The organism is Atopomonas sediminilitoris, assembly GCF_022601735.1.
GTDB lineage: Bacteria > Pseudomonadota > Gammaproteobacteria > Pseudomonadales > Pseudomonadaceae > Atopomonas > Atopomonas sediminilitoris.
This window is the reverse complement of sequence record NZ_JAKUMM010000004.1, coordinates 285,268-342,434: the sequence shown is the minus strand read 5'-3', so window position 1 is coordinate 342,434 and position 57,167 is coordinate 285,268. Positions and strand designations below refer to the sequence as shown.

Sequence of the window (57,167 nt, the reverse complement as noted above, 5' to 3'; positions counted from 1 at the left end):
CCATGTGATGTTGGGGCAGGTGGACAAGGCCTTGCCGATCTTGCGTCAATTACAAGCCGATGCCGAACGGCATCAGTTAGTGATGGATCTGAACCGCAATCATATCCTGCAAGCACAGCTGTTCTGGCAACGTGAAGAGCGGCAAAACGCGCTGGATCATCTGCATAAATCCCTAACGCTGGCCAGCAGCACCGGTGCCTTAGGCAGTTTCTTGCGCATCGGTAAGCCCTTGATCGTGATGCTTAAGGCGGTGCAGCACGAGCGCACCTTGGATGACTTAGAAAACCAACGCGCCGAACGCTTAGTGCAATTGGCGCAGCAGCAGCGCGATTTTAGCCGCGCGATTCGCATCACGCTGGATGAGGCGGTGATCCAAGACATCATCAATCGCCCCGATGTGCCGGAGTTAATCCGTCATTCGCCGCTGACCCGCCGTGAGTGGCAGGTGTTGAGCTTGATTCATGCCGGTATCTCTAACGAGCAAATCGCCGAGCAGCTCAACGTGGCGCCGACCACGATCAAAACCCATATTCGCAGTCTGTATCAAAAGCTCAACATCACACACCGCAGCGAGGCGGTGCAGTTAGCGAAAAGCTTGCTGAGTAAAATTCAGGGTGAATAAGCCGCGCTGGCGCGGCATGGCAGGGCGTGCGGCAGCACCTAGGAGGGAGGCGTACTACGCCTAATCCTTACGCCTAGCTCAGTCGCGTAGGGGAGGATGCGACTCTAGTCGCGCCTCTCTACATTGGGCAGCGTCTAAACAGAACAATAAGGATTATGCGCAATGCCTGCCCCTTGTAATGATTGGTGGCGCGGTGGCGTCATCTACCAGGTTTATCCGCGCAGCTTTTTCGACAGCAATGGCGATGGCGTGGGAGATCTGCCAGGCGTACTCGCCAAGCTCGACTACATCGCCAGCCTGAATGTCGATGCTATTTGGCTTTCGCCGTTTTTTACCTCGCCCATGAAAGACTTCGGCTACGACGTGGCGGATTACCGCAATGTCGATCCGTTGTTTGGCAACTTGGCCGACTTTGACGCGCTGATTGCCGCAGCGCATGCACGCGGGCTGAAGATCATCATCGACCAAGTACTGAATCACTCATCCGATCAGCACCCTTGGTTTGCCGAAAGCCGCAGCAGTCGCAGCAACCACAAAGCCGATTGGTACGTCTGGGCTGACCCAAAGCCCGATGGCAGCGTGCCCAATAACTGGTTGTCCGTGTTTGGTGGCCCCGCGTGGACGTGGGATAGCCGCCGTAAGCAGTATTACCTGCACAATTTTTTAAGCAGTCAGCCCGATTTGAACTTCCACTGTGAGGCGGTGCAGCAGCAACTGCTGGACGACATGGCGTTTTGGCTAGAACGCGGCGTTGATGGTTTTCGTCTGGATGCAGCCAACTTTTACTTTCATGACGCGGCGCTGCGCGACAACCCCGCCAATAGCGATATCAAAGAGGGCGGCATCGGGGTGCGGGCGGATAACCCTTACGCCTACCAGCGCCACGTGTACGACAAGACCCAGCCAGAAAACATCGGCTTTTTGCGCAAAGTGCGCAGCCTGCTCGATCGTTATCCCGGTAGCACCACGGTGGCTGAAATCGGTTGCGACCATTCGCTGCGGACCATGGCGGCCTATACCGCCGGCGGTAACACCTTGCACATGGCGTACTCCTTCGACTTGCTCACCGAGCAGTGCAGCCCAGAGTTTTTACACCACACCATCGCCAGTATTGAAGGCGAGCTGAGTGACGGCTGGCCCTGTTGGTCGGTCGGCAATCACGATGTCGTGCGCGTGCTCAGTCGTTGGGCGCAAGCAGGGCAAACGGCGCCCGATAGCGAGCGTGGCCGCGTGCTGATGGCGTTGCTGTTGTCGCTGCGCGGGAGCGTGTGTCTGTACCAAGGTGAAGAGCTGGGGCTGCCGGAGGCGCAAGTGGCCTACCAAGACTTGGTCGACCCCTACGGCATCGCCTTTTGGCCCGAATTTAAAGGGCGCGATGGCTGCCGCACCCCCATGCCTTGGCAGCATGATAGTGCTCAAGCGGGCTTCACCACGGGCAAGCCGTGGTTGCCGGTATCTGAGGCCCAGCAAGCACTGGCGGTGGATGTGCAGGAGCAAGACGAACACTCGCTGCTCAACACCTACCGTGCGTTTTTGGCTTGGCGGCGTCAGCAGCCGGTGCTGATCGAAGGCAGTATTCGCCTCTGGCACGCCGACCAACACCTGCTGGTGTTCGAGCGCCGTCATGCCGATGAGGCGTGGTTGTGCCTGTTTAACCTTGGCACCGCTGCACAAACCTACAGCTTGCCTGTGATGGTTGAACCGCTAGAGCGCGTGCCAGCGGCCAGTGCTGATTTTCAAGGTGGCCGCGTACACTTGGCGGTCAATAGTTTTGGTTACGCCCGTCTGTTGGGTTGATTGAAGGAGTAGCCCATGGCTAGCGTTACCCTGCGCAATATCTGCAAAAGTTACGACGGCACCCCGATCACGCGGGGCATTAATTTGGATATCGAAGACGGTGAGTTCGTCGTCTTTGTCGGCCCGTCGGGCTGTGGCAAGTCCACCTTGCTGCGTTTAATCGCCGGACTGGAAGACATCACCAGCGGTGATCTGTATATCGGCAATCAGCGCGTTAATGACTTGCCACCGATGGATCGCTCGGTGGGCATGGTGTTCCAAAGCTATGCCCTGTACCCGCACATGAGCGTGGCGGAGAACATGGGCTTTGGCCTCAAGTTGGCCAAGCAAGACAAGCGTGAAATTGCCCGACGCGTTGACGAAGCCGCCCGCATCCTGCAATTGGAGTCGTTATTAACGCGCAAGCCTAAAGATCTCTCCGGTGGCCAGCGTCAGCGTGTGGCGATTGGCCGCACCATGGTGCGCGAGCCTAAGGTGTTCTTGTTTGATGAGCCGCTATCGAATCTTGATGCCTTCTTGCGTGTGCAAATGCGCATTGAGATTTCTCGCCTGCATCAGCGCCTGCAGTCCACCATGATCTACGTCACCCACGATCAGGTAGAAGCCATGACCATGGCGGATAAAATCGTGGTGCTCAATGCCGGACAAATCGCTCAAGTTGGTCAGCCACTAGAGCTGTATCACTATCCGCAAAACAAGTTTGTTGCCGGTTTTATCGGCTCGCCACAAATGAACTTTTTAGACGTCAAAGCGCTGAGCAGTGATGCTGAAAATGTCACGGTGGAGCTGCCCAACGGCTTTAAGTTAAAGGTCAATGTCGATGGCAGCGGCGTGCAGGCCGGTGAAATGCTGACCTTGGGCGTGCGCCCAGAGCATTTCGTTGACCCTGAGCAGGCTGATTTCATCTTCAACGGTGAGATCAATGTGGCCGAGCGCTTGGGCGATCAAAACCTGTTGTACCTGAGCATCGAAGGCGTGCCCGACATCATCACCCTGCGCAGCGATGGTAATCGCAAGGTGGCGGTTGGTCAGACCTACGCGGCGGGTCTGGATGTGAACAAGTGCCATGTGTTTCGCGCCGATGGCCAAGCCTGTCCGCGCCATTATCGAGAGCCGGCAATTTACGGCTAATTACAGCTAAGAGACGGGCGTTACGCAAAAAAAACCGAGGCCAATTTCGTACAGGCCCAGAGCCGTCAGCACAGGGTTGCTGATATCTGGGCCTGCGCCTTTGGTCGTTTTTTCGCCGCGCTCAGGCGACTCTCGACTAGCCTGCGTGCAAGTGCTGGCGTAAGCGCGTATAGTGCGCGCCCGCTTAAGGCTGCGCGGTGCAGCCGCCACGTTTACACCGGGAGGTGCCCAGATGAGCGAAGAATTCCACGATATCCCCGATACCACGCCAGCCCCCAGCGGCGAAAAACTGCAGAAAGTGTTAGCGCGTGCCGGCCTTGCGTCGCGCCGCGAAGTAGAAGCTTGGATTGCTGCCGGTCGTCTGCGGGTGGATGGCGAACTCGCCACCCTCGGGGCGCGGATCGAAGGCCACGAAAAGATCGAACTCGACGGCCGTCCGCTGCGTCAAGACGAAGTCGCGCAAGTGCAGCGTCGGGTGTTGATTTATAACAAGCGCGAAGGCGAAGTCTGCACCCGTGACGATCCTGAGGGGCGTCCCACTGTGTTTGATCGTTTGCCGCGCGTACGCGGTGGCCGCTGGATCAATATCGGCCGTTTGGACATCAACACCACTGGCTTGTTGATGTTCACGACCGACGGTGAGTTGGCCAACCGCCTGATGCACCCGTCCTACGAGATGGACCGTGAATACGCCGTGCGCGTTCGCGGTGAAGTGACCGACGAAATGATCGAGTCGCTTAAAGAAGGCGTGATGCTCGAAGACGGCCCCGCCAAGTTCACTGACTTGAAAAAAGCCCCCGGTGGCGATGGCTTTAACCATTGGTTCCACTGCGTGGTGATGGAAGGCCGTAACCGCGAAGTGCGCCGTCTGTGGGAAGCTGTCGATTGTGTGGTCAGCCGTCTGAAGCGCGTGCGTTTTGGGCCGGTGTTTTTGACCGCCGATATGAGCGTCGGCCGCTGGCGCGAGATGGATCAGCGTGAAGTGGATATCTTAAGTGCCGAAGTAGGCCTTAAGCCGATGCAAATCGTTGAGGAAAAAACCAAGTTCCGCGAGCGCATTGAGCGCCTGCAGCGTAAGTCGGGCAAGCCGAGCGAGCCGCGCCGTGGCCCTAAGAACAAGCGCAGCGACGCCGGTCGTCACGCTGAGCTGGCCGAGCGTAAGCGCCAGCAAGGTGCTGAAGTGGCGGAGCGCCCAACGGACTTCGACAACAAAGGCAAGCCTGTGCATCGTCGCCCGCGCACCGGCGGTGGTGGTTCGCGTCCTGGTTTTAAGCGTTAATTAAAGCGTTTGCTGCATCCAACAAGGCCCGTTCGCGGGCCTTGTTGCTGTCTGGCTAGTCCTCAGACGGTAGCCATTGCAGTGCCACCAGCACTTTATGTTGTTGGTAGCGCTGTAAGCGTTCTTGCAGGGCGGCCGGCAGGGTGGTGGCGCGCTGGAAGCCGACGCGCTGATACCAAGACGTTAATTCGGGATGACAAAACAGCCACAACGGTTGTTGGTAGTGGCTTTGCACGGTGCGCACAAGTTGATGGCCAAAACCTTGCTGGCGCCAATTCGGCGCGACGAATAAGCCGGTTAGCCAGAAGCCCTTGTCGTGTGCCGCAAGGCATAGTGCGGCGACTTGTTCAGCGTTTTGCTCTAAGCCCCATAGCAGTGCCCCAGTGTTAGCGCGCATAGCACTGCGGTGGCTTTTGTAGAACTTATTAACCAGCGGTAAAAGCGTTGCTGGGTAGCAGCGGGCGGTGACTGGTTTCATCGATTACGCAGGCGGGTTTAGTAGTGCGCTCAGGGCTTTGCGCAGTGCCCGCGCATGCTGTGGCGTAGGGCATTGGTATTGCGCGTGTGCGACATGGGCAAGCCACTGCTGGCTGGTCATGTGTTGTTTGGCTTGTAGCAAAGCCTCGGCTTGAGCTTGTATTAGCTCGGGCAGTGGTTTTGGCTGGGCTGATTGGTTCATGGTGAGCAGACGCTGGTGGTTGGCTGGCCATGCTCGTCGTCGTGATCTTGACTCACTACTTGGTTGCGGCCCTGCTCCTTGCCACGGTACAGGCGCATATCGGCGCGCTTAAAAAGCTGGCTGATGGTGCGACCATCACTGGGCCATTCAGCCATGCCGAAGGTGGCCGATAGGTGCACCGGGCCATGCTCCAGCGTTATGGCGGTATCGGCAATATGCTGGCGCAGTGTTTGGATCACTGGCTCTGCAGCTTCGCGCGGGGTGTCTTGCAAAAGGATGGCAAATTCCTCGCCACCAATGCGGCCTAAGGTATCGCTCACCCGTACGCGTTGACGTAAGCATTCGCTGAGCTGCTTGAGTGCCGCATCGCCAGCGAGATGGCCGTGCTCATCGTTGATGTCTTTGAAGTGGTCGATATCCATGATCACCAGCGTCTGGGTTAAACCACTTCGCTCGGCCTTTTGCAGGCAGTGCTGCATTTCCTGCTGAAAATGCCCGCGGTTGCTCAGCTGGGTGAGCGGGTCGGTCTGGGCCATTTTTGCCAAGGCATGGTAAGCCTCGCTCCGGCGAGTCTCATATAAATGCACAAAGGTGATGATGCACACCCCGCACAAGATAGCGTTGCTCAGATCAATCAGCTTGAGTGGATCGTCGGGCAGGCCGAAGTGATTAAGATACAGGCCGGTGCAAATCAGCAGATAGGGCACGCTAATCAGCAAGCCGTGACGCTTGCCCAGGAGCAGATAGGCCAGTGGCGGCACGGCATAAAACCAAACAAAGGCCATCGGCGAAGCATTGGGCATCACCACGATGTAGAGCAAAAACGCGCAGATCGGCAGCAGGTACAGGTAAATCATCACATTGATGTGCTTGACCCGAGGGGTGTACCACGCCCCGAGCAGCAAGGCGGCGCTAATCAAGACTTCAACGAGCGCAAACAGCAGGTTGCCGGTTAAAAATTGCAACAAGGCAAAACCCAGCAAGCTGAGCCCAGTGAACAATAAGATGTGCAGCATCATGCTGCGCTGCCCAGCGGCAAACAGGCCTACATCACGAGAAGAAAACGGCGATTGGGGCATAACGCTTCCAAGCTTGGGCAGACTGGGGCGTGCTTAACGGCGGCACACAGCCCAAGGGTAACGTAAAAGCCGCTTGCGTTGGGTCAGCATGCGCAATGATCAGCGGGCTAGACTGAAGCTTATCGAGTGCGCTGATGGATGCGAGCATGCCTGTTGCGATTGTCACACTGACCTTGTCCCCTTCGTTGGATAAAGCCACCGAGGTGCCCGAGTTTCGTCCCGACAGCAAATTGCGTTGCGCTGAGCCGGTGTTAAGCCCGGGCGGCGGCGGGGTTAATGTCGCGCGCGCGTTGGCCGCATTAGGCGTTCAGGCCTTGGCACTTTTACCGGCAGGCGGCCCCTACGCGGCGGTGATGCTGGCTCAGTTACAAGCGCAAGGAGTGCATGCTCGTGCATTAAGCGTGCAAGCCCCGCTGCGCGAGTGCCTTAACGTGCGCGATGCGCATACCGGCAAAGAGTTTCGTTTAGTGATGCCCGGGGCGAGGTTAACCGCTGCGGAGCAAGACGAATTGCTGCAAGCGTTGGCGGCGTTGTCTGGCTATCAGTACTTGGTTATTAGCGGCAGCTTGGCGCCGGAATGCGCGGTGGATGTACTGATTAAAGCTATTGATCTTGCTCGCGCTGCTGGCGCACGTTGCGTGTTAGATGTGCCGGGCGAAGTCTTACAGGCGGTGCTCAAGCAGCGCGCAGTGTATTTGATCAAGCCCAATGTGCACGAGCTTGCGGCGCTTGTGGGTGAGCCTGATTTGCCGCAAGCGCATGTCGCTGAGTCTGCCGAGCGCCTTGTTGTGGCTGGCACAGCGGAGGTGGTCATCGTTTCGCAGGGTGCGCAAGGTGCGCTGTGGCGCAGCGTGTATGGCGCAGGTCATCAAGCCGCGCCGGCGGTGGAGCGCTTGAGCACCGTGGGCGCTGGGGACAGCCTTGTGGCAGGCTTTTTGGCGCAAGCGCTGGTACAACCGCCTGTGGATGCGACGAGTATCGCCGCGTGTGTGCGTCAAGGCGTGGCGGCGGGCAGTGCCGCGACGATGACAGCCAGTCATGACTTGTGCCGGCAGGCGGAAGTCACGACGCTGTTGGCGGCAATGCCGCCTGTGAGTCATGCGTAAGGCATAAAAAACGCGCCTAAACAGTCGGCGCGTTTTTTATCGGGGGAGGCTTTATTTAGCTGGCCATGCACACTTGGTTACGGCCATTGCGCTTGGCTTGATACAAGGCTTGGTCGGCGCGTTGAATCAGGTCATTGCCGTTTTCATGGTTGAGCAATGCAGCGCAGCCCACGCTGGCTGACAAGGCAATGTTGTCGCCATTGATGCGAAATTGCAGTTCAGCGATTTGGCGACGGACACGCTCAGCGACCATCAGGGCATCTTGGCGGTTGGTGTTGGTGAGCAGGATGAAGAACTCTTCGCCGCCATAGCGAAACACCATGTCGATATTGCGCAGCGAGTTTTTCAGGCTGTCCGCTACCGAACGCAATGCCTCGTCGCCCACTTGATGGCCCCAAGTGTCATTGAGCTTTTTGAAGTAATCCAAATCGACCATTAAGGCGCTGAGGGGCTGTTGATGACGCTTAGCCATCGATACTTCGCGCTCTAGCGCTTTATCCAAGGCGACACGGTTACCAGTGCCGGTTAAGCCGTCACGCAGTGCGCTGCGCAGCGCGTCGCGGTACAGCAGGGCATTACGCAGCGGGAACAGCAAGGCGCCGATCAAGGTTTCTAAGCGCTCAAGCTCGGCTTCATCAAAGCGTTGCTGGCGACGTAGGATCAGCTCGCCCAAGTATTGGCTTTCATGGGTTAGACGGTAGCTGGCCGAGTGGCTGGCGCGTTGGCCCAGCTCAACCCGCAGTTCGGCTGGGCCGTTCTGATAGGTGAGGGCGTCCACGTGGCATGCTTGCTGGATCTCTTGGAAGAAGATGCCCAGCAGGCGCTCCATCTCTAAGCTGGTTTGCAGCAGGCTCACCAAGTGCTGGCGGATGCTGTCCAGTGTGCGGGGAGTTTGGCTGGGGGCGCGACGGCGACGGGGTTGCGCAACTTGCAGTCGTGCAGTGTCGAAGTCGATGGTGTTGCCTTGTACCGAGCCTGCCATGGGAACCTCTGCTCATAAAAGCGTGTGTTGCAGGCTAATAAGCGCAAAGTGTGCCAGCTTTTACGCAGGCCTTGCCCGGTGGGCGTTTGCAGCGTTTTTTGCAGTTGCTGTGCTGGCCATGTGCCGGCTTATTGGCAGGGTTTTGCCGCCTACGGCAAAGGGCTTGCCGCAGGCGTTGGCAGAAAATTGACGCCTTATTGGGCGTCGAAGCTTTGACCGTTAATCCCTTGGCTATCGGGGCCCATCAAGTACAAATACACCGGCATGATGTCTTCGGGGCTTGGATTCTTCTCAGGGTTTTCGCCTGGGTAGGCGGCGGCGCGCATGCTGGTGCGGGTGGCGCCTGGGTTGATGCAGTTGGCTCGCACGTTGCTGGTGCCGTCCATCTCATCAGCCAGCACTTGCATCAAGCCTTCGGTGGCAAATTTCGACACGGCATAAGCGCCCCAGAAAGCACGCCCCTTACGGCCAACACTGCTGGAGGTGAACGCGATAGAGGCGTCTGCCGCCAAGCGCAGCAGCGGCAATAGCACGCGGGTTAAGTTGAACGCGGCGTTGACGTTGACGTGCATAACGCGCTGCCAGTGGTCAGCGGCGTATTGCTCAATCGGCGCCATGGGGCCCAGTTGGGCGGCGTTGTGCAGCAAACCATCAATGTGGCCAAATTCACGCTCGAGGGTGGCGGCCAGCTCGTCGTACTCGTGCGGCAGGGCTGTTTCAAGGTTGAGCGGGTAAATCGCAGGCTGTGGATGGCCGGCGGCTTCAATTTGGTCGTACACATGCTCTAGGGCTTCAACGTTGCGCCCCAGCAAGATCACGGTCGCACCGTGTGCGGCAAAGGCTTTCGCCGCTGCGGCACCAATGCCCTTGCCAGCGCCTGTGACCAAAATAGTGCGGCCTTGCAGTAGGTCGGCGCGAGCGGTGTAATCAAACATGGTTTTCTCCTAACAAGCAGCGCGTGCTGCCAATGATGCGTTGGTTCAGCAGCCGCACAGGGCTTGCTCAAGGACTTGGCGTAAATCAAGAGGCTGGTCGATGATCACGTCGGCGCCCCAATGGCTGGGGTTGTCATCAGGGTGGATATAGCCATAGCGCACAGCGCAGGTGCGCATGCCGGCGGCGCGGCCGGCTTCGATATCCCGTACATGGTCGCCCACGTAGAGCACTTCAGCCGGTTGTAAGGCGAGCTGGGTGCAGGCCAGTAGCAGTGATTCAGGGTCTGGCTTGCTGCGGCTGACGTGCTCTGGGCAGATCAATACAGCGCTACGTTCGTGCAGTTGCAGGTGGCGCATCAAGGGTTCAGCAAAGCGCACCGGCTTGTTGGTCACCACGCCCCACGTTAACGAAGACTGCTCGATGGCCTTTAGTAGCTCCGGCATGCCCGGATAAGGCTTGGAGTGAACGGCGCAGTGATCGAGATAGCGCTCAAGAAAATCCTGCCGTAACGGTTCAAACTCGGCGCTCTCAGGGTCAATACCAAAAGCGCTAGCGACCATGGCGCGGGCGCCGTCGCTCACCACAGCACGCACCGCCTCATCGTCGGCTGGCGGCAGGCCGCGCGCGGCACGCATGGCTTGGGCAACGGCGATAAAGTCTGGCGCGGTGTCCAGCAGGGTGCCGTCCATGTCAAACAGTACAGCTCGCAGGCGCATCAGGCTTCCTTGTGGGTATGAATCATGTAGTTAACATCGACATCCGCTTCGAGTTTGTAGCTGCGCGTTAGCGGGTTATAGGTCAGGCCGATGATGTCGCGCACGTCGAGTTCGGCGGCACGGCACCAAGCGCCTAGCTCTGATGGGCGGATAAACTTTTTAAAGTCGTGGGTGCCGCGTGGCAGCATGCGCAGCACGTATTCGGCACCGATAATCGCAAACAAATACGCTTTTGGATTGCGGTTAATGGTGGAGAAAAACACCTCGCCGCCGGGCTTAACCAGCTGATAACAGGCGCGAATGACCGAAGCTGGATCAGGCACGTGCTCGAGCATTTCTAGGCAGGTCACGACGTCAAACTGCCCCGGCATTTCGGCGGCGAGCTCTTCGGCGGTGATGCGCCGGTAGTTGACTGAGACGCCTGATTCGAGCTGATGCAGCTGCGCTACCGCCAGCGGCGCCTCGCCCATGTCGATGCCGGTGACGTCGGCGCCGCGTTGCGCCATGGATTCGCTCAAAATGCCGCCGCCGCAGCCGACGTCGAGCACTTTCTTGCCGGCTAAGCTGGCGCGCTGGTCAATCCACTGCACGCGCAATGGGTTGATATCGTGCAGGGGCTTGAATTCGCTATTGCGATCCCACCAGCGGCTGGCAAGCGCTTCAAATTTGGCGACTTCGCTGTGATCTACGTTACTGCTCATAAGGCTTCCTTCAGCGTGGGCGAATGCGTGCAGCCCATTGACGGGCTTGAGCGGCGAGAGCGTCGGTGTCGTGGCGCAGTAAACGGCGCTGGTCAACCAAAAGCTTACCGCCGACCCAGACATGTTTAACGCAGTCGCGGGTGCTGGCATAAATCAGTTGTGAAACGGGATCGTACAACGGCTGTTGTGCGAAACCGGATAAATCAAAGGCCACGATGTCGGCGGCTTTGCCGACCTCCAGCGAGCCACAGGTATCGGCCAAGCCCAGCGCGCGCGCGCCATTTAATGTGGCCATGCGCAACGCGCGGTGCACGTCTAGCGCGGTGGCATCGCCGCTCACGGCTTTGGCCAGCAAGGCGGCGGTACGTGTCTCGCCGAGCAGGTCTAAATCGTTATTGCTGGCGGCGCCATCGGTACCTATCGCCACATTCACGCCGGCCTGCCACAAGCGCTCAACAGGGCAAAAACCACTGGCTAGCTTGAGGTTGGATTCGGGGCAGTGAATGACGCTGGTATTGCTTTCTACCAGCAAGGCGAGGTCGTCGTCGCTGATTTGCGTCATGTGTACGGCTTGAAAGCGCGGCCCGAGCAACCCGAGATCTGCAAGGCGCGCCAGCGGGCGCTGGCCGTGTTGGCGCTGTGCCTCGCTGACTTCGTGCGCGGTTTCGTGCACATGCATGTGGATGTTGGCGTCGGCTTCCTCTGCCAGCAGGCAAACTTGGCGCAAATTGGCATCGTTGACCGTGTACGGCGCATGCGGGCCAAACGCTACGTGTAAACGGGGATGTTGCTTGAGTTCGTCGTGCAGGCGCAGGCCTTGGCGTAAGGCTTCATCGGTGCTGCGTGCGCCTGGCACGGGGAAGTCGATCACCGGCATGCTGATCTGTGCGCGTACGCCCGCGTGGTGATACACCTCGGCGGCGATAGCTGGGTAAAAATACATGTCGGCGCTGGTGGTGGTGCCGCCAAGCAGCTGCTCGGCGACGGCAAGCTCCGTGCCGCAACGCACAAAGTCTTCGTTAACCCACTGGCCTTCGGCCGGCCAGATGTGCTGCTCCAGCCACGTCATTAGCGGCAAGTCATCGGCCAGGCCACGGAACAATGTCATGGCCGCGTGGCCGTGCGCGTTGACAAGGCCTGGCGCTAATAGCATGCCCGGTAACTCAAGCTGAGCCTTGCTAGGCAGGGCGCGTGCTTGCTCGCTGGGCGCGATTAAAGCAATCAGCCCATCACGGATACCTAATGCGTGTTGATGAAGCACTACTCCGGCGGGCTCGACCGGGACTAAATAGTCGGCAAACAGCATTAAGTCGAAGGGGGTATGCGCGTTCGCAGGGGCGCTGGCGTTGGGCATGGCGGCCTAAGTGGGTAACTGCATGTGTCGGCAGTATACCCAAGAGCGCAGCGCTCTGGGCGTTGATCGCCACGCCATAAACGGTAACAAAAGCGCCGAAGCGACATGGCCTGCGGCACCTTGGCTGTATTGAGGCGTATAATGCCGCGCTTTTGTAGCGGGAGTTGTCATGCGCGAGCGTTTGCTAGCAGCGGAGAAAGTGGTGTCGATTCGCTGGCGCGATGGCTGTTTGCATCTGCTGGATCAGCGTTTGCTGCCGCTTAAGCAGGTTTGGCTGCGTTATGACTCCAGCGCTGATGTCGCCACGGCCATTCGTGACATGGTGGTGCGTGGCGCGCCTGTGATCGGTATTGCGGCGGCTTTTGCCGTGGTGTTAGCGGCACGCGCACGCTTAGCGCAAGGTGCCGATTGGCGCGGTGCTTTGGCCGCCGATTGCCAGCAGCTGGCGGCGGCACGACCCACGGCAGTCAATCTTTTTTGGGCGCTCAAGCGCATGGCGGCTTGCTTGGCAGCCCATGATGATGCCCAGGCCTTGGCTGCGCTTGAGCAAGAAGCACTGGCGATTCTCGATAGCGATCGTGAGGCCAATCTGGCGATGGCTAGTTTGGGCGCCGAGCTGATCCGCAAAGACAATAGCCAGCCGCAAAATATCTATACCCATTGCAATGCCGGCGCGCTGGCTACCGGCGGTTTTGGTACCGCGTTGGGGGTGATTCGTGCAGCGCATGCGGATGGCCTAGTTGAGCGGGTGTTCGTGAATGAGACACGTCCTTGGCTGCAGGGCTCGCGCTTGACTGCGTGGGAGCTGCTGGAAGAGGGGGTGCCGACGCGCTTGAATGTTGACTCAGCCGCGGCATTTGTCATGCGCGAGCACGAAGTGCGCTGGGTGATCGTCGGGGCTGACCGTATTGCTAATAACGGGGACGTGGTCAACAAAATCGGCACTTATCAACTGGCTGTCACGGCGATGCACCATGGCGCGCGGTTCATGGTGGTGGCGCCTAGCTCGACCATCGATATGGACAGCGAATGCGGAGACGACGTTGAGATTGAAGAGCGCAGTGCCGAAGAGCTGCTGAGCTTTGCTGGTCAGCGCATCACTGTCGATATGCCCACCTACAACCCAAGCTTTGATATCACCCCGGCGGATTTGATCGATGCGATCGTCACCGAAAAGGGAGTGGTTGAGCGTCCTGACGAAGAAAAAATGCAGGCCTTAATGTGCCGCAAGCGCTTGCACTAAGCATTTGATTGCGCGCGAATTTACTCCAAGGTGCGTTTGTTAAGGCTTGCGGGCGCAAAAGGCGATTTTCTGGTGAGCGCAGGGCGTCGGTTGTGGTAGGATCAAGCGCATTTTTTCGCCTACCGACGCCGTTGGTAGGCCTTGGCCCAAGGCGCGTGCCGCGCGGCGGGCAGGACAGCTAAATAACAAGGAACCAGGCAGCATATGGGCGAACTGGCCAAAGAAATCCTCCCAGTCAATATCGAAGACGAGCTGAAGCAGTCCTACCTTGATTACGCCATGAGCGTTATCGTTGGGCGGGCCTTGCCGGATGTGCGTGATGGCTTAAAGCCTGTGCATCGTCGCGTGTTGTTCGCCATGAGCGAACTGAAAAACGACTGGAATAAGCCCTATAAAAAGTCGGCCCGTGTGGTCGGTGACGTGATCGGTAAATACCACCCGCACGGCGACTCGGCGGTGTACGACACCATCGTGCGTATGGCCCAGCCTTTTTCGCTGCGCTACATGCTGGTGGATGGCCAAGGTAACTTCGGTTCGATCGACGGCGACTCTGCCGCCGCGATGCGTTATACCGAAGTGCGTATGGCCAAGATCGCGCATGAAATCCTCGCTGATCTTGAAAAAGAAACCGTCGACTGGGTGCCCAACTACGACGGCACCGAGCAAATTCCTGCGGTTATGCCGACCAAGGTGCCAAACCTGTTGGTCAACGGCTCCAGCGGCATTGCGGTGGGTATGGCCACGAACATCCCGCCGCACAATTTGCGGGAAGTGATCGACGGCTGCTTGGCGCTGATCAATAACCCAGAGCTGGGCGTGGATGACCTGATGCAGTTCATTCCGGGTCCGGACTTTCCAACTGCCGGCATTATCAACGGTCGCGCAGGCATTATTGAGGCCTACCGCACCGGTCGTGGTCGCGTGTATATGCGAGCCCGTGCCGGCTTCGAAGATATCGATAAAGGCGGTCGCCAGCAGATCGTCATTACCGAGCTGCCTTACCAGCTGAACAAAGCGCGCTTGATTGAGAAAATCGCCGAGCTGGTAAAAGAAAAGAAAATCGAAGGCATCAGCGAGCTGCGCGACGAGTCGGATAAAGACGGCTTGCGCGTGGTGATCGAGCTGCGTCGCGGCGAAGTGGCTGAGGTCGTGCTGAACAATCTGTACGCACAAACGCAGCTGCAAAGCGTGTTCGGCATCAACATGGTGGCGCTGGTCGATGGCCAGCCGCGTCTGTTGAACCTTAAGGACATGCTGGAGGCGTTTGTTCGTCACCGTCGTGAAGTGGTCACCCGTCGTACCGTGTACGAGCTGCGCAAAGCGCGCGAGCGTGGCCATATTTTGGAAGGCCAAGCGGTCGCCCTGTCCAATATCGACCCCGTTATTGAACTGATCAAAAAATCGCCGACCTCAGCAGAAGCCAAGATTGCCTTGGTCGAAAAAGGTTGGGATGCCGGTGCCGTGGTGCACATGGTCGAGCGTGCCGGTGCGCAAAGCTGCCGTCCCGAAGATCTCGATGAGCAATACGGCATGCGCGACGGCAAGTACTACTTGTCGCCCGAACAAGCGCAGGCCATCTTGGATTTGCGTCTGCACCGCCTGACCGGTCTTGAGCATGAAAAGCTGCTGGCCGAGTACCAAGAAATTCTCAATCAAATTGGCGAGTTGCTGCTGATTTTGAACAGCGCTGAGCGACTGATGGAAGTCATTCGTGAAGAGCTGGAACAGGTTAAAACCGAGTACGGCGATGATCGTCGCAGCGAAATCGTTGCCTCGCAGATGGATCTGTCGATTGCTGACCTGATCCCGCAAGAAGAGCGAGTGGTGACTATTTCCCACGGCGGTTATGCCAAAACCCAGCCGCTGTCGGTGTATCAAGCGCAGCGTCGTGGCGGTCGTGGTAAGTCCGCTACTGGGGTTAAAGACGAAGACTACATCGAGCACTTATTGGTCGCTAACAGCCACGCCACGCTGCTGCTGTTCTCCAGCAAGGGCAAGGTGTATTGGCTGCGCACCTTTGAAATCCCCGAGGCATCGCGTACCGCGCGCGGTCGTCCGTTGGTCAACTTGTTGCCCTTGGATGAAAACGAGCGCATCACCGCAATGCTTGAGATTGATCTGGAAGCCTTGCAAGCCAGCGCTGGCGCTGACGAAGAGCTGGACGACAACGACGCTGCGGTGATTGAGGGCGAAGTGCTTGAAGCTGATGAAGGCGATGACGCGGCTGATGATGCCGATGATTCGCTGGATGAGGCGACCGGCGCCTACATCTTTATGGCCACCGCTTACGGCACCGTGAAGAAGACACCGCTGGTGCAGTTCAGTAAGCCGCGTAGCTCGGGCTTGATTGCCCTGCGTTTAGAAGAGGGCGACACCTTGATCGCCGCCGCGATTACCGACGGCGCCAAGGAAGTCATGTTGTTCTCCGACGGCGGCAAAGTGATTCGCTTCAAAGAAGGCCACGTCCGCACTATGGGGCGTACCGCGCGCGGCGTGCGCGGCATGCGCTTGCCAGAAGGACAGCAGCTGATTTCCATGCTGATCCCTGAGTCTGGTGCGCAAATTTTGACGGCCTCTATTCGCGGTTACGGCAAACGTACTGCGCTGGAAGAGTTCCCGCGTCGCGGTCGTGGTGGCCAGGGCGTGATCGCCATGGTCAGCAACGAGCGTAACGGCATTCTCGTCGCCGCCGTACAAGTGCAAGAGGGCGAAGAGATCATGCTGATCTCGGACCAAGGCACGTTAGTACGTACTCGCGTGGATGAGGTGTCGAGCCTGGGGCGTAATACGCAAGGCGTTACATTGATTAAGCTGGCCAGTGATGAGTCGCTAGTTGGGCTTGAGCGTGTTCAAGAGCCGTCCATTGATGAGGATGAACTTCTCGAAGAGATCGACGGTGAAGACGGCGCTGAGGTTGAGGCGGTCGTGCAGGCGGATGACGCTGTAGCGGACGAGTAAAGGTGTACGAAAAAGCGCTGAATCATTCAGCGCTTTTTCTGTTTTGGTGAACTGGAAAGAGAAACATGCGCGCGTTTAATTTTTGTGCAGGTCCGGCAGCATTACCTGAAGCAGTGCTGCAACAAGCTCAAGCAGAAATGGCAGATTGGCACGGCAAAGGCCTGTCTGTGATGGAAATGAGCCACCGCAGTGATGAGTTTGTCAGCATCGCTCAACAAGCGGAGCAAGATCTGCGTGATTTGTTGGCGATTCCAGCCAACTACAAAGTGCTGTTTTTACAAGGCGGCGCGAGCAGCCAGTTCGCCATGATCCCGCTGAACTTGCTGGCGCAAGGGCAGGTGGCCGATTACATCGATACCGGTATCTGGTCGAAAAAAGCCATCGAAGAAGGCCAGCGCTTCGGGCAGATCAATGTTGCTGCTAGCGCCAAGGCGGCCAAGTACTTCGCCATTCCCGAGCAAGCCAGTTGGCAGTTAAGCCACAACGCGGCTTATGTTCATTACACCCCCAATGAAACCATTGGTGGTTTAGAGTTCGACTGGATTCCGCAGGTTGATGCGCCTTTGGTGGCGGATATGTCGTCCACCATTTTGTCGCGTCCACTCGATGTGTCGCGCTTTGGCATGATTTACGCCGGCGCGCAGAAAAACATCGGCCCAGCGGGGCTGACCTTGGTCATCATTCGCGAAGATTTACTCGGCAAGGCACAGGCAGTGTGCCCGACCATGTTTGATTACAAAGTCGCCGCCGATAATGAGTCGATGTTTAACACACCGCCGACCTTTGCTTGGTATTTGTCGGGCTTGGTGTTTGCTTGGCTCAAAGCGCAGGGCGGCTTGCCGGCCATTGAGGCAATCAACCGTCGTAAGCAAGAAAAGCTCTACAGTGCGATCGATAGCAGTGCGCTGTATGCCAACCCAATTGCCAAATCAGATCGCTCGTGGATGAACGTGCCGTTCACCTTGGCGGATGAGCGCTTGGACAAGCCATTCTTGGCAGGCGCTGAAGCTCGCGGGCTGCTGAATTTAAAAGGCCATCGCTCGGTGGGCGGCATGCGTGCCAGCATTTACAACGCCGTGCCAGAAGCGGCGGTGGATGCATTGGTGGCGTACATGGCGCAATTCGAGCAGGAGCACGGCTAATGTCCGAAGAAGCTCAACTCAAAGCGCTGCGTAAACGCATTGATAGTGTCGATGAGCAGATACTCGACCTGATCAGCGAGCGCGCACGCTGCGCCCAAGAAGTCGCACGGGTAAAAATGCAGTCCTTGCCAGAAGGCGAGTCACCGGTGTTTTACCGCCCCGAGCGCGAAGCTTGGGTGCTGACGCACATTATGCAGCGCAATAAAGGGCCGCTGGATAACGAAGAAATGGCGCGCCTGTTTCGCGAAATCATGTCGACTTGCTTGGCCCTTGAGCAGCCTTTGAAAGTGGCGTTTTTAGGCCCAGAAGGCACCTTCACTCAAGCAGCGGCGTTAAAGCATTTTGGCCATGCTGTGGTCAGCGTGCCGATGGCGGCGATTGATGAGGTGTTTCGTGAAGTGGCCGCCGGTGCGGTCAACTTTGGCGTGGTGCCGGTAGAGAACTCTACCGAAGGAGCGATCAACCATACCCTCGACAGCTTTATGGAGCACGAGCTGCATATCTGCGGCGAAGTCGAGCTGCGTATTCACCATCACTTGCTGGTGGGTGAGAACACCAAAACCGATCGCATTACGCGGATTTATTCGCATGCGCAGTCGTTAGCGCAGTGTCGTAAGTGGCTTGATCTGCATTACCCCAATGTCGAACGTGTAGCGGTTGCCAGTAACGCTGAAGCGGCTAAACGCATCAGTGGTGAATGGAACAGCGCGGCGATTGCCGGCGATATGGCCAGCGACTTGTACGGCTTAACCAAGTTGCACGAGAAGATTGAGGATCGCCCCGATAACTCGACGCGCTTCTTGATCATCGGCAACCAAGAGGTGCCGCCGACCGGCGATGACAAAACCTCAATCATTGTGTCGTGCCGCAACAAGCCAGGCACATTGCATGATTTGTTGGCGCCGTTTCACACCAATGGCATCGATTTGACGCGTATTGAGACGCGCCCCTCGCGCAGCGGTGTGTGGAGTTACGTGTTCTTTATCGACTTCCGTGGGCATCGCCACGACCCCTTGATCAAAGATGTGCTTGAGCGCATCAATGATTCGCAAGTTGGCTTGCGCGTGTTGGGTTCGTACCCTAAAGCGGTCCTCTAATAACGGTGTTGAGCTGTGCCGTAAGTTTTACCGCACAGGCTAGCGCGAGGCGTTATCGATGAGTTGTGATTTTCTAGCTCGAGCTGTGCCGGGCGTACAAAAATTATCGCCTTATGTGCCGGGTAAGCCGGTGGATGAGCTGGCGCGTGAATTAGGCTTGGCGGTCGAGGATATCGTTAAGCTAGCCAGCAATGAAAACCCGCTGGGGCCAAGCGCAGCCGTTATCGCGGCGGTGCAGGCGGCACTGCCTGAGATAACCCGTTATCCCGATGGCAATGGCTTTGCTCTTAAGCAGGCGTTGGCGCAAACCTTTGGCGTAGCGCCGAGCCAGCTGACGCTTGGCAACGGTTCTAACGATGTTTTAGAGCTGATTGCGCGTGCTTTTTTGGCGCCCGGTTTGAATGCGGTGTTTAGCCAGCATGCTTTTGCGGTCTATCCGCTGGTCACCCAGGCGGTCGGGGCAGAAGGGCGCAGCGTACCCGCGTTGGATTGGGGCCATGACCTGCCGGGCATGCTGGAAGCCTGTGATGCCAATACCCGTGTGGTATTCATTGCCAACCCAAACAACCCAACGGGTACTTGGTTTGATCATGCTGCGCTAGAGCGCTTCATGCAGCAGATTTCCGAGCACGTGCTGGTCGTGCTGGATGAGGCGTATACCGAGTATAGCGATGCGGGTGAGCTGCCTAACGGTTTGGATTATCTGGCGCAGTATCCCAATTTAGTGGTGACCCGCACCTTTTCTAAGGCTTACGGCTTGGCGGCGTTGCGTATTGGCTATGCGGCCTCCAGCGTTGATGTGGCTGATGTGTTGAACCGTGTGCGTCAGCCGTTTAATGCCAATAGCTTGGCTTTGGCTGCGGCGGTAGCCGCCTTGACGGATGTTGATTACTTAGAGCGCAGTCGCGCGCTTAATCGTGCGGGCATGCAGCAGCTTGAGACGGGCTTTAGTGAGTTAGGCCTGAGCTGGATTACTTCACGCGGCAATTTCATCGCCGTTGATTTGCAGCAGCCAGCCGCACCGATCTATCAGGCTCTGCTCGCCGAAGGCGTGATCGTGCGCCCTGTGGCGGCGTATGAGATGCCGACTTTCTTGCGCGTCTCGATTGGTTTGCCGGCTGAAAATCAACGCTTGTTAGCGGCTTTGCGCAAGGTTTTGTCGGCGTGAGTGTGCAGCTAAAGCGCTTGGTCGTCGTTGGCTTGGGCTTGATAGGCGGTTCCTTTGCCAAGGGCCTACGTGAGTCAGGCCTATTTGCCGAAGTGGTTGGCGTTGATCGCGACAGTAAAAGCTGCGTGCGCGCGGTTGAATTGGGCGTTGTTGATCAGTGTGCAGACAGTTTGCAAGACGCTTGCCGTGGTGCTGATGTCATCATGCTGGCAGTGCCCATCTTGGCCATGGAGCACGTGCTGGCAGAGTTGGCCAAAGTGGACATAGGCAACGCGGTGATTACAGATGCCGGCAGCGCCAAAGGCAACGTGGTGCGGGCTGCGCAAGAAGCGTTTGGGCAGTTTCCACCGGCGTTTGTTCCGGGGCACCCGATTGCAGGGTCCGAGCAAAGTGGCGTGGAGGCGGCTAATGCCCAGCTGTTCCAGCGCCATAAGGTCATTTTAACGCCGCATGAGCGTACCGATACTGCAGCGCTGCACCTGATCCGCCGTTTGTGGGTGGCTTTGGGCGCGCGCGTCGAGTTTATGGATATCGCGCATCATGACGAAGTACTGGCGGCGACGAGCCATTTGCCGCATTTGCTGGCCTTTGGCTTGGTCGACTCGTTGGCTCGCCAAGGCGAAAATTTAGAGATTTTCCGCTATGCCGCTGGCGGCTTTCGTGACTTTACCCGTATTGCCGGCAGTGATCCGGTGATGTGGCATGACATCTTTCGCGCTAATCGCGAAGCGGTGTTACGAATTTTAGATATTTATCGTGGCGATCTGGACGCCTTGCGCGCAGCGATCGACAGCGGGGACGGTGTGAGCTTGCTGGGGGTCTTTACCCGAGCGCAGGCTGCCCGTGAACATTTCACCAAGATGCTGGCCCGCAGGGCCTACATGGACACTATGCACAGTCAAGATGTGAGTTACCTAGCTAAGCCCGGTGGTCGTTTGAGTGGTCGCGTTCGCGTGCCCGGCGATAAATCCATTTCTCATCGCTCGATCATGCTCGGCTCGTTGGCCCAAGGCACGACCGAAGTGGAAGGTTTTCTGGAGGGCGAAGACGCCTTGGCGACCTTGCAAGCCTTCCGTGACATGGGGGTGGTGATTGAGGGGCCGCACAATGGCCGCGTAGTGGTGCATGGCGTCGGCCTTAACGGTCTGCAACCACCGCCTGGGCCGCTGTACTTAGGTAACTCAGGTACTTCGATGCGTTTGTTGTCTGGTCTGTTGGCCGGGCAAAGCTTTGATACCGTGCTGACGGGCGATGAGTCGCTGTCTAAGCGGCCAATGGGGCGTGTTGCCAAGCCTTTGCGAGAAATGGGGGCGGTGATTGAAACTGCCGCCGAAGGGCGTCCGCCGATGACCATTCGTGGTGGTCAGCGCCTGTCAGGCATGCATTACGACATGCCGATGGCCAGCGCACAGGTGAAGTCTTGTTTGTTGCTGGCTGGCTTGTACGCAGCCGGTGAAACTTCGGTCAGTGAGCCGGCGCCGACGCGCGATCATACCGAGCGTATGCTGCAAGGTTTTGGCTATCCAGTACGCGTGCAGGGCAACACAGCAGCGGTCACGTCAGGTCACTCACTGACCGCCGGCAAAATTGAAGTGCCGGCTGATATTTCTTCGGCGGCCTTCTTTTTGGTTGCCGCCAGTATTGCGCCAGACTCCGAGCTGTTGCTTGAGCATGTTGGGATCAATCCAACGCGCACCGGTGTGATCGACATTCTGCGCCTGATGGGCGGCGATATCACGCTGGAGAATGAGCGCGTGGTTGGCGGCGAGCCCGTCGCTGATTTGCGTGTGCGTTCAGCGGCGCTAAAGGGGATTGAAATTCCTGAAGAACTGGTACCGCTGGCCATCGACGAGTTCCCTGTATTGTTTGTTGCTGCGGCCTGCGCCGAAGGTCGTACCGTTTTGCGTGGTGCTGAAGAGCTGCGCGTAAAAGAGTCTGACCGTATCCAAGTGATGGCCGATGGCCTGAAAGTGCTGGGTGTCAGCGCCGAGCCAACTCCCGACGGTATCGTGATTGACGGCGGCAGCATGCTGGGCGGCGAAGTCGACAGTCATGGTGATCACCGTATTGCCATGGCGTTTTCTGTGGCATCGCTGCGCGCGCAAGATGACATCGTGATTCGCGATTGCGCCAACGTTGCCACCTCATTCCCTAACTTTTTAGGTATTGCTCAAGCCGCTGGCATTCAGGTGGCGATGGAGAAGAAAGCATGACCGACGCGGTTTTGGTCATTGCCATCGACGGCCCCAGTGGTTCAGGTAAAGGCACTGTGGCAGGGCGCTTAGCGCGCAAGCTGGGGTTCCACTTGCTCGATTCTGGCGCACTCTATCGTCTCTTGGCCTTCGCAGCACACAACCATGGCGTGGCGCTGGATAATGAAGAAGCGCTTAAAGTGATGGCTGCGCATTTGGATGTGCAGTTTCATAACGACGGTAACGGGCAAAAAATCATCCTTGAAGGGGATGAGGTTACTCAGTTAATTCGCACTGAAGAAGCAGGTGCCGGGGCGTCGCAAGTGGCTGCTTTGCCAGCGGTGCGTGAAGCCTTACTACAACGCCAGCGTGCTTTTTGCGAGGCTCCCGGCTTGATTGCCGATGGGCGTGATATGGGCACCGTCGTATTTCCCAACGCTCCGCTTAAGGTTTTCCTAACGGCCAGCGCCGAAGAGCGGGCACGTCGCCGCTACCTGCAGTTGAAGGGGCAGGGTCAGGATGTTAATCTTGGGAGTCTTCTTGTGGAGATTCAGGCTCGAGACGAGCGAGACATGAATCGTGCAGTGGCGCCACTTAGGCCGGCCGCGGATGCGATCTTGCTGGATTCCACAGAAATGAGCATTGAACAAGTGCTCGAACACATCGATCAAGAGCTTGCAGCGCGGGGCTTGATCGAATGATTTTTTTGAGGTGGCCTCAGGAACCAGTCGACTCGATCTGCTGTTGCCAAACCTCACATAAGCAACCGACCCACGTCAGCTGGTGATGTGGTGTGTAGGGCAAATGCCCGTTAAACAGGAATAACCATGAGCGAAAGCTTTGCAGAACTCTTTGAAGAAAGCCTGAAAACCCTAGACATGCAGCCGGGTTCGATCATCTCCGGCATCGTGGTCGACATCGATGGTGACTGGGTCACCGTTCATGCTGGCCTGAAGTCTGAGGGCGTTATCCCCGTCGAGCAGTTCTACGACGAGCAGGGTGAACTGACTATTGCTGTCGGTGACGAAGTTCAGGTGGCTTTGGATGCGGTTGAAGATGGTTTCGGTGAAACCAAGCTGTCCCGTGAAAAAGCTAAGCGCGCCGAATCCTGGATCGTTCTGGAAGCAGCTTTCGCTGCCGAGGAAGTCGTCAAGGGTATTATCAATGGCAAGGTCAAGGGTGGTTTCACCGTTGACATCAATGGTATCCGCGCCTTCCTGCCGGGTTCTTTGGTTGATGTTCGCCCAGTGCGCGATACCGCTCACTTGGAAAACAAAGAGCTCGAATTCAAAGTTATCAAGCTGGACCAGAAGCGCAACAACGTTGTTGTTTCTCGTCGTAGCGTGCTGGAAGCCGAAAACAGTGCCGAGCGCGAAGCTCTGCTTGAGTCGCTGCAAGAAGGCCAGCAGGTTAAAGGTATCGTTAAGAACCTTACCGACTACGGCGCATTCGTTGACTTGGGCGGCGTAGATGGCCTGCTGCACATCACCGACATGGCTTGGAAGCGCATCAAGCATCCTTCTGAGATCGTCAACGTTGGTGACGAAATCGACGTTAAAGTCCTGAAGTTCGACCGCGAGCGCAATCGCGTATCGCTGGGTCTGAAGCAGCTGGGCGAAGATCCATGGGTTGCCATCACTGGCCGTTACCCAGAAGGCACTCGCGTCAATGCTCGCGTAACCAACCTGACTGATTACGGTTGCTTTGCTGAGCTGGAAGAAGGCGTAGAAGGTCTAGTTCACGTATCCGAAATGGATTGGACCAACAAGAACATTCATCCGTCCAAAGTCGTGCAAGTTGGCGACGAAGTCGAGGTGATGGTTCTGGATATCGACGAAGAGCGTCGTCGTATCTCTCTGGGCATCAAGCAGTGCAAGAGCAATCCGTGGGAAGACTTCTCCGGTAACTTCAACAAGGGCGACAAGATCTCCGGCACCATCAAGTCGATCACCGATTTCGGTATCTTCATTGGTCTGGATGGCGGCATCGACGGTCTGGTTCACCTGTCCGACATTTCTTGGAACGAAGTGGGCGAAGAAGCCGTACGTCGCTTCAAGAAGGGCGACGAACTGGAAACAGTCATCCTGTCTGTAGATCCTGAGCGTGAGCGCATCTCTCTGGGTATCAAGCAGTTGGAAGACGATCCGTTCTCTAACTTCGTATCCCTGAACGACAAAGGCGCCATCGTTGTTGGTACCGTTAAAGAAGTGGACGCTAAGGGTGCTGTAATTACCTTGGCTCCGGAAGTTGAAGGCGTTCTGAAAGCCTCTGAACTGAGCCGTGATCGCGTTGAAGACGCGCGTAACCTGCTCAAGGAAGGCGAGAGCGTTGAAGCTAAGATCATCAGCGTTGACCGCAAGTCGCGCGGCATTGTTCTGTCCATTAAGGCCAAGGACTTTGACGACGAGAAAGACGCCATCAAGGAACTGCGTAACAAGCAGGAATCTGATGCGGCCGGTCCGACCACCATTGGTGATCTGATCAAGGCACAGATGGAAGGTAAGAACTAAGTTCTTGCTTTGTGTCGAAAAAAGGGCGACTTAGGTCGCCCTTTTTTATTGACATTATTTTCTCCTTGGTTGTAAGCGACTCCCTAGGCGTGGTAAAAAAGCTGCGAGGTTCCTAGTAGCTTGAAAACTAAGGGAAAAGCATGACCAAGTCAGAGCTGATTGACCGTATTGTTGAGCACCAAGGGCAACTGTCTTCCAAGGACGTTGAGCTGGCCATTAAGACCATGCTGGAACAGATGTCGCAGGCGCTGGCGACGGGAGATCGGATTGAAATTCGTGGTTTTGGCAGCTTCTCATTGCACTATCGTGCGCCTCGTTTAGGTCGCAACCCCAAAACCGGCGACTCGGTGACGTTGGACGGCAAGTACGTTCCACACTTCAAGCCCGGCAAAGAGCTGCGCGATCGCGTTAATGAGGAAGAAGAGGCGTTTTAAAAGCGCCTGTCACGCTTTGACTAACGCTTAAACCCGCAGGCTATCAGCCATGCGGTAAAGCATTAACAGCTTCTTGGTGAGCGTCTGTTGTATGTCTTGGCGCTCAAAGGTGGAGAGGTGCGGTAGGTTTTCAAGCTGCAATCGATGCATGTGCAAGTACGGCATACGGGCATCGAATTCGCGCAAGTCACCCTTCATAAGAATGGGCAAGAAGGCATCGCCAATCTTGCGCTGGTCGCTGATGATGCGCGCGATGGCTTGCTTAAACGGCATAAACTTCGGCGCTGGAGTGTTTTTGCCTAAATGTGCCGCTAGCACTAAGCCTTGTTTGCCCAATACTTCGCCCGGCAAGATGCAAAGCCCGGTTTTACGCACCGCACCACTGCGAATGCTGTGTAAGGTGTCGTGAAAAGCATATGGATTAGGCAGCACCACCATCTTTCTACCCTGTTCACTGGGGAAGTGCAGGTTGTAGTTGGTGTAGATCTGCTCGACAGACTCTGAGTAAACGCACAGCCTGTTTTCAAACAATCGAATAAAGCGCTCGGCAAAATCACGGCCGTTGATGTGGTCTAGATCCCAGACCAGATCGGAGTTGTCTTGGGCGTTGCTAAGTGCTTCGCTGCTTGCCATGTCATGCCTTGAACTGTTGCACCAATGTGTTGACCTGATCTGCCAGTTTTTTCAGGCCAACGCCTGCGCGGGTGGTTGTCTGAGCAGAGTGTAAGCTTTGGTGGGAGTATTGTGCAGCCTCTGTGACATTGCGATTAATATCTTCAACAACATGCGATTGCTGCAAAATCGCACTGGCAATCGAGGCATTGAGGCCAGAAAGATTACGCAGTACTGCAGTGATGGTTTCGAGGCTTTCGCCGGCCTTACTGGCTTGCGCTACGGTTAAATCGGATACGCGACTGCTTTCGGTGATGACGTTGACTGCGGCATTGGAATTGCTTTGCAGTTTTTCGATCATGCTCTGGATTTCTTGCGTCGATTGCTGGGTGCGCTGTGCCAGCAAGCGCACTTCATCGGCTACGACGGCAAAGCCGCGGCCCGTCTCGCCAGCGCGTGCGGCTTCAATCGCCGCGTTCAGTGCCAGTAAATTAGTTTGCTCGGCAATGGTGCGAATGACTTCTAGCACTTTGTTGATTTCACTACTGTCCGTCGCAAGGCGTTCAATCACTTCCACCGCAGTGCCGATGGTTGAGGAGAGCTGGTTAATTTGCTCGATACCCCCTTGAATACTGGCCTGCCCTTGATTGGCAGCTTTTTCCGCCTGCTGTACTTCTACGGCGGCTTGCTCCGCGTTTTTGGCTACATCTTGTACGCCGTAGGACACCTGGTTGACTGCAGTGGCGACCAGCTCCATGCGCTGAGCTTGTTCTTGGCTCTGGCGTTGGCCGTCAAGACTAATTTGACTCAGTTCATTGGCGGAGCCTTCAAGTTCTGCTGAGTTAATGGTCAATTGCTGGATGATGTTTTGCAGTTTTTGGCTGAACTCATTGAAGTGTCTTGACAGCGCGGAGATCTCGTCGCTGCCATGCTGATCTAGGCGACGTGTTAGATCACCGCGGCCACTGGCAATATCTTCTAGAGCAGTCACTACCGTATCGAGTGGGCGGGTAATACTGCTGCTGATCAGCCAGATGAGTCCTGCAATGATCAAGAGTAAGGCGAGCGTGGCGAGGCCAAGGCCGATTGCTTCGCGCTTAAATTGTGCGTCAACGTCGTCAACATAGACCCCTGTGCCAATGATCCAACCCCAGGGCTGAAATAGCTTGATGTAGGACACTTTGCCCACGGGGGCCTCGGCGCCAGGCTTAGGCCAATAGTATTCCACGACTCCGCCGCCACTTTGCTGTGCAAGTTTGACCATGTCTTGGAACAGATATTTACCGGTTGGGTCCTTGATGTTGGACAGATTTTTGCCCACCAGGTCCGGCTTGAACGGGTGCATTACCATGGTTGGCTCAAGATCGTTGATCCAAAAATAGTCGTTGTCACCATAGCGAATGCTGCTAATGCTGGCCTTAGCTGTTGCTTGAGCCGTGTCGATGGTTAGTGCGCCGCTGGTTGCCTGTTGCTGGTAATGCTCGGCGATGGCGTAGGCGGCTTCAGCCAAGTGCCGGGTTTTTTCTACCTTGCTGGCTAGTAAATTGTCTTTGAGGTTACTCAAGCTATAACTGCTAAGCCCAAGTAAGCCGACCACCACGAGGAGCAATATGAGCATCAAGCGGCGGCGGATTTGAAATTGTCGCAAGCTATTCATCAGGATCTCCGCTGCAGTGTAGGGTCACGATTCAGGTGAACGTTGTTGACCGCTCGTGTTGGGCGCTCTTGTTGGTATGTCGGCACCGACGTCAGCTACTTTACGGTCTTTGTTGTTTGAGCATAGCTGCGCTTTAGTCTCGGTGGCTTAAGTTAGGTATTGTGGTGTTCAGTGTTGCGGAAGACTATTCCGCTTTGCACTACGCTTAGCGAATGATCTAAGGACTCGTCTAGGAGCTGCATGTGTCGGGGATTGACCTTTGGGATGATGAGCCGGGCGCCAACGATGGCGTGAGCGATTTGCCTGCCTTGCAGGTGGCGTTTATCGGCAGTGAAATGCTGTTTGCGCAGTGGCAGGCTTCGCTGAGCGAGCTAGGTGTCGTGCTTACGCCGCTTGTCACGAATGACTGTAGCTTGGTGTTGGTTGAAGAGAGCTATGCGCCGGCGTTAGAGCAACTGGCTGAGCAGTTTTCAGTCAACGATGCGCAGCGCCCGCCTTTTTTATTCGTGCTTGACCACGCTGATGAAGCGCAATGTTTGCGGGCTTTTGCTGCAGGTGCTGACGAGTACGTGCATTTGCCGATTGCGCCTGAAGCATTGGTAGCCCGTCTAAGGCGCTCAGCCCAAGTGCTGCGTGAACAAAAAGCGTTGAAAGTGCAGCTTGATGAATCCTCTCGTATCGCTTTCCAAGCGATGAGTTTGAATGCGGAGCTTGGGCGCATCCTGCAATTTATGGAGTCGAGCTTTGCTTGCGAAGATTTTGCGCAGGTCTCGCAGTTGGCGCTCAGTGCCTTGGCTGAGCTGGGTTTACACGCCAGTGTCGGCGTTTTTCACCCTCAAGGACTTGAGTACTTTTATGAGGAAGGTATCGAGCGGCCTATTGAGCGCGAGGTAGTGGAGATTGCGCGTAATCAGGGGCGTATTGCCGATTTTGGTCCGCGTACCGTTGTTAACTATCCTCATGTCGGCTTGTTGGTGCGCAATATGCCGCTGGAAGACCCCATGCGCTATGGCGTTATCAAAGACCATATCTGTTTCATCGCTAACGCTATGGATGCACGGGTTCGGGCCATGCTCAATGAACAAGTGGCGCGTGATCGCGCGGTACGCATTCAAGCAACGGCCAGCGTTTTGCAGCAGATGATTGGCGAGATGGAGGCCGCTAAGCTTGAGTTGACCCGCGTTAGCACGCAAGAGCTAGAGGGCATGCTGGACAACTTGCATGTCGAGTTCTCGCAACTGTGCCTAACCGCACCTGAAGAGGAGCGCTTAATGCACCTGCTTACCGAATCAAGTGAGCGGATAAATCACTTGTTTAAAAGTACCGCCAGCCAAGACAAGAGCTTCCAGACACTGCTCGGGCAAGTGGCCAATACGCTTGCGCGTTAAGGAACTTTGCCGTGGCAATGGCCTCCAAGAGGGGCACGATGGAGGAGAGGGCACGGGATGTTCAGTCGGGTAATCAAGCTAAGTGGTTTGTTGATGGTAATGGCTGTGAGCCCTTGGTCGATGGCTCAAGAGGTTGATGGGTTTGGCTTGGGGCAGTCGATTTATAGCGGCAGTTTGGATTTAACCCCGCCGAATGACAGCGCTAATGCCCAGGCGCCTGCGCAACAAAATCGTTACCTGCCCGACTTGTTTGCGCCTAAGAATGAGCGCGGCACAGAGTTCAATGGCAAGTTGATGACGCGTGACAACGACGAGTTAAGCTTTGACCATAAGAGCATTGAAGGTGCTGAATTGCAGATCAGTATTCCTAATTGATTTGCCACTGGCGGGCGAACGAGGGTGAGCCTCGCTGCCCGCTGGCAGGTCAATGTTCAGCCCAGCCTTATTGAGGCTGCCTAACTTGTTTTAGCGTTTCAGAAATCATAAAGGCCAGTTCAAGCGATTGGTCCGCGTTCATACGTGGGTCGCAATGCGTGTGGTAGCGATCGCCTAAACCCGCTTCGGTGACGGGGCGAGAACCGCCAATGCACTCAGTTACGTTTTGGCCCGTCATCTCAATATGAATGCCGCCGGCATAACTGCCCTCCGCCTGATGCACATCGAAGAACTGCCGCACTTCACTGAGAATGCTGGCGACATCGCGGGTCTTAAAACCACTGCTGGCTTTAATGGTATTGCCGTGCATGGGGTCCGAGCTCCACAGCACGCGGCGGCCTTCGCGCTCGACGTTACGCACTAAAGCAGGCATATGTTCACCGACTTTGTCAGCTCCCATGCGCACAATCAGGTTTAAACGCCCAGGGTCGTTGTCGGGGTTGAGGATATCAATTAAGCGCAGCAGTTCATCGGGATTCATGCTGGGGCCGACTTTTACCCCAATGGGGTTGCCAACGCCGCGTAAAAACTCGACATGCGCTCCATCAAGCTGACGGGTGCGATCCCCAATCCATAGCATATGGGCGGAGCAGTCATACCAGTCGCCAGTGATGCTGTCGCGGCGGGTTAACGCTTGTTCGTAATTGAGTAACAACGCTTCGTGGGCGGTAAAGAAGCTGGTTTCTTTAAGCTGGGGTGCGCGGTCGCTATCAAAGCCGCAGGCGCGCATAAAGGCCAGCGTCTCATCGATACGCGCGGCTAGCTGTTGGTAGCGCTCAGCCATGGCTGAGTTGGCGATAAAGTCTAAATTCCATTGATGCACTTGGTGCAGATCAGCAAAGCCGCCACCGGCAAACGCGCGTAATAGATTCAGTGTGGCGGTAGCTTGATGATAAGCCGCCAGCAAGCGCTCTGGGTCGGGTGTGCGTTCGGCTTCAGTAAAGCCGATGGCATTCACAATATCGCCGCGATAGGCCGGCAGCGTTTGTTCGCCTTGGACTTCCACATCGCTTGAGCGCGGCTTGGCAAACTGCCCAGCCATGCGGCCAACTTTCACCACGGGGCAGGCTGCACCAAAAGTCAGCACGATGGCCATCTGCAGCAGCACTTTGAAGGTGTCGCGGATTTTGCCGGTAGAAAATTCAGCAAAGCTCTCGGCGCAATCACCGCCTTGCAATAAAAAGGCACGCCCTTGGCTGACTTCAGCAAACTGGCGACGTAATTCACGCGCTTCACCGGCAAAGACAAGCGGCGGTAAGGCTTGTAAACGCTGCTCAACGGCAGCCAGTGCCGTTGGGTTGGGGTAGCTTGGTTGTTGCTGGATGGGTTTGGCTCTCCAGCTATCGGGTGTCCACAGTGCGTTCATAAATTGCTCAAATGCTTGTTGTCATGCTGAGGCGGCATGGTAACTGATTGATCCACGCCTGCCAGCCTATGCGCTTAATCAGGTTTTTCTATTGATCTGCGCTAAGAGTCTTATCGATGGCGCATAATGCACGGCGCATTGAAATAGTGAGGAGAATCGGCTTGGGTGAGGTGGAGTCCTTATTGTGGGACGGCAATGATGCTCATGGGCGTTTACGGGTGACGCAGGTGGGCGAATATCGCTATTTAGTCTTCGGTGATGAGTGCGAGCAAAGCTGCATGTATCTGCCGGATCCGGCATGGCTAGAGTACGACTACACACGCGGCATGTTGCTGGGGGCGCTCCTACATCAAGCGCCGCAAGAGGCTCTTTTTTTGGGGTTGGGGGCGGGCAGTCTATTACATGCGGCGCAGCAGAAGCTGGGTGTGCCGTCGCTTAGAGTGTTGGAGTTGCGTGAGCAGGTGCCGGAGCTTTGCCGAGCCTATTTTCAGCTCGAGCGTTTGCATGGTTTGCAAGTATCGCTGGGGGCGGCTGCAGACTTGATTGATCAGCAACTACCGGCCGATCTGGTGTTTATGGATTTGTACGGGGATGAAGGGCCATCTGCTGAGCATCTCAACTGGGGCTTCTTAAGCGCCTGTTGGCAGCGCTTAAAGCCCGGCGGTTGGTTGATTATTAATCAGTGGACGGCTGAGAACGGCGCGCCGTTTGCCGCCCCGTTGTTGCGCGGGTTATTTACTCGCCGTTACTGGGAGTGCCCGGTATGCGAAGGCAATGTGTTGTTGTGGGTGCCGGGGCCACAGACCGATGCGCCCGACTTTGACGCTTTGCAGGCCAGGGTCAGCGCTGTGCAGGCGACACTGGGTTATGACTTGTCTCGGCTGCTGCAAGGTGTGCGGCCTGCCAGTTAAACAATAAAAAAACCACGCACAAGGCGTGGTTTTGGCACACGATGGCGCGTTATTCGCCGCTGTTGCTCGCGCCTTTAACGGGTTGGCCGTTAACTTCGCCTTCTTTGAGCATGATTTGGTATTCCTTGCCGTCCTCTTCTTTTTGGTGCAAGCGCACTAGCAAGTAGTTCCAGTCTTTGGCGAACCACAAAACGGTGGTGCGCGATGATTTGGTCGGGTCGCGAACACGTTCGACTTTAATGGCATCGAGAAGGCCGGCTTTGGTGCGGACCTTTTCGCTGCCTAGAACACGAAAGTCATAGGTGTCGATTTCGTCACCGTCGACGACTTGATAACTCATGCTGGTTTCGCCTTTGGCGACATCATCGCGTAAAGCCAGTTGGTAGCTGGACTTATCCAGAAAGCCGTTTTTTAGCGTGAGTTTGATGCTATCGCCGCGATCGCTGCCGGTGATGAGCATATTTTGCCAATCAAAGTCGTGGTTGATTTCTTTCTTGCGGCCCAGCCCACTGCGCACAAAGCGGTAAGTGTCGGGCTGGATTTTGCTGCCTTGCTGGTGAAATACGCTGGTTTCAGTCAGTTCAGCGACCAGCATGGAGGCGCGAAAGCGATATTCCCACTGGCCTGATTCGAGCTTTTTAAGGCTGCGCTCGGCTGAGCCACTGACCGGCAGTTGTTTCCAGTCGGCGGTGTAGCTGGCATTAAAGGGCAGTCGTTCGGTGGCGGTGCTGAGCAGCGGCAGTGTGCAAAGCAGTGCAGCGAAAAGCAGGCGCATCAGTGCATGTCTCCATTACGCAAGGTTTTGCCTGTGGCGGGCAATGCTTGCCCGTCGAGGGTGAGGCCATCTGGTGTTAGGCATAAGCGACCTTCAGCAAACCAGCGGGCGACTAGAGGATACAGCAGGTGTTCTTGCTCGTGCACGCGCGCGGCTAGCGTTTCTGCGTTGTCATCACTGTTAATGGTGATGGCTGCGCGGGCCACCAGCGGCCCACCATCCAGTTCGGCGGTGACAAAGTGCACGCTGCAACCGTGCTCGTGATCGCCCTCCTCAAGTGCTCGCTGGTGGGTGTGTAAACCCTTGTGGCGCGGCAGCAGGGAAGGGTGAATGTTCAGCAGGCGGCCTTGGTAATGCTCGACAAACGCGGGCGTGAGGATGCGCATAAAACCGGCCAAGATCACCAGATCAGGACGGTAGGCATCCATGGCTTCGATCATCGCCAAATCAAAGGCTTCGCGGCTGCTGTAAGCCTTATGGTCGAGCACTAAGGTGTCGATGCCAGCATTGCGCGCGCGGGTTAAGCCAAAGGCGTCCGCCTTATTGGAGAGCACCGCACAAATCTGTAGCGGTGCATCGTCACGGCTAAAAACATCAATCAGCGCTTGTAAATTGCTGCCAGAACCTGAAATCAGCACCAGCGCGCGACACGCTGCGGGCATCAGTGCTGCTTCAGGTTGTTGAGTTTAACGGCGGGCTCGCCAGCTTGAGCGCTGCCAATCTGGCCGATGACCCAAGGTTGCTCGCCATTAGCGCTGAGGCTGGCTAGGGCGGCGTCAACCTGATCTTGCTCCACGCAAATCACCATGCCGACACCGCAGTTCAGAACGCGGTGCATTTCGTGTTCGTCGACATTGCCTTGTGCTTGCAGCCAATCGAACACGGCAGGGCGAGTCCAGCTAGCGACATCAATAATGGCTTGGCTGTTTTGCGGCAGAACACGGGGAATGTTGTCGAGCAGGCCACCACCGGTGATATGCGCCATGGCTTTTACCGCGCCGGTGGTCTTGATCAGCTCAAGCAGCGGCTTCACGTAAATGCGTGTTGGCGCCATCAGTAAGTCAGTCAGCGGCTTACCGCCGAGTTCAATCTGGGTAATGTCACTGCCAGATACTTCGATGATCTTGCGGATCAGCGAGTAGCCATTGGAGTGCGGGCCCGAAGAAGGCAGGGCGATCAGTGCATCGCCGGTGGCAACCTTGCTGCCATCGATGATTTCGCTCTTCTCGACTACACCGACACAGAAGCCAGCCAAGTCATAGTCTTCGCCTTCGTACATGCCGGGCATTTCAGCGGTTTCACCGCCGACCAACGAGCAACCCGCTAATTCGCAGCCGGCGCCAATGCCGGTCACGACGGTCGCGGCGACATCGACATTCAATTTGCCGGTGGCGTAGTAGTCGAGAAAAAACAGCGGTTCAGCGCCGCACACGACCAAGTCGTTAACGCACATGGCAACCAGATCCTGACCAATGCTGTCGTGCTTGTTCAGGTTGAGGGCCAAGCGGAGCTTGGTGCCTACGCCGTCGGTGCCGGATACCAGTACTGGCTGCTTGTAGCCTGCAGGGATTTCACACAGTGCGCCAAAACCGCCTAAGCCGCCCATCACTTCCGGACGAGCCGTGCGTTTAGCAACGCCTTTAATGCGCTCGACCAAGGCTTCGCCGGCGTCGATATCAACACCAGCATCTTTGTAACTGATTGAGGGCTGCTTATTGCTCATGAGTCCTGGCCTAGGCGGGTAAAGGTAAGAAGAAAAGTGGCGCGTATTCTAACAGGGCACCGCTTAGCTGGACACCTTTGTGGCGCACCGCGCAGGGTTCAAAGCTTAAGGCTCTGTATCTGAATGTCGCCTTCGCATACGCGCAAGGCGCGCTGCTGGCATGGCTGTGCGGGGTTGTGTGGTTTATATTTCGCACACGCTGTGCGGCAAGTTGCACGCTGAACCGATTAAAAATAAGGATCTTTTGATGACTAGCGAAGCGCGCAAGCCCTTGATTGAAGCGTGGCAGCAAGCCGGCGTGACCGAAGTTGAATGTGTAACGCCTGATTTGAACGGCGTGCCGCGCGGCAAGGTGATGACGTTAGAAGGCTTTGCTTCTGGGCGTAACTTGCAGATGGCGCGTGGCGTGCTGTTGCAAAGCTTAATTGGCCATTACCCCGATGCCCAGTATTACGGCAGTGATGACGGTGATTTGATCCTCGAGCCTGTGTTGTCGCAGGCCTACAACCTGCCATGGGCGGAGCAGCCGCGCGCGTTGGCCGTGTGTGACTGCGTCGAGATCGAAGGCCAAGCCTCGGGGCTTTCCAGCCGTACCTTGCTTAAACGCATCGTCGAGCGCTACGCCGCACATGGCTGGCAGCCGGTTGTTGCGACAGAGCTTGAGTTTTTTATTTTCGCCCCGCACGCCGATCCGTATCAGGCCTTTGAGCCGCCGCTGGGTTTGGATGGTCGCCGCGAGGTGGGTTATTCCGCCTTTAGCGTGTCATCCAATAACGGTTTGCGTCCGTTTTGGGCGGAGGTTTACCGCTGCATGGAAGCCATGGGCATGCCGCGCGATACCTTTATGCACGAGATGGGCGTGTCGCAGTTTGAGATTAACTTCCACCACGGCGATGCGTTAAAGATTGCCGATCAAACCTTCTTGTTTAAACACATGGTTAAAGAGGTGGCGTTAAAGCATGGTTTGATCGCCGTGTTTATGGCAAAACCGCTAGCTAAGGTGGCGGGCAGCTCCATGCATTTGCACCAAAGTGTGGTGGATGCGGCAGGCAACAATATTTTTAACAATGGCGCTGACGAAGCCACGCCAGCGTTCTATCAGTTCATTGCTGGCCTGCAGGATGCGTTAGCGGATTTAACCTTACTGCTTGCGCCGAATATCAACTCCTACCAACGCTTGTTTCATCCGTATGCGTCGCCCAATAACTTCTGCTGGGCGCATGACAATCGCGCCTCGGGCTTGCGGATTCCGCCGAGTGTGCCGGCGGCGCGACGGGTAGAAAACCGTATTGCCGGCTGCGATGCCAATCCGTATTTATTGTTGGCCGTGAGCTTGGCAGCGGGCTTGCGTGGGATTGAACAGAAGTTAACCCCCACCGAGCCGATTGCCGGTGACTTTACCGCGCCAGAGAACATGCGCTTGCCGACCTCGATGCAAGAAGCGCTACGACGCCTTAAGCGCAGCGAGTTGGCGCGCGAGCTGTTGGGCGCTGAGTTTATTGATGGTTATTTGGCGTCCAAATACATGGAGCTTGAGGACTTCCTCAGCGAGATCACCGCCTGGGAGCGTCGTTATTTGGCCATGCAGGTCTAAACACGCCTCTTGCTAGTTGTCAGGGCGACGCTGAAACGCACTTTTGCGACGTTAAACCACGCGCGGCTGGCCTTGGGATAGGGTTTTCCGCTAGGGTGGAGCGCTCCCGATACGCTTTGGAGCCTCCGCTATGCCGCGCGCGCTGGTCTCGTTTACCTCACTCTACGCCGCCACCTTATTAATGCTGTTGGGCTCAGGTTTGCTGAGCACGTATTTGGCTTTGCGCTTGAGTGCGACCGAGGTGGCTGATATTTGGGTCGGCGGCCTGATGGCGGCTAACTATCTAGGCTTGGTGATTGGCGGCAAGCTGGGACATCGTTTGATTGCCCGCGTGGGGCATGTGCGAGCCTATGTGGCGTGTGGTGGTTTGGTCACGGCGGCGGTGTTATTACACGGCTTAACCGATCTAATGGCCGCTTGGTTGCTGCTGCGGGTTGTCGTGGGGCTGTGTATGATGTGCCAGTACATGGTGATCGAAAGCTGGTTGAACGAGCAGGCAGAAACACAGCAGCGTGGCTTGGTGTTCTCCGGTTATATGGCGGCGGTGTATCTGGGCTTGGTGCTTGGCCAGCTGGCGCTTGGTTTAGAAGATAGCTTGGGCTTGGCGGTGCTTTTGTGGGTGGCGATTTGCTTCTCGCTGGCCTTGGTGCCTGTGGCAGTGACACGCCGCATGCATCCTGCGCCGTTGACGCCTGCGCCCTTAGATCCGCTGTTTTTTATTAAGCGCATTCCGCAGTCGCTCATCACCGTGGCTGTTAGTGGTCTGGTTACTGGCGCTTTTTATGGTTTGGGGCCGGTGTATGCCAGTGGCGCGGGTTTAAGCACGGCGCAGGTGGGGCAGTTCATGGGCGTTTGCATTTTGGCCGGGCTGTTAGCGCAGTGGCCGCTGGGCAAGCTGTCGGACCGCTTTGATCGGGCGCAGTTGATCCGTCTTAATGCCTTGTTCTTGGTGCTCGCCTGCGTGCCGTTGTTGTTGGTGCCGAGCCCTTCGTTGCCCTTGTTGTTGGCGATGGCGTTTGTGGTGGGGCTGTTGCAGTTCACCCTTTATCCCTTGGCGGTGGCGTTTGCCAATGATCACGTAGAGCCCGAACGCCGTGTCTCGCTGACCGCTATGTTGCTCGTGACCTTTGCCCTAGGCGCATGCGCCGGACCTTTGCTGGCCGGCGGTTTGATGCAATGGCAGGGCGATGCGGCGCTGTACGGTTACTCGTTAGTCTGTGCGCTGGTGCTGACATTGGCGGTGCGCCCACGTGCAGTGACAAATGAGCATCAGCATGCGGATGCGCCGCTGCATCACCAAGGCATGCCGCCATTGATCGGCAGCTCGCCTTTGGTGGCAGCGCTAGATCCGCGCGTGGATGAGGCCATCGTCAATGAGCAAATGCAGGACGATAACCCGCAACCTTCGGCCTGACGGGCGTGGGGCTTTCTGCGACAATGGCGCACTGTTTTTTTGTGTGGAAGTGAGTGCGTGATGGCCTGTCAGTCCCCGATCCTTGTTGCCCTCGATTATCCCAGCCAAGCCCAAGCGCTGGCCTTGGCTCAGCAATTAGACCCTGCGTTGTGCCGGTTAAAAGTCGGCAAAGAGCTTTTCACCCGCAGTGGCCCGCAGGTGGTGGAAGCGCTTCAGGCGTTGGGTTTTGATGTGTTTCTTGACCTGAAATTCCATGACATCCCCAACACCACGGCGATGGCGGTTAAAGCGGCGGCCGAGCTGGGCGTGTGGATGGTTAATGTGCACTGCTCTGGCGGCTTGCGCATGATGGTGGCGTGCCGCGAGGTGTTGGAACAACACGCCGGCAACCGCCCGCTGTTGATTGGTGTGACGGTGCTGACCAGCATGGAGCAGAGCGACTTGGCGGGGATTGGCCTTGATGTCGCCCCGCAAGAGCACGTTTTGCGTTTGGCTGGTTTGGCCGCAGAGGCAGGGCTCGATGGCTTGGTGTGTTCGGCGCAAGAGGCCAGCGTGCTAAAAGCGCAGCATGCACAACTGCAATTGGTTACCCCAGGCATTCGCCCCGCAGGCAGCGCCGCCGATGATCAGCGCCGTATTCTTACCCCGCAACAAGCACTGGCTAACGGTTCGGATTACTTGGTGATTGGCCGTCCGATTACCCAAGCTGAGAACCCCGCCGCCAAGCTGCGGGAAATTGTCGCTACGCTGTAAGCCAAGCCCCGTTTCGACGGGCATCCTCTCATCGATATAAGGCCGGCGCATGCTCGATACCTTGGAAAAAGCCATCGCTTCGATTAATCACGTGGTGCTCGGTAAAGAGCAGCAGGTGCGCTTAGCGGTGGCCTGCTTGCTGGCGCGCGGGCACTTGCTGATCGAAGATTTGCCCGGCATGGGCAAAACCACACTGAGCCATGCTTTGGCCAAGGTTATGGGGCTGTCGTTTCAACGTATCCAGTTCACCAGCGACTTGCTGCCGGGCGATATTTTGGGCACCTCGGTGTTCGATAAAAACAGCGGCCAGTTTGTTTTTCACCCGGGGCCGATTTTTGCCGAGCTGGTTCTGGCCGATGAAATCAACCGCGCAACGCCCAAAAGCCAAAGCGCTTTGCTCGAAGCGATGGAAGAGGGGCAGGTCACCATCGAGGGCAGCACACGGCCACTGCCTGAGCCGTTCTTTGTGATTGCGACGCAAAATCCGGTGAGCTCCAGCGGCACCTTTGCTTTGCCTGAATCACAACTGGATCGCTTTTTGATGCGCCTGTCGTTGGGCTATCCGTCGCCGGCGGCGGAGAAAAACTTGCTGATGGGCGTTACTCGGCGCGAGCTGATGCAAAACTTACAGCCGGTACTCAATCACGCCCAGTTAGCCACATTGCAAGCGGAAGTGCCGAAAGTGCAGGCCCGTGAAGCGGTGATCGATTATGTGCTGCGTATTGCTGAGGCCAGCCGTGCCCAGCCGCAGTTTGCTTACGGCTTATCACCTCGTGGCGCGCTGGCCTTGTTGGCGGCAGCCAAGGCGTGGGCCTTGTTGGCGGGGCGCGCTTATGTGATCCCTGAAGATGTGCAAAGCGTTTTGCCGGCCGTGGTGGGGCACCGCGTACGTCAGCAAGCGGATGCCAGTGGCCATGGTGGGGCTGCCTTGGTGCAATGGTTATTGCGCGAGGTTCCGGCGCTCTGATGCGCAGTCTGCTGGCCGCGCAGCGCGCGCGTTGGCAGCGCTGGCTTAATCGTCGTATCCCGCCAGCGCGGGAGGTGCGGTTAGACCAGCGGCGTATTTTTATTATTCCTACGCGACAGGGGCTGGGGTTTCTTCTCTTGATCGCCTTGCTGCTGATCGGTGCGATCAACTACCAAAACAATCTGGCGTATTTTTTGGCCTTTTGGCTGCTGTCGCTGTTTTTGGTCGCCATCTTAAATACCTACCGCAGCTTGTCGGGCTTGGTGTTACGGCATTTGCCCAGTGTGCCGGTGTTTGTCGGTGAGCAAGCTTGTCTGCCACTTGAGTTGATTGCCGAGCGGCGCAGTTATCAGGCTTTAGCACTCGGCTGGCCACCGGCGCAGTTGTCCGGCGCTGATGTGGAGCAGGGCGGCAACACCCGCGTCGAGCTGTTTTTGCCCGCTGCTAAGCGCGGCTGGCTTAAGCCGGGGCGTTTGCGGGTAGAGAGCCGTTTCCCGTTGGGGCTGTTTGTGGCGTGGAGCTGGGTCGATTTGGATCAGCAAGTGTTGGTCTATCCAGCGCCCATGGCCGGCGCCATACCGCTGGCGGATCATGGCGCACAGGATGATGACGAAGGCGTGCGCATCATCCCAGCTGGCGTGGATGACTACCAAGGACTGCGCACCTATCAACCCGGCGACAATAAACGGCGTTTACATTGGAAAGCCTATTCCCGTGGCCAAGGCTTGTTGGTCAAAGAGTTTGCCGGTCTGGCCGGGCGTGATGTGTGGCTGGACTTCGCCAGTGCCAGTGGTGGTGTGGAGCAACGGTTATCGCGCCTTACGCATGCCGTGCTGACGCTGCATCAGCAAGGTCACGCCTTTGGTATGCGTTTGCCCGGCGTTGAGCTGGCACCCAGTGACTCAGCCAGCCATCGCGATGCGTGCTTGCGGGCGCTGGCCTTGTATGGCTTGCCGACATGAGCGGCCCCGCGTTGATTCCACGGATTAGCCTCACTTGGCTGTTAGCCGCGCAGGCCTTGGTGATCATCCCGCATTTATTGCATGTGCCGACGTGGTTGATTCCTTTGTGGTTGGTCTGCGGCGGTTGGCGCATCCAGATTTTCCGCCAGCGGGCGGACTACCCGCGCGGTTGGGTTAAAGCGTTACTGCTGGTGGGGGTGACCGCTGGGGTGCTGTTGTCGCACGGCACCGTGGTGGGGCTGGATGCTGGCGTCACCTTATTGCTGGCGACCTTTGTTTTGAAACTGTTGGAGATGAAGCGCCAACGCGATGCCCAAGTCTTGATCTACATGGGCTTTTTCGTGGTGGTGACGGCGTATTTATTTGAAGACAGCCTGTTAAGTTTTGCCTACAGCTTGCTGCCCATCTCGTGCTTAACCGCCGCATTAATCGGCCTGCAGCAAAGCCGCTTTAATCAACGCCCTTGGGCGACGTGGCGTTTAGCGGCTGGTTTATTGCTGCAAGCTTTGCCGTTGATGTTGCTGTTGTTTGTGTTTTTTCCGCGAATCGGTCCGTTGTGGAGTATGCCAACGCCGGATGTGGCGCGCACAGGCTTAGCCGAAAGCATGTCGCCGGCGGATGTGGCCGAGCTTTCGCGCTCCAGCGAGCTGGCCTTTCGCGCCACCTTTGACGGCCCCATACCGGCAAAAGAGCGCTTGTATTGGCGGGCGCTAACGCTGGATGACTTCGATGGCCGGCGTTGGTCGCAGTCATCGATTAATCGGCGTGCCAATGTGTTTGAGCCGCCTTGGCAAAAGCAGGGCGAGGTGCTGGATTATCAGATATTGATGCAACCCACGGGGCAGCCCTGGTTGTTTGCCCTGGATGTCGCCGAACCAGCGGCTGACGTTGGGCGCTTGCAGGTGGACTTTCGCGTGCAAAGCGCCGTGCCGGTTGAGCAGGCGCAGCTGTATCGTTTGCAGTCCTGGCCGGAGGCTGTGCGCCAACCTCAGTTGCCCGATGTGTTGCGCCGTTTGAACCTGCGTTTACCGTCAGGGTTTGATCCGCGCACACGGGCTTGGGCGGCCGAGCTACGCCAGCAGTATCCGGACGATCAGGCCTTGGTGTTGGCGCTCTTGCAGCACTTTAATCGTGAGCCGTTTCATTACACCTTGCGCCCGCCGGTGCTGGGGCAGCACAGCAACGACGAGTTCTTATTCGCAACGCGGCGCGGTTTTTGCGCGCATTACGCCGGGGCCATGGTGGTGGTGCTGCGGGCGGCGGGTATTCCGGCACGGGTGGTGGCGGGGTATCAAGGTGGCGAGGTGAATCAGACCGGCAATTACTTGTTGGTTCACCAATTTGATGCCCACGCTTGGGTTGAATACTGGCGGCCGGGCAAGGGTTGGCAGAGTGTCGATCCTACGTTTGAAGTGGCGCCAGAGCGTATCGAGTTTGGTTTGGAAGAAGCGTTGGCCGACGAAGGCAGCTTTTTAGAAGGTGACCTGCTGGCGGGCGCGCGCCTGCGCAATATCCCGCTGCTTAACCAGCTTCGTTTGGCTTGGGATGAGTTGAATTACAACTGGCAACGCTGGGTGCTGGGCTATCAGGGCGAACAGCAATTGCGTTGGCTGCAGAGCTGGTTGGGCACGGTTGATTGGCAGCGGCTAGGGCTGACCTTGGTGGCGGCAGTAGCCTTGTTGCTGATGGTTTTAGCGACGTGGTTACTGAAGCCTTGGCAGGCACGACCGCCGGCGCAACAACGTTATCTGCAGCAAGTCGAGCGCTTATTGGCGCACTTGGGCGTGCAGCGGCAAACCGGCGAGGGCGCAAGGCGTTTTAGTCAGCGCGCCCAAGTTGCCATTCCCGCGCAGGCTGCGGTGATTAAGGCGTTTTTTCAGGAGTACGAACGGCAGGTATTTGCCGGGGAGCAGGTCGATGAGTTGGCGCTGCGCGCCGCTTGCCAGCGCCTGCGCCGCGCGCTGCCGTGGTGGCAGCGCTGGCGTTAAGCTTTACTCGCCGATCAGGCCGACGTAGACGTTTTGCACGTCATCGTGGTTATCCAGCGCTTCTAGAAACGCTTCAACTTCTTCCAGTTCAGCACCGCTTAAGGTCACGGGGTTTTTCGCCCGATAGCCGAGCTTGGCAGAGTCGATGGTAAAACCTTGCTCAGGCAATGCGCGGCTAACTACGTCCAAATCGGTCGGGTCGGTGATGAACAGGGTGCTGCCTTCTTCGTCGCCGTCTTCAAAGTCTTGAGCGCCGGCCTCGATGGCGGCTAGTTCAGCATCGGCATCGCCTTCAGGGCTGGCTTCGATCAGGCCGACGTGGTCAAAATCCCAGCTCACAGAGCCTGAAGTGCCCAATTGCCCTTTGCGGAACAGAACGCGGATTTCGGCCACGGTGCGGTTAACGTTGTCGGTTAGGCACTCAACGATCACAGGCACCCGATGCGGGGCAAACCCTTCGTACATGGGGTGTTCAAAGTTCACGGTTTCGCCGGTCAGGCCCGCGCCTTTCTTAATCGCGCGGTCTAGAGTGTCTTTGGGCATCGACAGCTTTTTGGCTTGATGCACGGCCAAGCGCAACTTGGGGTTCATGTCGGGGTCAGCACCGTTACGGGCGGCAACCATGATTTCTTTGACCAAGCGACCGAACAATTTGCCTCTGGCGTTGGCGGCGGCTTCTTTATGTTTGGCTTTCCATTGGGCGCCCATGCGTCACTCTCTCGATGTAAAACAAACGGCGATTCTAAAACAAAAAAGGCGACCTTGCGGTCGCCTGATCAACTTGGCTGGGCTTATTTAATCTGCACTTTTTCCAGTAGATAGGTTTTGGCGCTCTCATCACCCACCCGCGCGGCTTCGTCAGCTAAGCGCAGGGCTTTCTCTAAGTCGCGGTTGGCCAAGGCTGCATCAATGGCTTGGCGGTAGAAGGCTTTGGTTTCAGGCTGAACCGGTGGTGCAGGAATAGCCGGTACGGTGTTGCCCATTTCTTGTCCAATGCTGCGCGGTGGCACATAGGTGTTAGCCAGTTGCCCTGCCGCTTGGTCTTCAATAATGACCATCTTGATGATGCCTTCGGCGGCATGCTGCGCGACGGGGTCAGCGATGTTTGGCGGCTCGGTGCCGCGAGCGCGAGCGTAGGCTTTGGCCGGATGCTCGATGGTGGTGCTGCCAGCCATTTGCTCGTCGCTGGTGTACAGCACGAGGTAGGCTTCGTTGCCGGCGTTATCCAAATACAAGCGGTCGACGCGCAGACGGGCGTCCATGCTATCGCCCTTTAAGCCCTGTGCCGGTACGAAGGTGAAGTCGTCTTTGCCCAGTAGGCGGGTAATTTGCAGATTACCGTTAAGCAACATGGCGTTAGGCGCCAGCACAGTGTCGCCGGCTTGACTGTAGAGGCGAATCTCAAAAGAGCGGCTGGTTTGCGGCAGGGCAAATGCGCGGAAAAAGCTCTTGCCGCTGTCAAACTCAAACGCTGGTGCCGTGCGATCGATGATCACATTGCCGCTGAAATTGGCTGGAATAGGGGTGAACTGAAAGTCACGCACGCTAGGGCAGCAACTCGGTGCTTGCGCTAGTGCCTGCTTGGCGGCGCTGGAGCTGATCGATAGCGGTTGCGGTGCTTTGTTAAACGCATCCACATGGCGCAGCGAGGTTGGCTCGCCCGCGCAGCCCAGTAATAAGGTGGAACACAGGCCAAGTAGCAAGGGTAGGCGGCTTGTGGTTGTCATTATGGTCGTCCTCGACGGTGTTCAATCGCGGAAAAGGCCCCGCTCTTTGCGTGGAGCGGGGCAATTTCAGGAGCAGCAATGCTTTGTTAGGTGCGCGAGGCTACACGGATAGCCTCGCGAAGCCTGTTACCACCACGCTTCGGCTTGTACGCCAAAGGTCATGCCGTCGTCTTCGCCGGTTTCGATCGATTCGCTCGCCGCGTTGTAGTCATCACCATCCCACATGGCGTAGGTGGCAAACACACGAATTTGCGGACGCGCCCAGAAGCTACGACCAGCGGACCATTGCTGGGCAATGGTGAATTTCTTCAGGTCGATGGTGTCTTGGCCGTCGGCTTGCGGATCCACTTGGTCGTAGCCGAACTCGAAGGCGGTGGACATCACGTTGTCCCACTTGTAGACCGGACGCAGGCCAAAGGAGAACCATTCCTGGCCTTGCTTGTTGTCGAGGTCTTTGTCTTCGTAGATTTGCACGTACATCATCTCGATGTCGTCGCTCAGACCGACCACGCCTTGGTTAACCAAGCGCAGCATGCTGCCGTCGCTGTTGCCGGTGCTGTTGCGGCCGGTGGAGCCGATGATGCCATCGGTGCCGTATTGGATCGCCAGCTTGTTAAAGCCACCAAACCAGTTGCCTTGGGTGTGCTCCATGGTAACCAGGTGGCCTTTGTTGTCGGTGTAGCCTGGGTCTTTTTCTTGCTCGTCGGTCAGGTTGGCTTTGCCATAGTCATAACCCACGATCAGCTTGCCATCGGTGTTGACGTCGATGTCAGTCAGGCGGAAGTCGAAGGTATCGTTGGCCACGTTGGTGCCGGTGCCAGCACCGTCGTAAGTCCAGTCACCGTCGGTGTTACGCATCCATGCCACGTGGGCTTTGGCAAAGCCTACGTCGATATCTTCAATGCCTGCGCCTGGGCCGGACACATCCCAGTAGTAATAGTCATTGATGTGCACGTCATGGCGTTTGTAGTAGCGCTTACCCGCCCATAAAGTGGCGCCTGGCAGCATGCTCAACACGTTTTTACCTTGTACGTTGAACTGGCGAATGGAGCTGGTGCCGTTCTCGTAGGGGTTATCGGTGTTGGCGTTTTTACTGTCAGTGGCTTCCCAGTCGTTAGCTTGATTGGATTTGTAAGCAATCATGCTGTCGATATAGAAGCTCTGTTCCCCTTCTTTCCATACTTCTTGGCCAAGGCCAACTTCGGCGTAGGTTTCGCACTCGTTACCTAGGCGGTATTTCGCGCCTGCGCCTTTGGCTTGGAAGCACGCTTGGTCGCCACCGCCGCCGGTTGCGCCAATGCCTGAGCGCATATAACCGTGGAAATCCACAGCGAGCGCCGGCGCCGCAACGAGCATTGCCGCAAGGGCATAGCTGGGCTTAAGCAAGAAGGTTGGTTTTTTGGTGTTCATGGCGGGTCCTTTGTTGTTTTTGTTGGCTCGTAATGGTGGCCAGGGTGTAACACCCGTGGATGCTGCGTAGTAATAAAACAACGAGATGATCTTCTCAACAAAGCAAACGTAACCAATTTGATACGCGCCTTGGCGGCCGGCATTGCGGGTGATCGTGTTGTTTACATTACGCAAGTCGATGATTGCGTCCAGTGCCGCCAGCCTAGGCTTGTGCGGCGTGATGAAGATTCGGTGAAGGTTGCAAGCGCAGCATCATCCCTGCTGGGGATTTAGGGGGATGAGGGGGGAGGATGAGGGTGAGATGAGGTGCTGGTCACAGGTTGTAGGTTGTTTGGAGTGCAGGGGCTGCCACGCAGATTGCCTTGATTGCTGGTGCGGGGCATGGCAGCCACATTGGTTAGTCGCTTGCGCTGTCGTCGTCTTCGCTGCCTGGCTGCAGGCGAGTAGGGAGAAGGCTTTCTTTGATTTTACGCAGATGCGGCTGAAAGTCGCTGCCGCGCCGCAGTGTGACGCCAGTGGCGAGCACGTCGAGCATGGTGAGTTGAATTAGGCGCGAGGTCATCGGCATGTAGATGTCGGTGTCCTCTTGGTCGGGGGTGCCAACACAAACACTGCACAGCTTGGCCAGGGGCGAATCGGTCGCGGTAATGCCGATGACTGAGGCGCCATTGCTGCGGGCTTCACGCGCCACATCAATCAAGTCTTTGGTACGTCCGGTGTAGGAAATGATCACAAACACATCGCCGGTATGGGCGACGGCGGTAATCATACGCTGCATCAAAACATCGACCTGAGCGCTGACTGCCAAGTTGAAGCGGAAAAACTTGTGCTGGGCGTCAAGCGCCACCGAGGCGGAGGCACCCAGACCGAAGAAGTGGATGTGGCGCGCCTGTATCAGTAGGTCTACTGCTTTGCTGATGAGCTTGCTGTCGGTGCCTTGCATGGCGCTTTCAAGCGAGGCGATGGTGGTGGCAAAGATTTTCTTGGTGTACTCCTCGGCGGTATCGTCTGGCTCAACCGCGCGGCTGACATAGGTCGCGCCACTGGCCAGACTCTGCGCGAGCTGGATCTTAAGCTCTGGATAACCCTGAATAGCAAAGCTGCGACAGAAGCGGTTGACCGTCGGCTCGCTGACGCCGGCGGCTTGGGCGAGGGCGGCAATGCTGAAGCGGGTGGCTTGTTCGGGGCTGGCCAAAATGACCTCTGCGACTTTGCGTTCGGCCTTGTTTAGTTCGGCCAGCTTGTCGTTGATGGTGTCCAGCAGGTTCTGCGAGCGATCCATAAATGTCCTTAAAGGCACGCGATAGCGTGCGTTAGCTGGGTTGATGCTAGTCCGTAAGGGCTAATCTACCAAGAGCAAAACGGTTTTTGAAAAGAAATGTTGTTTTTTTACTACTTTTACGTTTTTATAACGTCAATCGCTTTGGCGGCGCTTGGTTTAAGGCACCGCATACTTGTTGGAAGGTGAAACAGACATGCCTGTGATTCGAGTTGAGCCCTGTACCTTTGCCTTGTTTGGTGCCTTGGGTGATTTGGCTCTGCGTAAGCTATTTCCGGCGCTCTATCAGCTGGATCGCGCCGGCCTGCTGCATGAGCAAACCTGTGTGCTGGCGATGGCGCGTGATGAACTGGATGCCGAGGGTTTGCAGCGTCAGTTGCGCGAAAGCTTGACCCGTTTTGTCAGCGCTAAAGAACAAGATGCAGCGGTGATGCAGCGCTTTATTGACCGCTGCACCTATGTGTCAATGGATTTTCGTAAGCGCGATGACTACCAAGCGCTGACGTCGCTAGTCTCGGCGGAACAGCCCTTGGTGGCTTATTTCGCCACGCCTGCGGCGGTGTATGGCGATATTTGTCGTGAGCTGGCGCACCTTGAGTTGGTTAGCAACCTGCGTGTGGTGCTGGAAAAGCCCATCGGTCATTCACTGGAGTCTTCGCAAGAAGTCAACGATGCGGTGGCGCGCTATCTGCCAGAGCGCGCGATCTATCGTATCGACCATTACTTGGGCAAAGAAACGGTACAAAACCTGATTGCCCTGCGCTTTGCCAATAGCTTATTTGAGAATCAATGGAACAGCCGTTACATCTCCCACGTCGAAATCACGGTGGCGGAGAAGGTCGGTATCGAGGGTCGCTGGGGCTACTTTGATCAGGCGGGACAGCTGCGCGATATGGTGCAAAACCACCTATTGCAACTGCTGTGCTTAACCGCGATGGAGCCACCGAGCGACTTGTCAGCTGACAGTATTCGTGACGAAAAGGTCAAAGTGCTCAAAGCGTTAGCACCGATCACGCCAGAGTTGTTAAGCACCCATGTGGTGCGTGGGCAGTACGCCGCTGGCAGCATCGATGGTCAGCCCGTGCCTGGCTATCTCGAAGAAGAGAACGCCAACGTGCACAGCAACACCGAAACCTTCGTCAGCTTGCGCTGTGAAATCCGCAACTGGCGCTGGAGCGGGGTGCCGTTTTATTTGCGCACCGGTAAGCGCATGCAGCAAAAGCTGTCGCAGATCGTGATCCATTTTAAAGAGTCAGCGCACTACATCTTCGCTGAAGAGCAGCGCGATCAGGTGAGTAACAAGCTGATCATTCGCTTGCAGCCCGATGAGGGCATTTCCTTGCAGGTGATGACCAAAGAGCAGGGCTTGGATAAGGGCATGCATCTGCGCAGCGGCCCGCTGCAGTTAAGTTTTGCCGACACCAACAACGCGGCGCGCATACCCGATGCCTACGAGCGTTTACTGCTTGAGGTGATGCAGGGCAATCAATACCTGTTTGTGCGTAAAGACGAAGTGCAAGCCGCCTGGCGCTGGTGCGATCAGCTGTTGGCCAGCTGGCGGCAAGATGGTTCGGCACCGAAAAAGTACCCCGCCGGCAGCTGGGGGCCGGTGGCCTCGATCGCCATGATTACCCGTGACGGGAGGTCTTGGTATGGCGATCTTTGACGGATTCTTACCTGCTGGCGTGCAGGCACATGCCTTGGCCGATGCCAGTGTGCAAGCACAAGTGCTGGCGCAGCGGGTGGCGGCGGCCTTAGCGCAAGCGGTGGCTGAATACGGCGATGCCTGCTTGTTGGTCAGTGGTGGGCGCAGCCCCGTGGCGTTTTTTCACGCCTTACGTGCAGCGCCGCTGGATTGGGCCAAGGTGCGTGTCTCGTTAGTGGACGAGCGTTGGGTGCCCGAGAGCGACCCGAACAGCAATGCCGCGTTAGTCAAAAGCCATTTGCTGCAAGGCGCCGCAGCGGCGGCGCAGTTTGAGCCGCTGTATTTGGGGGTGAGCCAGCGTGCTGATGCGCAAGCGGTGACCGAGCGTTGGCAAAGTCGCCGTGCACCGGATGTGGTGGTGCTGGGCATGGGTGGCGATGCGCACACCGCGTCGTTGTTCCCACGTGCAGAAGGGCTGGCGCAAGGCTTGGCGGAAGACGGTCCGCTGTGCCTGCCGATGCAGGCCAGCGCAGCGCCGACTGCGCGAGTTAGCTGCACCGCCGCCTTATTGCGCCGTGCGCCAGTACAACTGCTAGCCATTGCCGGGCAAGAAAAGCTGCAAGCGCTGCGTGAAGCACTCACCTGCGATGCCCTTGATAAACCGATTAAGGCGTTCTTACGTGCGCCGCTGTGCATCTATTGGTGCCCGTAAAGCCCCGCCAGTGCAGCTGACCTGATTATTGACTTGAGAGACACGCATATGAGTTTGGCAGACAACACCGCGCGTTTAGATCTGATCTGTAGCGCCGCGCGCATCATGCCGGTGATCGTGATTAACCAAGAGGCGGATATTTTGCCGCTGGCCGATGCCTTAGCCGCAGGCGGCTTACGCACCTTAGAAATCACCTTGCGCTCGGCTCACGGTTTAACCGCGATTCGTCTGTTGCGTGAGCAGCGACCTGAGCTTTGCGTGGGTGCCGGCACCGTGCTGGATGTTGCTATGTATCAAGCGGCCGAGCAGGCCGGAGCGCAGTTTGTGGTCACGCCGGGCTGCACTCAGGCACTGCTCGAATACGGGGCGAGGAGTGCGGCGCCGTTGTTGCCGGGCATCAGTACGGCCTCTGAACTGATGCAAGGTTACGCTTTGGGCTATCGCCGCTTTAAGTTGTTTCCGGCGGAAGTGGTCGGCGGTCAATCAGCGTTAAAGGCCTTCGCTGGTCCATTTCGAGATGTGCGCTTCTGCCCAACGGGCGGGGTAAAGCCGGATAACGCCAATGCCTATTTAGCGCTTAGCAACGTGATGTGCATTGGTGGCACTTGGATGCTGCCGGACAACTTGGTTGCCGCAGGCGACTGGTCTGACATTGAGCGTCTAAGCCGCGAAGCACTGGCGTTGGTCAGCTAAGACTACGCGCAAGCATTTGCCAAATGGAGCAAGGGGCCGTTTGGCAGATCGGTGATGTGCTCCTCCCGCATCGCCGCTGGAGAGAAACCCTCTCTATCCGTGTATTGGTGTATCACGCCACCGCCTTCTCCGGATCACGGCCCCGGAGCGGGCGGTTTTTTTTGCGCTGTGGACGGCATCTAGCTGACGCCGCTTTTTAAATGTTAGGCGCGAGCGCTGTTGCGGTCGGCATGCCGTGGCTATGCCAATTCTACGCCGGGTTCTACGCCTGGCCATTACGCCTGTTTTTTTTCGTCTCAGGCGCTGTGCGGCAATGACTGCGCAGCGCAGCCTGCGAATGTCTGCGTGAAAATGCAGCAACTTCCCCATTCGCAGAGAGGGAACTCTGGCGGTCGGATGCTCAACAACAAAGACAATAATGGAGCTCAACCCGATGAACCGATACCTACGTATCGCTTGCCTCACCGCGGCCATGGTGCCGTTGGCGTACCCGCTGGACAGTCTTGTGCATGCCGCTGATGCCGGCGGAAAAACCGCAGCCGGCGTGCGTAACCACGGCGGCGATGAAATTATCCTGCAAGGCTTTCACTGGAACGTGGTGCGCACTGCGCCGAGCCATTGGTACAACACCCTCAAAGACAAAGCCCCAACCATTGCCGCCGATGGTTTTACCAGCATTTGGATGCCGGTGCCGTGGCGCGACTTTTCCAGCTGGAGTGATGCCAGTAACGGCACCAGTGGTGGTGGCGAAGGCTACTTTTGGCATGACTTTAATAAAAACGGTCGCTACGGCAGCGACGCGCAACTAAAAAGCGCAGCCAACGCGTTGAATAACGCCGGCGTCAAGGTGGTGTACGACATCGTACCCAACCATATGAACCGGAGTTATCCCAATAAAGAAATCAACCTGCCGGCCGGCCAGGGCTTGTGGCGTAACGACTGCGCCGATAACGCTAATGGCCCCAATGGCTGTGACGATGGCGATCGCTTTATCGGCGGCGATGCCGACCTTAACACCGCGCACGCGCAGAACTATTTGATGTTCCGCGATGAACTTAAAAACCTGAAAAACAACTACGGTGCCCAAGGTTTCCGCTTTGACTTCGTGCGCGGCTACGCCGGTGAACGCGTCGATGCGTGGATGAAAGATGCGCATGACAGCGGCTATTGCGTGGGCGAGCTGTGGAAGTCGCCGGGCGAATACCCGCCCTCAGACTGGCGACGCAACGCCAGTTGGCAAGAGATCATCAAAGACTGGTCCGATCGCGGACAATGCAGCGTGTTTGACTTCGCCTTGAAAGAACGCATGCAGAACGGCTCGATCAGCGATTGGCGCAACGGCCTAAACGGCAACCCCGATGTCCGTTGGCGTGAAACTGCGGTGACCTTTGTCGATAACCACGACACGGGCTACTCGCCGGGGCCTAACGGTGGCCAGCACCATTGGGCTTTGCCGGATAGCCTGCGCAAACAAGCCTACGCCTACATCCTGACTACGCCGGGCACGCCGGTGGTGTATTGGTCGGATATGTACGACTGGGGCTTGGATGGCTTGATCCGCCAGTTGATGCAAATCCGTAAAACAGCCGGCGTTAAAGCGGCTTCGGCGATCACCTTTCATTCGGGCTTTTCTGGCTTAGTGGCGAGTATCAGCGGCAGCTCGCAAACCTTAGTGCTGGCGCTGAACTCGAACTTGGCCAACCCCAATCAAGTGGCCGCTGGCAGCTTTACGCAAGCGCTGAACAGCGACAACGGGCAGATTCGCGTGTGGCGCACGGGTAGCGCGGGTGGCACGACGGTGGCGGTGAATTTTCGCTGCGACAACGGCGTCACGCAGTGGGGGGATAGCGTGTACGCGGTGGGTAATAGTGCGGATTTGGGTAACTGGAGCGCTGCCAACGCGGTGCGTCTGACCGATACCACGGCTTATCCAACCTGGAAAGGCACGCTACAACTGCCGGCTAACCAAACGCTGGAGTGGAAGTGCATCATCCGCAACGAAGCCAACCCAAGCCAAGTTAAGCAATGGCAGCCGGGGGCCAATAACCGGGTCACTACTGCGGCGGGCGTGACCACCAGCGGGCGGTTCTAACCCGTACGTTGTCCACAAAGCCCGCCAGTCAGCGCTGCCGGGCTTTGTGGATGACTTTGTGGATGGCTTAGAACTGGCCTTAGAGCTTACCTGTGGCTAGGAAACGTTTGGCATCCCACGCGCTTTGCACGGGGATTTCTTCCATCGGCACATGGCCGATATCGGGGTACATTTTAAGGGTTAGCTTGGGATGGTCCTGTTGCCATTGCTGAGCTTGGCTGGGTGGAATCCAACGGTCTTTGTCGCCCCACATTAATAAAGTAGGCGTGCTGAGCTTGGCGATCTGCTCGCTCGGGTCTTGGCTGGGGTTGTTCATCTTGTTGATCATACGGAAGATATCGATCATCGCGGCGCGGTTGCCGGGGCGACGATTGATGTCGTAGTAGCGGTCAATCACGCCATCACGAATGCGCCAGCTCTGCCCATAGACTTCACTTACGTTCATGCCGATCACGCTTTTAGGGATCCACAGCGGGGCAATGCTGCGCGCGCCCGGCAGGTCCGCCAAGCTGATCACCCAAGGCGCTTTCTCCATGGGGTAGCCTGCAGGATCAATAAGGATGAGCTTGTCGACTTTCTCTGGGCGTTTGAGCGCGTAATTCCACGCCATGTAGCCGCCGAGTGAGTTGCCGGCGATGGACAGCTGCTCAACGTCTAAGGTGGTCAGCAGCTCATCCAGCATGCCGACGATGCGCTCAGGCTCGTATTTGCCATCGGGTAGGGGGCCAGTGAGGCCGAAACCCGGCACATCCACGCGGATCAAGCGGTAATCGTCTTTTAGCTCGTCGACCCAGCCGTCCCACGTGTGTAGCGATGACACAACCCCGTGCAATAACAGCAGCACAGGGGCGTCTTGGCGGCCCTCATCGCGGTAATGCATGCGCACGCCCTGTATTTCAACGAACTGGGAGCCGCTCTCGGCGCTGGCGTAGCGCGCGGTGAGCTCCTCCATCGGCAGTGAGCCAAAGCCTAGGCTCTGGCAGCCGGGCAAAATCATGATGGGGAACAGCAGGGGAAAAATCAGACGGCGCATGGGGGCACTCCAGCGTGTTGTTGTTGTGCGCGCAGGGTGCCGTTAGCGAGGTGGAATGTCCGGCCAACCTAGGGTTGGGTGGAGGGTTGTTCGACAATTTCAGGAGAAAAGTTGGGCTTAACCGCTTGAGGCTTTTGTGATGCAAACGATAGGCGCGACTTTCACCGCACGAGCAGGCTCGGTAGAATGCGCGCCCGCCGTGCTGAGGCACGCCATTTTGCTCTGGATTTACGTTCCAGTGCGCAAGATAAAGGTGTTTTATGACGCAAATTGTTGTGTGTGCGCTGTATAAGTTTGTCACCCTGGATGACTTCGAGGCTCTGCGTGAGCCATTGCTCGCTGAGCTGACTGCCCATCAAGTGCGCGGCACTTTGCTGCTGGCTAAAGAAGGCATCAACGGCACGGTCGCGGGCTCGGCCCAAGGCATTAACGCGGTGTTAGCTTGGCTTAAGCGTGACCCGCGCTTAGCCGAGCTGGACTACAAGCTGTCGTACGACACCGCGCAGCCGTTTAATCGCTCCAAGGTCAAGCTCAAGCGTGAAATTGTCACTATGGGTGTGGAAGGTATCGACCCGAAAAAGGTGGTGGGTACCTATGTTGAGGCCAAAGATTGGAATGCTTTGATCAGTGATCCTGAGGTGTTGTTGGTCGATACGCGCAATGCGTATGAAGTGAAGATCGGCACTTTTAAGGGCGCAGTTAACCCTAATACTGAGACATTTCGCGAATTTCCCGCATACGTGCAAGAGCAGCTTGATCCGGCTAAACACAAAAAAGTTGCCATGTTTTGCACCGGCGGTATTCGCTGTGAAAAATCCACTGCGTACTTAAAAGAACAAGGTTTCGATGAGGTCTATCACCTCAAGGGCGGCATTCTTAAATACTTAGAAGAAGTGCCGGCAACGGATAGCTTGTGGCAGGGCGAGTGCTTTGTGTTTGATGGTCGCGTGGCGGTTAATCATGCGTTGGAAAAGGGTCAGTATGACCAGTGCCACGCCTGTCGTTTGCCGATCACCGAGGCCGAGAAGCAGAGCGAGCATTACGTGCAAGGCGTGAGTTGCCCGCACTGCATCGACCAATACAACGAGCAGCAGCGTCAGCGCTTTCGTGAACGGGAAAAGCAAGTACAACTGGCACGCCGCCGTGGCGAGCAACATTTTGGCAGTGTGGCGGCTGAGCTGATCGAAAAGCGTCGCCAAGCCAAAAATGCGTTTAAGAAACAACAGCGCGATAGCGAATAGCTTCAGCGATGTTTGCAAAGCCTGCCATCAGCGCAGGCTTTTTACCTACTGCGCAGCGTAAGGTCTATCGACTGGCGGCTGTGTTTTTGGCTCACAAGGCCTGATTGAGGATTGTTTATGCAGGATATTTTGGCGCCCGGTATTTATCAGCATTACAAAGGTCGCCGTTACCGCGTGGTGGGCGTGGCAAAACACTCGGAAACGGAAGAGGCGGTCGTGGTCTATCAAGCCCTGTATGGCGCGTTTGGCCTATGGGTGCGGCCGTTATCGATGTTTGTTGAACATGTGCGCGTGGGCGGAGAAACCGTGCCGCGATTTGAGCTGATTGAGGCGCAAAAAAGCCTGTTTGCTGACGCACGTTAAGGTTTTTTAATCGGGACTCGTCCTTGACCTTGCCCATGGCTGGCTACTATAAAGCCGCGCAAGTCGCTTTTTATTGATGGATGCTTAAAGAGAGAAATATGGGCAAATCTCTGGTTATTGTGGAGTCGCCGGCTAAGGCCAAGACCATTAACAAATATTTGGGCAACCAATTCGTGGTGAAGTCCAGTATTGGTCATATCCGCGATTTGCCCACCAGCGGTTCTGCCAGCAGTAAAGACGGCAAAAAGCCGGCCGCTGACAAGAAGCTAAGCGCAGAAGAAAAAGCCAAACGCCAGCTGGTCAGCCGCATGGGTATTGACCCTGAACATGGCTGGGCGGCGCGCTACGAGATTTTGCCCGGCAAAGAAAAAGTAGTGAATGAGCTCAAGGCCTTGGCCAAAGACGCTGACACTATTTATCTGGCAACGGACTTGGACCGCGAAGGGGAAGCCATCGCTTGGCACCTGCGCGAAGCCATTGGTGGGGATGACAGCCGCTACAAGCGCGTGGTGTTTAACGAAATCACCAAGAAGGCGATCCAAGAAGCCTTTGCCACGCCCGGTGAGCTGGATATCAATCGCGTCAACGCCCAGCAAGCTAGACGCTTTCTTGATCGCGTAGTCGGTTACATGGTCTCGCCGTTGCTGTGGGCTAAAGTGGCTCGTGGCTTATCGGCCGGCCGCGTGCAGTCGGTTGCGGTGCGTTTGATCGTTGATCGTGAGCGTGAGATTCGCGCTTTCGTTCCGGAAGAGTTCTGGGAGTTGCACGCTGATCTGTCCAAAGCGGCCAGCCAAGTGCGCTTCGAGGTGTTCAAGCAGGCCGGTGACGCGTTCCGCCCGCTGAACGAAGCCCAAGCTATGGCCGCCGTAGCGGCGCTTAAAGCGTCAAGCTACAGCGTGCTCAGTCGCGACGACAAGCCGACCAGCAGTAAGCCGAGTGCGCCCTATATCACCTCGACCTTGCAGCAGGCGGCGAGCAACCGCCTGGGCTTTACCGTTAAGAAAACCATGATGATGGCGCAGCGCTTGTACGAAGCCGGCTACATCACGTACATGCGTACCGACTCAACCAATTTGTCAGCTGACGCCGTTGCCATGGCGCGCGACTTTATTCAGGGCGAGTTTGGCGATAAGTATCTGCCGGAAAAGCCGGTTTCTTACTCCAGCAAAGAAGGCGCGCAAGAAGCGCATGAGGCGATTCGCCCGTCAGACGTCACGGTCAAAGCCACGGCTTTGTCCGGCATGGAACGTGATGCAGAGCGCCTGTATGAGTTGATTTGGCGCCAGTTTGTGGCCTGTCAAATGCTGCCGGCCAAGTACTTATCAACCAGTTTGGTGGTGCAGGCGGGCGAGTTCGAGCTGCGTGCGCGTGGTCGTATTCTCAAGTTTGACGGTTTCACCCGTGTACAGCCGGTGGTTGGTAAGTCTGCCGAAGACCAAGTGCTGCCGGATATGCAGCCAGGTGAGTCGCTCAAACTAGAAAAACTCGACCCCAAGCAGCACTTCACTAAGCCGCCTGCGCGCTTTAATGAAGCCAGCTTGGTCAAAGAGCTGGAAAAGCGCGGCATCGGCCGCCCGTCGACCTATGCGGCGATCATCTCCACCATTCAAGAGCGCGGCTACGTTGTTCTGCATAACCGCCGTTTTTACGCGGAGAAAATGGGCGACATCGTCACCGAGCGTTTGGTTGAAAGCTTTTCAGGTCTTCTCGATTACGGTTTCACCGCCACCATGGAAGGTTCGCTCGACCAAGTGGCACACGGACAAGTGCAGTGGAAGCAGCTGCTGGATGAGTTCTACGGTGATTTTCGTAGCAAGTTAGAGCATGCGGCCAACAGTGATGGCGGCATGCGTGCCAATCAGCCAACACCGACCGATATCGCCTGTCGCGAATGCGCGCGGCCGATGATGATCCGCACTGCGTCGACTGGGGTGTTCTTGGGCTGCTCAGGCTACGCCTTGCCGCCGAAAGAGCGCTGCAAGTCGACGATTAACCTGATCCCCGGTAACGAAATTGCTGAGGATGATGAAGGTGAGTCCGAGTCGCGCGTACTGCGTGGCAAGCGCCGTTGCCCGATTTGCGCCACAGCGATGGATTCTTACTTGGTGGATGAGCAGCGCAAGCTGCATGTCTGCGGCAACAACCCCGATTGCTCAGGCTTTGAGGTTGAAGAAGGCAAGTTCCGCATCAAGGGCTACGAAGGCCCAAGCCTTGAGTGCGATAAGTGCGGCAGTGAGATGCAGCTGAAGACAGGCCGTTTCGGCAAGTTCTTTGGTTGCACCAATGCCAGTTGTAAGAACACTCGCAAGCTGTTGAAAAGCGGTGAGCCAGCACCGCCGAAGATGGACCCGGTGCCGATGCCGGAGCTTAAGTGCGAGAAGGTCGACGACACTTACATTTTGCGTGACGGTGCCTCGGGCTTGTTCTTGGCGGCTAAGGGCTTCCCGAAAAATCGTGAGACGCGCGCGCCGTTGGTCAAAGAGCTGGTTCCGCATCGTGCCGAGATCGATCCGAAGTATCACTTCCTTTGCGATGCGCCGCAGGCCGATGATCAAGGTCGTGCTACCGTGGTGCGCTATAGCCGTAAGAGCAAAGAGCAGTACGTGCAAAGCGAAGAAAACGGCAAGCCCACCGGCTGGAAGGCGTTCTATCAATCCGGTAAGTGGGTGATCAGCAGCAAGTAATCGGCTGCCGGAAAGAGCCTTTGGCGGGGTATACTGGTGCACCCCGCCGGAGGACTGCTTATGGCCAATGAGCCCTACACCCGCACCAATCAACGAATCTATTTCACAGGCTTAGTGCTTGATCAGTGGCGCCAAAGCGACCGTGGCACGCCGGCTATTCAGCCAGCGCTGGAGCAGTGCTTGCGTGAATCGGCGTTGTTTCATTTGTACGGTGCGACGTTGGCCCTCGGGCAAGAAATTGCCTCTTTTTACCGCTTGCCCATCGCCAATGAAGTACGCGTTGACCGCTTGATCAGTCGAACGAGCTTGCAACAGCACCCAGGTGCTGAGCTGGCTGAGTTGGTCGAAATTATGGAAGCCGAACACAGTTGGCTTAAGGCGCTGGTGCAGCACTATGACGCTTTGCACTATCCGGTGCAGCCAAGTGCCCTCAGCAAGATTGATCCGGCGGTGAATTTAATCAGTCGCTCGGGTGAGCAGGTCGAGGACGTGCCTTTGAGTCGTGACACGCTGAGTGAGTGGCGTGATCAGCTTAAGCAGTTGGTATTGCGACTGCGCGAAGGCTTGAATGAATGGTAAGGCTTGCCTTGCCTTAAGTAGTAAGGAGTTACGATGTC

General features: G+C 56.8%; 51 protein-coding genes (2 of these 51 only partly in view). 32 read left to right on the top strand and 19 right to left on the bottom strand.

Annotated elements, in window-relative coordinates:
- The 4 genes from malT to rluB all read left to right on the top strand — a co-directional run.
- On the top strand, positions 1–622 hold the 3' end of the coding sequence (malT, locus tag MKI83_RS08240) for an HTH-type transcriptional regulator MalT (protein ID WP_241584804.1). It extends 2,123 nt beyond the left edge of the window; 622 of the gene's 2,745 nt are visible here — the last part of the coding sequence; the start codon falls outside the window, past its left edge; it ends in the stop codon at positions 620–622.
- 162 nt (positions 623–784) lie between these two features.
- Positions 785–2,419, top strand: a complete 1,635-nt coding sequence (locus MKI83_RS08235; protein WP_241584801.1) for an alpha-glucosidase — start codon at positions 785–787, stop codon at positions 2,417–2,419.
- A 15-nt stretch (positions 2,420–2,434) separates the two neighbouring features.
- On the top strand, positions 2,435–3,550 hold the full coding sequence (gene malK / locus MKI83_RS08230; protein ID WP_241584799.1) for a maltose/maltodextrin ABC transporter ATP-binding protein MalK: 1,116 nt from the start codon (positions 2,435–2,437) through the stop codon (positions 3,548–3,550).
- Positions 3,551–3,782: 232 nt separating this feature from the next.
- Positions 3,783–4,829 carry a 23S rRNA pseudouridine(2605) synthase RluB gene (gene rluB / locus MKI83_RS08225; protein WP_241584797.1) on the top strand — a complete coding sequence of 349 codons (1,047 nt, stop codon included), beginning with the start codon at positions 3,783–3,785 and terminating at the stop codon, positions 4,827–4,829.
- A 55-nt stretch (positions 4,830–4,884) separates the two neighbouring features.
- Here rluB and MKI83_RS08220 read toward each other — a convergent pair whose 3' ends face one another.
- The 3 genes from MKI83_RS08220 to MKI83_RS08210 are packed head-to-tail and all read right to left on the bottom strand — an operon-like array spanning position 4,885 to position 6,587.
- Positions 4,885–5,307 carry a GNAT family N-acetyltransferase gene (locus MKI83_RS08220; protein WP_241584794.1) on the bottom strand — a complete coding sequence of 141 codons (423 nt, stop codon included), beginning with the start codon at positions 5,305–5,307 and terminating at the stop codon, positions 4,885–4,887.
- A gap of 3 nt (positions 5,308–5,310) precedes the next feature.
- Positions 5,311–5,508 (bottom strand): hypothetical protein, encoded by a 198-nt coding sequence (locus tag MKI83_RS08215; protein ID WP_241584792.1) that lies wholly within the window; start codon positions 5,506–5,508, stop codon positions 5,311–5,313.
- A complete protein-coding gene (locus MKI83_RS08210) occupies positions 5,505–6,587 on the bottom strand; it encodes a GGDEF domain-containing protein (protein ID WP_241584791.1) in 1,083 nt (360 codons plus the stop codon). Before MKI83_RS08210 ends, MKI83_RS08215 begins: the two co-directional genes overlap by 4 nt.
- A gap of 146 nt (positions 6,588–6,733) precedes the next feature.
- Here MKI83_RS08210 and MKI83_RS08205 point away from each other — a divergent pair, with 146 nt between their 5' ends.
- On the top strand, positions 6,734–7,693 hold the full coding sequence (locus tag MKI83_RS08205) for a 1-phosphofructokinase family hexose kinase (RefSeq protein ID WP_241584790.1): 960 nt from the start codon (positions 6,734–6,736) through the stop codon (positions 7,691–7,693).
- Between the two features lie 55 nt (positions 7,694–7,748).
- On the opposite strand, the gene MKI83_RS08200 is transcribed toward MKI83_RS08205, so the two are convergent.
- The 5 genes from MKI83_RS08200 to MKI83_RS08180 form a co-directional block, all read right to left on the bottom strand.
- A complete protein-coding gene (locus MKI83_RS08200) occupies positions 7,749–8,675 on the bottom strand; it encodes a GGDEF domain-containing protein (RefSeq protein ID WP_241584789.1) in 927 nt (308 codons plus the stop codon).
- Positions 8,676–8,869: 194 nt separating this feature from the next.
- Positions 8,870–9,610, bottom strand: a complete 741-nt coding sequence (locus MKI83_RS08195) for a YciK family oxidoreductase (RefSeq protein ID WP_241584788.1) — start codon at positions 9,608–9,610, stop codon at positions 8,870–8,872.
- A 45-nt stretch (positions 9,611–9,655) separates the two neighbouring features.
- A complete protein-coding gene (gene mupP, locus MKI83_RS08190; protein ID WP_241584787.1) occupies positions 9,656–10,327 on the bottom strand; it encodes an N-acetylmuramic acid 6-phosphate phosphatase MupP in 672 nt (223 codons plus the stop codon).
- Entirely contained in the window at positions 10,327–11,028 is a 702-nt protein-coding gene (ubiG, locus tag MKI83_RS08185; protein ID WP_241584786.1) for a bifunctional 2-polyprenyl-6-hydroxyphenol methylase/3-demethylubiquinol 3-O-methyltransferase UbiG, read from the bottom strand. The genes mupP and ubiG overlap by 1 nt, the downstream gene beginning before the upstream one ends.
- 10 nt (positions 11,029–11,038) lie before the next feature.
- On the bottom strand, positions 11,039–12,382 hold the full coding sequence (locus MKI83_RS08180) for a TRZ/ATZ family hydrolase (protein ID WP_241584785.1): 1,344 nt from the start codon (positions 12,380–12,382) through the stop codon (positions 11,039–11,041).
- Positions 12,383–12,551: 169 nt separating this feature from the next.
- On the opposite strand from MKI83_RS08180, the gene mtnA reads away from it, so the two are divergent.
- The 9 genes from mtnA (at position 12,552) to ihfB (ending at position 25,126) form a co-directional block, all read left to right on the top strand.
- Entirely contained in the window at positions 12,552–13,625 is a 1,074-nt protein-coding gene (gene mtnA / locus MKI83_RS08175; RefSeq protein WP_241584784.1) for an S-methyl-5-thioribose-1-phosphate isomerase, read from the top strand.
- Between the two features lie 204 nt (positions 13,626–13,829).
- Positions 13,830–16,583 carry a DNA gyrase subunit A gene (gene gyrA / locus MKI83_RS08170; protein WP_241584783.1) on the top strand — a complete coding sequence of 918 codons (2,754 nt, stop codon included), beginning with the start codon at positions 13,830–13,832 and terminating at the stop codon, positions 16,581–16,583.
- A gap of 65 nt (positions 16,584–16,648) precedes the next feature.
- Positions 16,649–17,725, top strand: a complete 1,077-nt coding sequence (serC, locus tag MKI83_RS08165) for a 3-phosphoserine/phosphohydroxythreonine transaminase (RefSeq protein WP_241584781.1) — start codon at positions 16,649–16,651, stop codon at positions 17,723–17,725.
- A complete protein-coding gene (gene pheA / locus MKI83_RS08160) occupies positions 17,725–18,822 on the top strand; it encodes a prephenate dehydratase (protein ID WP_241584779.1) in 1,098 nt (365 codons plus the stop codon). The genes serC and pheA overlap by 1 nt, the downstream gene beginning before the upstream one ends.
- A gap of 58 nt (positions 18,823–18,880) precedes the next feature.
- Positions 18,881–19,990: a histidinol-phosphate transaminase gene (gene hisC / locus MKI83_RS08155; protein WP_241584777.1), complete on the top strand. Its 1,110-nt coding sequence runs from the start codon at positions 18,881–18,883 to the stop codon at positions 19,988–19,990.
- Positions 19,987–22,203: a bifunctional prephenate dehydrogenase/3-phosphoshikimate 1-carboxyvinyltransferase gene (locus tag MKI83_RS08150; RefSeq protein ID WP_241584776.1), complete on the top strand. Its 2,217-nt coding sequence runs from the start codon at positions 19,987–19,989 to the stop codon at positions 22,201–22,203. The genes hisC and MKI83_RS08150 overlap by 4 nt, the downstream gene beginning before the upstream one ends.
- Positions 22,200–22,883, top strand: coding sequence for a (d)CMP kinase (cmk, locus tag MKI83_RS08145; RefSeq protein WP_241584775.1), 684 nt, complete (start codon positions 22,200–22,202; stop codon positions 22,881–22,883). The genes MKI83_RS08150 and cmk overlap by 4 nt, the downstream gene beginning before the upstream one ends.
- Positions 22,884–23,009: 126 nt before the next feature.
- A complete protein-coding gene (rpsA, locus tag MKI83_RS08140) occupies positions 23,010–24,692 on the top strand; it encodes a 30S ribosomal protein S1 (protein ID WP_241584774.1) in 1,683 nt (560 codons plus the stop codon).
- 140 nt (positions 24,693–24,832) lie between these two features.
- Positions 24,833–25,126, top strand: a complete 294-nt coding sequence (gene ihfB, locus MKI83_RS08135; RefSeq protein ID WP_241584773.1) for an integration host factor subunit beta — start codon at positions 24,833–24,835, stop codon at positions 25,124–25,126.
- A gap of 27 nt (positions 25,127–25,153) precedes the next feature.
- On the opposite strand, the gene MKI83_RS08130 is transcribed toward ihfB, so the two are convergent.
- Together MKI83_RS08130 and MKI83_RS08125 are read right to left on the bottom strand one after the other, a co-directional pair.
- Positions 25,154–25,759 carry a hypothetical protein gene (locus MKI83_RS08130; protein WP_241584772.1) on the bottom strand — a complete coding sequence of 202 codons (606 nt, stop codon included), beginning with the start codon at positions 25,757–25,759 and terminating at the stop codon, positions 25,154–25,156.
- A gap of 1 nt (position 25,760) precedes the next feature.
- Complete coding sequence (locus tag MKI83_RS08125) at positions 25,761–27,395, bottom strand: methyl-accepting chemotaxis protein (RefSeq protein ID WP_241584770.1); 1,635 nt, start codon at positions 27,393–27,395, stop codon at positions 25,761–25,763.
- 242 nt (positions 27,396–27,637) lie between these two features.
- On the opposite strand from MKI83_RS08125, the gene MKI83_RS08120 reads away from it, so the two are divergent.
- Entirely contained in the window at positions 27,638–28,783 is a 1,146-nt protein-coding gene (locus MKI83_RS08120) for a response regulator (protein WP_241584768.1), read from the top strand.
- 57 nt (positions 28,784–28,840) lie between these two features.
- Positions 28,841–29,158, top strand: coding sequence for a hypothetical protein (locus tag MKI83_RS08115; RefSeq protein ID WP_241584767.1), 318 nt, complete (start codon positions 28,841–28,843; stop codon positions 29,156–29,158).
- A gap of 67 nt (positions 29,159–29,225) precedes the next feature.
- Here MKI83_RS08115 and MKI83_RS08110 read toward each other — a convergent pair whose 3' ends face one another.
- Positions 29,226–30,584, bottom strand: a complete 1,359-nt coding sequence (locus MKI83_RS08110; protein WP_241584766.1) for a class II 3-deoxy-7-phosphoheptulonate synthase — start codon at positions 30,582–30,584, stop codon at positions 29,226–29,228.
- Positions 30,585–30,700: 116 nt separating this feature from the next.
- On the opposite strand from MKI83_RS08110, the gene MKI83_RS08105 reads away from it, so the two are divergent.
- The gene (locus MKI83_RS08105) at positions 30,701–31,495 is read left to right on the top strand and encodes a spermidine synthase (RefSeq protein ID WP_370867369.1); all 795 of its coding nucleotides are present in this window, start codon (positions 30,701–30,703) and stop codon (positions 31,493–31,495) included.
- 49 nt (positions 31,496–31,544) lie between these two features.
- Here MKI83_RS08105 and MKI83_RS08100 read toward each other — a convergent pair whose 3' ends face one another.
- From MKI83_RS08100 to purM, 3 genes are read right to left on the bottom strand one after another with little or no spacing between them, the layout of a single operon-like run.
- Entirely contained in the window at positions 31,545–32,270 is a 726-nt protein-coding gene (locus MKI83_RS08100) for a DUF3108 domain-containing protein (protein WP_241584765.1), read from the bottom strand.
- Positions 32,270–32,932 (bottom strand): phosphoribosylglycinamide formyltransferase, encoded by a 663-nt coding sequence (purN, locus tag MKI83_RS08095; protein WP_241584764.1) that lies wholly within the window; start codon positions 32,930–32,932, stop codon positions 32,270–32,272. Before purN ends, MKI83_RS08100 begins: the two co-directional genes overlap by 1 nt.
- A complete protein-coding gene (purM, locus tag MKI83_RS08090; RefSeq protein ID WP_241584762.1) occupies positions 32,932–33,993 on the bottom strand; it encodes a phosphoribosylformylglycinamidine cyclo-ligase in 1,062 nt (353 codons plus the stop codon). Before purM ends, purN begins: the two co-directional genes overlap by 1 nt.
- Before the next feature lie 247 nt (positions 33,994–34,240).
- Here purM and MKI83_RS08085 point away from each other — a divergent pair, with 247 nt between their 5' ends.
- From MKI83_RS08085 to MKI83_RS08060, 6 genes are all read left to right on the top strand, one after another.
- Positions 34,241–35,587, top strand: a complete 1,347-nt coding sequence (locus MKI83_RS08085; RefSeq protein WP_241584760.1) for a glutamine synthetase family protein — start codon at positions 34,241–34,243, stop codon at positions 35,585–35,587.
- Positions 35,588–35,717: 130 nt separating this feature from the next.
- Positions 35,718–37,001 (top strand): MFS transporter, encoded by a 1,284-nt coding sequence (locus tag MKI83_RS08080; RefSeq protein ID WP_241584758.1) that lies wholly within the window; start codon positions 35,718–35,720, stop codon positions 36,999–37,001.
- A 60-nt stretch (positions 37,002–37,061) separates the two neighbouring features.
- A complete protein-coding gene (gene pyrF, locus MKI83_RS08075) occupies positions 37,062–37,754 on the top strand; it encodes an orotidine-5'-phosphate decarboxylase (protein ID WP_245399700.1) in 693 nt (230 codons plus the stop codon).
- A gap of 49 nt (positions 37,755–37,803) precedes the next feature.
- Complete coding sequence (locus tag MKI83_RS08070) at positions 37,804–38,721, top strand: AAA family ATPase (protein ID WP_241584752.1); 918 nt, start codon at positions 37,804–37,806, stop codon at positions 38,719–38,721.
- A gap of 8 nt (positions 38,722–38,729) precedes the next feature.
- On the top strand, positions 38,730–39,683 hold the full coding sequence (locus MKI83_RS08065) for a DUF58 domain-containing protein (RefSeq protein WP_241584882.1): 954 nt from the start codon (positions 38,730–38,732) through the stop codon (positions 39,681–39,683).
- On the top strand, positions 39,680–41,671 hold the full coding sequence (locus tag MKI83_RS08060) for a transglutaminase TgpA family protein (protein ID WP_241584750.1): 1,992 nt from the start codon (positions 39,680–39,682) through the stop codon (positions 41,669–41,671). The genes MKI83_RS08065 and MKI83_RS08060 overlap by 4 nt, the downstream gene beginning before the upstream one ends.
- Positions 41,672–41,674: 3 nt before the next feature.
- Here MKI83_RS08060 and MKI83_RS08055 read toward each other — a convergent pair whose 3' ends face one another.
- The 4 genes from MKI83_RS08055 to hexR all read right to left on the bottom strand — a co-directional run bounded on the left by MKI83_RS08055 (position 41,675) and on the right by hexR (position 46,090).
- Positions 41,675–42,379, bottom strand: a complete 705-nt coding sequence (locus MKI83_RS08055; protein ID WP_241584749.1) for a YebC/PmpR family DNA-binding transcriptional regulator — start codon at positions 42,377–42,379, stop codon at positions 41,675–41,677.
- Positions 42,380–42,462: 83 nt separating this feature from the next.
- Positions 42,463–43,398, bottom strand: a complete 936-nt coding sequence (locus MKI83_RS08050) for a MalM family protein (RefSeq protein WP_241584748.1) — start codon at positions 43,396–43,398, stop codon at positions 42,463–42,465.
- A gap of 126 nt (positions 43,399–43,524) precedes the next feature.
- Positions 43,525–44,808, bottom strand: a complete 1,284-nt coding sequence (locus MKI83_RS08045) for a maltoporin (RefSeq protein WP_241584747.1) — start codon at positions 44,806–44,808, stop codon at positions 43,525–43,527.
- A gap of 397 nt (positions 44,809–45,205) precedes the next feature.
- Positions 45,206–46,090 (bottom strand): transcriptional regulator HexR, encoded by an 885-nt coding sequence (gene hexR, locus MKI83_RS08040; RefSeq protein WP_241584746.1) that lies wholly within the window; start codon positions 46,088–46,090, stop codon positions 45,206–45,208.
- Between the two features lie 193 nt (positions 46,091–46,283).
- Here hexR and zwf point away from each other — a divergent pair, with 193 nt between their 5' ends.
- The 4 genes from zwf (at position 46,284) to MKI83_RS08020 (ending at position 51,229) form a co-directional block, all read left to right on the top strand.
- The gene (gene zwf / locus MKI83_RS08035; RefSeq protein WP_241584745.1) at positions 46,284–47,753 is read left to right on the top strand and encodes a glucose-6-phosphate dehydrogenase; all 1,470 of its coding nucleotides are present in this window, start codon (positions 46,284–46,286) and stop codon (positions 47,751–47,753) included.
- Entirely contained in the window at positions 47,740–48,444 is a 705-nt protein-coding gene (pgl, locus tag MKI83_RS08030) for a 6-phosphogluconolactonase (RefSeq protein ID WP_241584742.1), read from the top strand. Before zwf ends, pgl begins: the two co-directional genes overlap by 14 nt.
- Positions 48,445–48,492: 48 nt before the next feature.
- Positions 48,493–49,137, top strand: a complete 645-nt coding sequence (locus MKI83_RS08025) for a bifunctional 4-hydroxy-2-oxoglutarate aldolase/2-dehydro-3-deoxy-phosphogluconate aldolase (protein ID WP_241584740.1) — start codon at positions 48,493–48,495, stop codon at positions 49,135–49,137.
- 433 nt (positions 49,138–49,570) lie between these two features.
- Positions 49,571–51,229, top strand: a complete 1,659-nt coding sequence (locus MKI83_RS08020; RefSeq protein ID WP_241584738.1) for a glucan 1,4-alpha-maltotetraohydrolase domain-containing protein — start codon at positions 49,571–49,573, stop codon at positions 51,227–51,229.
- 79 nt (positions 51,230–51,308) lie between these two features.
- Here MKI83_RS08020 and MKI83_RS08015 read toward each other — a convergent pair whose 3' ends face one another.
- Positions 51,309–52,262, bottom strand: coding sequence for an alpha/beta fold hydrolase (locus tag MKI83_RS08015; protein WP_241584737.1), 954 nt, complete (start codon positions 52,260–52,262; stop codon positions 51,309–51,311).
- Positions 52,263–52,522: 260 nt separating this feature from the next.
- Here MKI83_RS08015 and trhO point away from each other — a divergent pair, with 260 nt between their 5' ends.
- The 5 genes from trhO to MKI83_RS07990 form a co-directional block, all read left to right on the top strand.
- Complete coding sequence (trhO, locus tag MKI83_RS08010; RefSeq protein ID WP_241584736.1) at positions 52,523–53,503, top strand: oxygen-dependent tRNA uridine(34) hydroxylase TrhO; 981 nt, start codon at positions 52,523–52,525, stop codon at positions 53,501–53,503.
- 117 nt (positions 53,504–53,620) lie between these two features.
- The gene (locus MKI83_RS08005; RefSeq protein WP_241584735.1) at positions 53,621–53,866 is read left to right on the top strand and encodes a DUF1653 domain-containing protein; all 246 of its coding nucleotides are present in this window, start codon (positions 53,621–53,623) and stop codon (positions 53,864–53,866) included.
- Between the two features lie 98 nt (positions 53,867–53,964).
- Complete coding sequence (topA, locus tag MKI83_RS08000) at positions 53,965–56,550, top strand: type I DNA topoisomerase (protein ID WP_241584734.1); 2,586 nt, start codon at positions 53,965–53,967, stop codon at positions 56,548–56,550.
- Positions 56,551–56,610: 60 nt separating this feature from the next.
- Positions 56,611–57,129 (top strand): DUF6586 family protein, encoded by a 519-nt coding sequence (locus MKI83_RS07995; protein WP_241584733.1) that lies wholly within the window; start codon positions 56,611–56,613, stop codon positions 57,127–57,129.
- A gap of 33 nt (positions 57,130–57,162) precedes the next feature.
- A protein-coding gene (locus MKI83_RS07990; RefSeq protein WP_241584732.1) for a hypothetical protein crosses the window boundary here: on the top strand, positions 57,163–57,167 show its 5' portion. Its footprint extends 229 nt past the window's final position; only the first 5 of its 234 coding nucleotides appear in the window; its start codon is at positions 57,163–57,165; its stop codon lies beyond the right edge, outside the window.

Bases quoted from the DNA above. Each gene is read 5' to 3' on its own strand.
- rluB (WP_241584797.1), top strand. From the start codon at position 3,783: ATGAGCGAAGAATTCCACGATATCCCCGATACCACGCCAGCCCCCAGC.
- ubiG (WP_241584786.1), bottom strand. From the start codon at position 11,028: ATGAGCAGTAACGTAGATCACAGCGAAGTCGCCAAATTTGAAGCGCTT.
- MKI83_RS08115 (WP_241584767.1), top strand. From the start codon at position 28,841: ATGTTCAGTCGGGTAATCAAGCTAAGTGGTTTGTTGATGGTAATGGCT.
- MKI83_RS08235 (WP_241584801.1), top strand. From the start codon at position 785: ATGCCTGCCCCTTGTAATGATTGGTGGCGCGGTGGCGTCATCTACCAG.
- purN (WP_241584764.1), bottom strand. From the start codon at position 32,932: ATGCCCGCAGCGTGTCGCGCGCTGGTGCTGATTTCAGGTTCTGGCAGC.
- MKI83_RS08200 (WP_241584789.1), bottom strand. From the start codon at position 8,675: ATGGCAGGCTCGGTACAAGGCAACACCATCGACTTCGACACTGCACGA.
- MKI83_RS08125 (WP_241584770.1), bottom strand. From the start codon at position 27,395: ATGAATAGCTTGCGACAATTTCAAATCCGCCGCCGCTTGATGCTCATA.
- pyrF (WP_245399700.1), top strand. From the start codon at position 37,062: ATGGCCTGTCAGTCCCCGATCCTTGTTGCCCTCGATTATCCCAGCCAA.
- MKI83_RS08050 (WP_241584748.1), bottom strand. From the start codon at position 43,398: ATGACAACCACAAGCCGCCTACCCTTGCTACTTGGCCTGTGTTCCACC.
- MKI83_RS08195 (WP_241584788.1), bottom strand. From the start codon at position 9,610: ATGTTTGATTACACCGCTCGCGCCGACCTACTGCAAGGCCGCACTATT.
- MKI83_RS08060 (WP_241584750.1), top strand. From the start codon at position 39,680: ATGAGCGGCCCCGCGTTGATTCCACGGATTAGCCTCACTTGGCTGTTA.
- malK (WP_241584799.1), top strand. From the start codon at position 2,435: ATGGCTAGCGTTACCCTGCGCAATATCTGCAAAAGTTACGACGGCACC.
- MKI83_RS08025 (WP_241584740.1), top strand. From the start codon at position 48,493: ATGAGTTTGGCAGACAACACCGCGCGTTTAGATCTGATCTGTAGCGCC.
- hexR (WP_241584746.1), bottom strand. From the start codon at position 46,090: ATGGATCGCTCGCAGAACCTGCTGGACACCATCAACGACAAGCTGGCC.
- zwf (WP_241584745.1), top strand. From the start codon at position 46,284: ATGCCTGTGATTCGAGTTGAGCCCTGTACCTTTGCCTTGTTTGGTGCC.
- MKI83_RS08130 (WP_241584772.1), bottom strand. From the start codon at position 25,759: ATGGCAAGCAGCGAAGCACTTAGCAACGCCCAAGACAACTCCGATCTG.
- pheA (WP_241584779.1), top strand. From the start codon at position 17,725: ATGTCCGAAGAAGCTCAACTCAAAGCGCTGCGTAAACGCATTGATAGT.
- cmk (WP_241584775.1), top strand. From the start codon at position 22,200: ATGACCGACGCGGTTTTGGTCATTGCCATCGACGGCCCCAGTGGTTCA.
- MKI83_RS08045 (WP_241584747.1), bottom strand. From the start codon at position 44,808: ATGAACACCAAAAAACCAACCTTCTTGCTTAAGCCCAGCTATGCCCTT.
- MKI83_RS08215 (WP_241584792.1), bottom strand. From the start codon at position 5,508: ATGAACCAATCAGCCCAGCCAAAACCACTGCCCGAGCTAATACAAGCT.
- gyrA (WP_241584783.1), top strand. From the start codon at position 13,830: ATGGGCGAACTGGCCAAAGAAATCCTCCCAGTCAATATCGAAGACGAG.
- mtnA (WP_241584784.1), top strand. From the start codon at position 12,552: ATGCGCGAGCGTTTGCTAGCAGCGGAGAAAGTGGTGTCGATTCGCTGG.
- MKI83_RS08005 (WP_241584735.1), top strand. From the start codon at position 53,621: ATGCAGGATATTTTGGCGCCCGGTATTTATCAGCATTACAAAGGTCGC.
- MKI83_RS08100 (WP_241584765.1), bottom strand. From the start codon at position 32,270: ATGCGCCTGCTTTTCGCTGCACTGCTTTGCACACTGCCGCTGCTCAGC.
- purM (WP_241584762.1), bottom strand. From the start codon at position 33,993: ATGAGCAATAAGCAGCCCTCAATCAGTTACAAAGATGCTGGTGTTGAT.
- mupP (WP_241584787.1), bottom strand. From the start codon at position 10,327: ATGCGCCTGCGAGCTGTACTGTTTGACATGGACGGCACCCTGCTGGAC.
- ihfB (WP_241584773.1), top strand. From the start codon at position 24,833: ATGACCAAGTCAGAGCTGATTGACCGTATTGTTGAGCACCAAGGGCAA.
- topA (WP_241584734.1), top strand. From the start codon at position 53,965: ATGGGCAAATCTCTGGTTATTGTGGAGTCGCCGGCTAAGGCCAAGACC.
- MKI83_RS08080 (WP_241584758.1), top strand. From the start codon at position 35,718: ATGCCGCGCGCGCTGGTCTCGTTTACCTCACTCTACGCCGCCACCTTA.
- MKI83_RS08205 (WP_241584790.1), top strand. From the start codon at position 6,734: ATGCCTGTTGCGATTGTCACACTGACCTTGTCCCCTTCGTTGGATAAA.
- MKI83_RS08220 (WP_241584794.1), bottom strand. From the start codon at position 5,307: ATGAAACCAGTCACCGCCCGCTGCTACCCAGCAACGCTTTTACCGCTG.
- MKI83_RS08015 (WP_241584737.1), bottom strand. From the start codon at position 52,262: ATGCGCCGTCTGATTTTTCCCCTGCTGTTCCCCATCATGATTTTGCCC.
- MKI83_RS07995 (WP_241584733.1), top strand. From the start codon at position 56,611: ATGGCCAATGAGCCCTACACCCGCACCAATCAACGAATCTATTTCACA.
- pgl (WP_241584742.1), top strand. From the start codon at position 47,740: ATGGCGATCTTTGACGGATTCTTACCTGCTGGCGTGCAGGCACATGCC.
- MKI83_RS08070 (WP_241584752.1), top strand. From the start codon at position 37,804: ATGCTCGATACCTTGGAAAAAGCCATCGCTTCGATTAATCACGTGGTG.
- trhO (WP_241584736.1), top strand. From the start codon at position 52,523: ATGACGCAAATTGTTGTGTGTGCGCTGTATAAGTTTGTCACCCTGGAT.
- hisC (WP_241584777.1), top strand. From the start codon at position 18,881: ATGAGTTGTGATTTTCTAGCTCGAGCTGTGCCGGGCGTACAAAAATTA.
- MKI83_RS08020 (WP_241584738.1), top strand. From the start codon at position 49,571: ATGAACCGATACCTACGTATCGCTTGCCTCACCGCGGCCATGGTGCCG.
- serC (WP_241584781.1), top strand. From the start codon at position 16,649: ATGCGCGCGTTTAATTTTTGTGCAGGTCCGGCAGCATTACCTGAAGCA.
- MKI83_RS08085 (WP_241584760.1), top strand. From the start codon at position 34,241: ATGACTAGCGAAGCGCGCAAGCCCTTGATTGAAGCGTGGCAGCAAGCC.
- MKI83_RS08210 (WP_241584791.1), bottom strand. From the start codon at position 6,587: ATGCCCCAATCGCCGTTTTCTTCTCGTGATGTAGGCCTGTTTGCCGCT.
- rpsA (WP_241584774.1), top strand. From the start codon at position 23,010: ATGAGCGAAAGCTTTGCAGAACTCTTTGAAGAAAGCCTGAAAACCCTA.
- MKI83_RS08055 (WP_241584749.1), bottom strand. From the start codon at position 42,379: ATGGGCGCCCAATGGAAAGCCAAACATAAAGAAGCCGCCGCCAACGCC.
- MKI83_RS08110 (WP_241584766.1), bottom strand. From the start codon at position 30,584: ATGAACGCACTGTGGACACCCGATAGCTGGAGAGCCAAACCCATCCAG.
- MKI83_RS08105 (WP_370867369.1), top strand. From the start codon at position 30,701: ATGGCGCATAATGCACGGCGCATTGAAATAGTGAGGAGAATCGGCTTG.
- MKI83_RS08180 (WP_241584785.1), bottom strand. From the start codon at position 12,382: ATGCCCAACGCCAGCGCCCCTGCGAACGCGCATACCCCCTTCGACTTA.